The 43,954-nt window shown below is 40.0% G+C and carries 33 protein-coding genes; 25 read left to right on the top strand and 8 right to left on the bottom strand.

Translation table 11 applies throughout. From position 1 onward, the window contains the following. Positions 1-77: 77 nt before the first annotated feature. The 11 genes from ACHWSC_RS16525 to ACHWSC_RS16475 all read left to right on the top strand — a co-directional run bounded on the left by ACHWSC_RS16525 (position 78) and on the right by ACHWSC_RS16475 (position 16,584). Positions 78-3,092, top strand: a complete 3,015-nt coding sequence (locus ACHWSC_RS16525) for a protein O-mannosyl-transferase family (RefSeq protein ID WP_394677485.1) — start codon at positions 78-80, stop codon at positions 3,090-3,092. Positions 3,093-3,240: 148 nt separating this feature from the next. Continuing rightward, positions 3,241-4,641, top strand: coding sequence for an APC family permease (locus ACHWSC_RS16520; RefSeq protein ID WP_394677484.1), 1,401 nt, complete (start codon positions 3,241-3,243; stop codon positions 4,639-4,641). A 246-nt stretch (positions 4,642-4,887) separates the two neighbouring features. Next, the gene (pyrR, locus tag ACHWSC_RS16515) at positions 4,888-5,451 is read left to right on the top strand and encodes a bifunctional pyr operon transcriptional regulator/uracil phosphoribosyltransferase PyrR (protein WP_075994219.1); all 564 of its coding nucleotides are present in this window, start codon (positions 4,888-4,890) and stop codon (positions 5,449-5,451) included. 182 nt (positions 5,452-5,633) lie between these two features. Then, complete coding sequence (locus tag ACHWSC_RS16510; RefSeq protein ID WP_046672752.1) at positions 5,634-6,572, top strand: aspartate carbamoyltransferase catalytic subunit; 939 nt, start codon at positions 5,634-5,636, stop codon at positions 6,570-6,572. A gap of 381 nt (positions 6,573-6,953) precedes the next feature. Continuing rightward, positions 6,954-9,992 carry a tetratricopeptide repeat protein gene (locus tag ACHWSC_RS16505; RefSeq protein WP_075994217.1) on the top strand — a complete coding sequence of 1,013 codons (3,039 nt, stop codon included), beginning with the start codon at positions 6,954-6,956 and terminating at the stop codon, positions 9,990-9,992. Positions 9,993-9,998: 6 nt separating this feature from the next. Next, positions 9,999-11,741 (top strand): TonB-dependent receptor, encoded by a 1,743-nt coding sequence (locus ACHWSC_RS16500; RefSeq protein ID WP_075994216.1) that lies wholly within the window; start codon positions 9,999-10,001, stop codon positions 11,739-11,741. Positions 11,742-11,781: 40 nt separating this feature from the next. After that, entirely contained in the window at positions 11,782-13,233 is a 1,452-nt protein-coding gene (locus ACHWSC_RS16495) for a hypothetical protein (RefSeq protein ID WP_394677483.1), read from the top strand. A 31-nt stretch (positions 13,234-13,264) separates the two neighbouring features. Next, entirely contained in the window at positions 13,265-13,972 is a 708-nt protein-coding gene (locus ACHWSC_RS16490; RefSeq protein WP_046672749.1) for a MotA/TolQ/ExbB proton channel family protein, read from the top strand. Then, positions 13,972-14,382 carry a biopolymer transporter ExbD gene (locus ACHWSC_RS16485; RefSeq protein WP_046672748.1) on the top strand — a complete coding sequence of 137 codons (411 nt, stop codon included), beginning with the start codon at positions 13,972-13,974 and terminating at the stop codon, positions 14,380-14,382. The genes ACHWSC_RS16490 and ACHWSC_RS16485 overlap by 1 nt, the downstream gene beginning before the upstream one ends. Positions 14,383-14,440: 58 nt before the next feature. Further along, on the top strand, positions 14,441-15,268 hold the full coding sequence (locus ACHWSC_RS16480; protein WP_075994214.1) for an energy transducer TonB: 828 nt from the start codon (positions 14,441-14,443) through the stop codon (positions 15,266-15,268). Between the two features lie 11 nt (positions 15,269-15,279). Next, complete coding sequence (locus tag ACHWSC_RS16475) at positions 15,280-16,584, top strand: bifunctional folylpolyglutamate synthase/dihydrofolate synthase (RefSeq protein WP_394677482.1); 1,305 nt, start codon at positions 15,280-15,282, stop codon at positions 16,582-16,584. Positions 16,585-16,699: 115 nt separating this feature from the next. Here ACHWSC_RS16475 and ACHWSC_RS16470 read toward each other — a convergent pair whose 3' ends face one another. Then, on the bottom strand, positions 16,700-17,719 hold the full coding sequence (locus ACHWSC_RS16470) for an asparaginase (protein ID WP_088162974.1): 1,020 nt from the start codon (positions 17,717-17,719) through the stop codon (positions 16,700-16,702). A 12-nt stretch (positions 17,720-17,731) separates the two neighbouring features. Then, the gene (locus ACHWSC_RS16465; protein ID WP_394677481.1) at positions 17,732-18,499 is read right to left on the bottom strand and encodes a TatD family hydrolase; all 768 of its coding nucleotides are present in this window, start codon (positions 18,497-18,499) and stop codon (positions 17,732-17,734) included. A 361-nt stretch (positions 18,500-18,860) separates the two neighbouring features. Here ACHWSC_RS16465 and ACHWSC_RS16460 point away from each other — a divergent pair, with 361 nt between their 5' ends. Genes ACHWSC_RS16460 through ACHWSC_RS16450 form a run of 3 tightly spaced genes read left to right on the top strand, consistent with a single transcriptional unit; the run spans position 18,861 to position 22,397 of the window. After that, complete coding sequence (locus ACHWSC_RS16460; protein WP_286732912.1) at positions 18,861-20,255, top strand: TolC family protein; 1,395 nt, start codon at positions 18,861-18,863, stop codon at positions 20,253-20,255. A 1-nt stretch (position 20,256) separates the two neighbouring features. After that, a complete protein-coding gene (locus ACHWSC_RS16455; RefSeq protein ID WP_394677480.1) occupies positions 20,257-21,213 on the top strand; it encodes an HlyD family secretion protein in 957 nt (318 codons plus the stop codon). Positions 21,214-21,224: 11 nt separating this feature from the next. Then, positions 21,225-22,397 (top strand): ABC transporter permease, encoded by a 1,173-nt coding sequence (locus tag ACHWSC_RS16450; RefSeq protein ID WP_394677479.1) that lies wholly within the window; start codon positions 21,225-21,227, stop codon positions 22,395-22,397. 79 nt (positions 22,398-22,476) lie between these two features. Here the strand turns inward: ACHWSC_RS16450 and ACHWSC_RS16445 are convergent, their stop codons facing one another. The 3 genes from ACHWSC_RS16445 to ACHWSC_RS16435 form a co-directional block, all read right to left on the bottom strand. Beyond that, positions 22,477-23,499 carry an FKBP-type peptidyl-prolyl cis-trans isomerase gene (locus ACHWSC_RS16445; RefSeq protein ID WP_070561229.1) on the bottom strand — a complete coding sequence of 341 codons (1,023 nt, stop codon included), beginning with the start codon at positions 23,497-23,499 and terminating at the stop codon, positions 22,477-22,479. Positions 23,500-23,522: 23 nt separating this feature from the next. Further along, complete coding sequence (locus ACHWSC_RS16440) at positions 23,523-24,533, bottom strand: bifunctional oligoribonuclease/PAP phosphatase NrnA (protein ID WP_394677486.1); 1,011 nt, start codon at positions 24,531-24,533, stop codon at positions 23,523-23,525. 118 nt (positions 24,534-24,651) lie between these two features. Next, complete coding sequence (locus tag ACHWSC_RS16435) at positions 24,652-27,291, bottom strand: hypothetical protein (RefSeq protein WP_205400448.1); 2,640 nt, start codon at positions 27,289-27,291, stop codon at positions 24,652-24,654. Positions 27,292-27,703: 412 nt separating this feature from the next. Here ACHWSC_RS16435 and ACHWSC_RS16430 point away from each other — a divergent pair, with 412 nt between their 5' ends. The 5 genes from ACHWSC_RS16430 (at position 27,704) to ACHWSC_RS16410 (ending at position 34,107) form a co-directional block, all read left to right on the top strand. After that, positions 27,704-28,093: a DUF423 domain-containing protein gene (locus tag ACHWSC_RS16430; protein WP_046672738.1), complete on the top strand. Its 390-nt coding sequence runs from the start codon at positions 27,704-27,706 to the stop codon at positions 28,091-28,093. 241 nt (positions 28,094-28,334) lie between these two features. Further along, positions 28,335-30,818: a primosomal protein N' gene (gene priA / locus ACHWSC_RS16425; protein ID WP_394677478.1), complete on the top strand. Its 2,484-nt coding sequence runs from the start codon at positions 28,335-28,337 to the stop codon at positions 30,816-30,818. A 233-nt stretch (positions 30,819-31,051) separates the two neighbouring features. Further along, complete coding sequence (locus ACHWSC_RS16420; RefSeq protein WP_075994205.1) at positions 31,052-31,708, top strand: protein-L-isoaspartate(D-aspartate) O-methyltransferase; 657 nt, start codon at positions 31,052-31,054, stop codon at positions 31,706-31,708. 105 nt (positions 31,709-31,813) lie between these two features. Further along, positions 31,814-33,637, top strand: a complete 1,824-nt coding sequence (locus ACHWSC_RS16415; RefSeq protein ID WP_394677477.1) for a DNA mismatch repair protein MutS — start codon at positions 31,814-31,816, stop codon at positions 33,635-33,637. A gap of 68 nt (positions 33,638-33,705) precedes the next feature. Next, a complete protein-coding gene (locus ACHWSC_RS16410) occupies positions 33,706-34,107 on the top strand; it encodes an acyl-CoA thioesterase (protein WP_104383990.1) in 402 nt (133 codons plus the stop codon). Between the two features lie 162 nt (positions 34,108-34,269). Here the strand turns inward: ACHWSC_RS16410 and ACHWSC_RS16405 are convergent, their stop codons facing one another. After that, on the bottom strand, positions 34,270-34,644 hold the full coding sequence (locus ACHWSC_RS16405; RefSeq protein WP_046672734.1) for a DUF779 domain-containing protein: 375 nt from the start codon (positions 34,642-34,644) through the stop codon (positions 34,270-34,272). 119 nt (positions 34,645-34,763) lie between these two features. Next, positions 34,764-36,266, bottom strand: a complete 1,503-nt coding sequence (locus ACHWSC_RS16400; RefSeq protein ID WP_201667210.1) for an aldehyde dehydrogenase family protein — start codon at positions 36,264-36,266, stop codon at positions 34,764-34,766. A 174-nt stretch (positions 36,267-36,440) separates the two neighbouring features. On the opposite strand from ACHWSC_RS16400, the gene ACHWSC_RS16395 reads away from it, so the two are divergent. Further along, positions 36,441-37,343, top strand: a complete 903-nt coding sequence (locus tag ACHWSC_RS16395) for an AraC family transcriptional regulator (protein WP_075994201.1) — start codon at positions 36,441-36,443, stop codon at positions 37,341-37,343. Position 37,344: 1 nt separating this feature from the next. Here the strand turns inward: ACHWSC_RS16395 and smpB are convergent, their stop codons facing one another. Next, positions 37,345-37,800: an SsrA-binding protein SmpB gene (gene smpB, locus ACHWSC_RS16390; protein ID WP_120333714.1), complete on the bottom strand. Its 456-nt coding sequence runs from the start codon at positions 37,798-37,800 to the stop codon at positions 37,345-37,347. A 411-nt stretch (positions 37,801-38,211) separates the two neighbouring features. On the opposite strand from smpB, the gene spt reads away from it, so the two are divergent. From spt to ACHWSC_RS16365, 5 genes are read left to right on the top strand one after another with little or no spacing between them, the layout of a single operon-like run. After that, complete coding sequence (spt, locus tag ACHWSC_RS16385; RefSeq protein WP_120333715.1) at positions 38,212-39,411, top strand: serine palmitoyltransferase; 1,200 nt, start codon at positions 38,212-38,214, stop codon at positions 39,409-39,411. 11 nt (positions 39,412-39,422) lie between these two features. Further along, positions 39,423-40,544, top strand: coding sequence for a hypothetical protein (locus ACHWSC_RS16380; protein ID WP_070561222.1), 1,122 nt, complete (start codon positions 39,423-39,425; stop codon positions 40,542-40,544). After that, entirely contained in the window at positions 40,541-41,533 is a 993-nt protein-coding gene (locus tag ACHWSC_RS16375; RefSeq protein WP_075994199.1) for an NAD(P)-dependent oxidoreductase, read from the top strand. The genes ACHWSC_RS16380 and ACHWSC_RS16375 overlap by 4 nt, the downstream gene beginning before the upstream one ends. A gap of 9 nt (positions 41,534-41,542) precedes the next feature. Beyond that, positions 41,543-42,235 carry a CDP-alcohol phosphatidyltransferase family protein gene (locus ACHWSC_RS16370; protein ID WP_075994198.1) on the top strand — a complete coding sequence of 231 codons (693 nt, stop codon included), beginning with the start codon at positions 41,543-41,545 and terminating at the stop codon, positions 42,233-42,235. Between the two features lie 2 nt (positions 42,236-42,237). Then, positions 42,238-42,633 carry a GtrA family protein gene (locus tag ACHWSC_RS16365; RefSeq protein WP_075994197.1) on the top strand — a complete coding sequence of 132 codons (396 nt, stop codon included), beginning with the start codon at positions 42,238-42,240 and terminating at the stop codon, positions 42,631-42,633. Positions 42,634-43,954: the final 1,321 nt, after the last annotated feature.

Raw genomic sequence — 43,954 nt, 5'->3', positions numbered from 1 at the left:
CAGAATAAAGTTCATTTCTTATTAACTTATCCTTATTTTCGAGCCGTATTAATAATACTTTTTACAGTTATCATTTTATGAACTATACTAAAATCAACAATCTTTTAGGATGGATATGTGCGCTAATAGCAACTGTAGCGTATGTCATGACTGCCGAACGATCGACGAGCTGGTGGGACTGTGGCGAGTTTATCGCTTCAGCCTTTAAACTTCAAATTGTGCACCAGCCAGGAGCACCTTTATTCTTAATGATTCAAAATATATTCTCAAACCTTGCTGGTGGAGATGTTACACGAATTGCTTTCTGGATGAACGTAGGATCGGCGGTATGTAGTGGTCTGACCATTTTGTTTTTATTTTGGACAATTACAGCTTTAGCAAAGAAAATCGTTGTAAAAGGTGTTGATGGATCATATACATCCACCGATTTAATCAAAATATTCGGCTCGGGCGCTGTTGGTGCACTGGCTTATGCTTTTACGGATACTTTTTGGTTCTCAGCAGTGGAGTCCGAAGTATATGCCATGTCTTCTTTATGTACAGCCGTCGTATTTTGGGGTATTCTAAAATGGGAAAATCATGCCGATGAAGCTGGTTCGGACCGCTGGTTGATCTTTATCGCCTATGTGATGGGACTTTCTATCGGGGTACACTTATTGAACCTTCTGGTGATTCCGGCAATTGCTTTGGTCATTTATTTTAAACGTTCAAAAACAGTGACATCATCGGGGGCGATCAAAGCTTTCTTAATTGGCGTTGTTGTTTTGGCGCTAATTTTATGGGGTATTATTCAATACACCGTTAAAGCGGCAGCATATTTTGATCTGTTCTTTGTGAATAGTTTGGGCATGGGCTTTGGTACTGGATTTAACTTATTCATGATTTTAGCGGTAGCTCTTTTCGTATATGGTATCTGGTATTCAATCAAAAAGGTAAAACCGATGTTAAATCTGATCTTAATCAGTGCAGCATTTATCATTTTTGGTTATAGCTCCTTTGCCATGATCATGGTGCGCGCAAAGGCAAATCCTACGTTAAATAACAGTGATCCGGATAATGCATTTTCTTTTGTGAGTTATCTTGGACGTGAGCAATATGCAAGTGAGCCACTTTTGAATGGACCTACATTTGATGCGCAAGTGGTTGATGCCGAGCCTACGTATACGTACAGAAAAGATAAGGACAAGTATACCAAGGTGGAGAACGGTATGGACTATAAATACGATAAAACGATGTTTTTTCCGCGTGTTTACAGTTCACGGGATCAAGGACATATCGACTATTATCGTGATTACTTAAAAATTCCGGAAGGACAGTCGCCGACTTTTGGTGATAACCTGAAGTTCTTTTTCAGTTATCAGATCGGACATATGTACGGCCGTTATTTCTTATGGAATTTTGCCGGTCGTCAGAATGACCAACAAGGTCAAGGTTCATTTACCGAAGGTAACTGGATTTCAGGTGCTAAACCTGTTGATCAGTTGCATGTTGGTGGACAGAATGCCATTCCAGATTCGCTGAAGACTGACCCTTCGAATAACAAATATTACTTCTTGCCTTTGATCATTGGTTTAATCGGTGCATTTTGGCATTTTGGAAAGAGACAACGCGACGCAGGAATCGTGGGTCTGTTGTTTTTCTTTACAGGATTAGCAATTGTATTATATTTAAATCAAAGTCCACTCCAACCACGTGAGCGTGATTATGCGTATGCCGGTTCATTCTATGCCTTTGCCATTTGGATCGGGCTTGGGGTTTTCGCTATCGCGGATTATTTAAGCAAAAAAGTGGATGGTAAAATAGCGGCCGGTGCTGCTACAGTAGCCTGTCTATTGGGGGCTCCAGTATTGTTGGGCTTCCAAAACTGGGATGATCACGATCGTTCTGAAAAGACGACCGCCCGTGATTTAGCGAAAAACTACCTGGCTTCTTGTGCACCGAATGCGATTTTATTTACTTACGGTGATAATGATACCTATCCTTTATGGTATGTTCAGGAAGTCGAAAATTATCGTCCGGATGTACGCGTGGTGAACCTAAGTTTGTTGAGTTCGGACTGGTATATGCGTCAGATGAAACAGAAAGTAAATCAGGCGGATGGTTTACCGATCAATATCGATGATGAAAAGTTCAAGAAAGGTGTTCGCGAAGTGCTTTATTATCAGGATATGAAAGTTCCAGGACATGTGGATCTGGATTTGATCATGCAGATTTTATTGTCTGACGACCAAAAGAACAAATTGGAATTGAGAGGTGGTAAGTTTGAAAACTTCCTGCCAACCAAAAACTTTAGCCTTCCGGTGAATAAAGAATCTGTTTTGAAAAATAATGTCGTTCCTAAAGCTTGGCAAGAATCTATTGTCGATACCATGAGCTGGACCTATAATAGAAATTATATCTCTAGAGCTGAATTATCTATCTTAAACGTATTGTTGAATAACGATTGGAAACGTCCAATTTATTTTGCGGCAACAGTTCCAAATGATAACTACCTTGGTTTAGATAAATATTTAGTACAAGAGGGCTTTGCCTTGCGTTTGATGCCGATTGCAACTCCTGCCGGGGCAGAAGGTACATTGGTTGATACACAGTCTGCTTATAAAGACATTACTACGAAATACCAATGGGGTAATATGGCACATGCTTCTTACCTGGATCCTGAATCTTACCGCATGATTACCATGATTACAAATACAGTAATGGGCGGTACAGCGACACAGTTGATGATGGAAGGTCATAAGGATGAGGCGCGCAAAGTCGCTGTTGAAACCTTTGAGAAAATGCCAAAACGTGTTTATTTGATGCGTGATATTTTGGGCTATATTCCAATTGTCAATGTGTTGTATGAAACTGGTGAAACGAAGCGTGCGAATGAAATCGTAAACCGTAACCTAAAGTTTATGACTCAAAATATGCGTTGGTATCAGGATATTGCGCAAACAAAGCCTGAACTGGAATATTCAAATATCGGTACCGCTTTACGTGCTTTGGGAGCTTATAAGAGTATCTTGGCCTCTACCTCGGAAAAACAATTGCTACAGCAAGTGACCGATTTAGAGAAATCCTATAAACAACAGTATGGTGTTGAATAACAATTAGAGACATCATTTTAACCGAAGGAGCTGCCCTTTACTACAGGTATTCGAAAGGAAAAACACTTTTTGATGCGATGTAGGAAAGGGCGGCTTTTTTTTGATTATTTTTTCTTAGCTTAACGCCATATAAAACCAACCTTAAGTTATGATGAAACGTCAATTAAAATTGTGGGATGCAGTGATGCTGGTCATGGGGTCGATGATCGGAAGCGGTATTTTTATTGTATCGAGTGATATGATGCGGCAGCTGGGATCCGGATATTGGTTGGCGATAGTTTGGTTATTGACCGCATTAGCAACTGTTGCGGCGGCAATCTGCTATGGCGAATTGTCGTCTATGTATCCGAAGGCTGGGGGACAATATACCTATCTGACAGAAATATTTGGGAAGCCAATTGGCTTTTTATACGGCTGGAGTTTATTTACAGTCATTCAAACGGGAACGATAGCAGCTGTAGCTGTTGCTTTTGGTAAGTTTACAGCCTACCTTATTCCGCAGCTAAATGATGCAGCACCGCTATTTCAGCGTGGAGAGTTTAAGATTACCTGGATACAGATTGTCGCTATGGGTGTTATTATTCTCCTGACTTTTATCAATACAAGAGGGATCAAGAGTGGAAAAGCTGTTCAATCTTTCTTTACTTCAGCAAAAATTATTGCGCTGGTTTTACTGATTTTAGGTGGTCTGTTCTTGATTAAGGAAAATCATTTTTCAGAAAATATGGCTTATGGTTGGCATTCTTTTCAAAATTTGAAAGGTGCTGGCTGGTCGCAGATCTCGGGGGGCGTACTAATGGGGGCTTTAGCTGCTGCGATGGTAGGTTCGGTATTTAGTAGTGTGGCCTGGGAAAATGTAACGTTTGTTTCCGGTGAGATTGTCAATCCGCAGCGTAATGTTGTCCGGGCATTGGTTATCGGAACAAGCTTGGTGATGTTGCTCTATATAAGCTGTAATTACATTTACCTGGCGGCATTAAATAGAGAGGAAATTGCTTTTGCGGCAAATGATCGTGTTGCTATAGCGGCGGCTGAAAAAATATTAGGACATACGGGCACGATAGCGATGGCGATTCTGGTAATGATCTCGACCTTTGGTTGTGTTAACGGGCTAGCACTATCAGGTGCGCGAGTTTTTCAGACCATGGCAAAAGATGGATTGTTTCTGAAACAAGCGATTCCCAATAACAAATATGATGTGCCCGCACGATCGTTATGGCTTCAGGGAATCTGGGCTTCCTTACTTTGCCTGAGCGGACAATATGGCAATTTACTGGATATGATATCTTTTGTTATTGTTATATTCTATATGATTACAGTGCTGGGTGTTATTATTCAACGTATCCGGAGACCGGATTTGGAACGTTCCTACAAAACCTTCCTCTTTCCGATTACACCAATCTTGTACCTGTTGATAGGTACCGTATTTTGTGTATTATTAATTATCTATAAGCCACAATATACCTGGCCAGGCTTTATACTTGTATTAATCGGTGTACCGGTGTATTTTTTTGCACGGAATAATAAACGTGCCGAGCTAGATGAATAGTCACTACGTATAGCATTTCGATGTTATGGAATTTGCTGTAAATGGTTGGCAATGCGTATTGTATATAACTTCAAAATCTGTTCATGTGCTGGAATAATTGGTCTGTAAATTTCCCGGAAAGGAAGATAATCTTTGTTTAAATCACTTTTTGTTATTGTGCCAGTTGGATGCAAATATTGAAATTAATTGCCCTTCATGGCTTCGTTTTTGTTAAAAAAAGTGTAGCTTTGCTCAAACATTCCCATAATGAAACAGTCGATTTTATTAGACGGACCAAAATTTCAAATCACAATTCAAAGACTATGTCGTCAATTGATTGAGAATCATGGTGATTTTTCAAATGCTGTCGTCATAGGTATTCAACCCCGAGGAACTTTCTTAGCGAGACGTATTGTCAAAGAGCTTGAACAAATGATCGGAAAAGAGATTTTAGTTGGCGATTTGGATATTACCTTTTATCGCGATGACTTCCGTACGAAAGGGAATACTGGTCCAATCTTAGCAAATAGCACAAATATCAATTTTATTGTAGAAGGTAAAGAGGTGATCTTTATAGATGATGTCTTATGGACAGGACGTACTATTCGTGCGGCAATGGATGCTGTACAGGCATTTGGCCGTGCAAGAAGAATAGAATTGCTTGTTTTGGTCGATCGTCGCTTCTCTAGACAGATCCCTATTCAGCCCGATTATATCGGAATACAGGTAGATTCTATTGATTCACAAAAAGTAATTGTTAACTGGAAAGAATCAGAGGATCAGGATAGTATTATCTTGATTACAGAAAAGAAGACGTCAGCTAGCGATTAATAGCGGTGTCATGACGATACTGAAGGTTATTGTTGACCTTTGGAAACAGGCACTTTCAATAAAACCTTCGTGACTTCGCAGACGCCAACAGCAATGAAAGCAAACTGAAGGTTCTTTCTGGCCAATAAGATCAGACACTTTCAGAAAAAAAATGATTAGTAAATATTTGAATATACTATAAAATGTCATCTGTAGCAGAACAATTAAGTACCCGCCATTTATTGGGGATCAAAGATCTAAATGAGAACGATATCCAATTGATCCTGGATACAGCAAGTAATTTCAAAGAGGTATTAAATAGGCCAATCAAAAAGGTTCCTTCGTTAAGGGATATTACGATTGCCAACGTGTTTTTTGAGAATTCAACGCGGACACGTCTATCCTTTGAACTTGCTGAAAAGAGACTTTCTGCGGATATCGTGAATTTTGCGGCATCCTCCTCTTCAGTAAGTAAGGGGGAGACACTCATCGATACGGTGAACAATATTCTTGCAATGAAGGTTGATATGATTGTGATGAGACATCCATACGCCGGAGCAGGGGTATTTCTAAGTAAACATGTTGATGCACAGATTGTCAATGCAGGTGACGGAGCACATGAACACCCTACACAAGCTTTACTTGATTCATTTTCGATCCGCGAACGCTATGGCGATGTAGCTGGTCGTAAAGTAGCTATCGTTGGGGATATTACACATTCACGCGTTGCCTTGTCGAATATCTTATGTCTTCAAAAGCAAGGTGCAGAAGTGATGGTTTGTGGTCCGACCACATTAATTCCTAAACATATTACATCATTGGGTGTAAAAGTGGAGCATGATTTGCGGAAAGCGTTGAACTGGTGTGATGTTGCAAATATGTTACGGATTCAATTGGAGCGTCAGGATATTGCCTATTTCCCTTCCTTAAGAGAATATTCCATGCTATATGGATTGAATAAAGAGATTTTGGATTCTTTAGAGAAGCCAATCACAATTATGCACCCCGGACCAATCAATCGGGGGGTCGAAATCACATCGGATGTCGCGGATAGCGAACATTCAATTATTTTGGATCAGGTTGAAAATGGTGTTGCTGTGCGCATGGCTGTCTTGTATCTATTAGCAGGGCAACGCGGATAGTCTAAATTGGTTTTGACGTGCGTTAATGTACGTGTGAGACTAAATAGCACTGTTTTCTAATGCAACAATAGTATGCCTGACTTTATTTTTTGTCGGGCATATTTTTTGTGCAAAATTTCCGTTATAATACAGGATTATTCACAGATGTTAATAACTTTTGTGTAAAATAGCTCAATTAAAGTATAATTTAGTAAAATGAATAAAACTATCTCCCTGAGAAGTGGAGATTTGAATTGATTTTCAATAAATTTGGGGCTATCTTAAAGCCTTTAATGGCAGAGAGGCTTTCGATAAATTTGCTTTGAAATGCGAATTTATCGCGGTTTGGAGGGAGATTCATTTACATTTGCAGATAAATAACATATTAAGGTTTCACATATTATGTATAAGAAGATTTACCAGGTGGGAGTTGCATTAACCGTTATGGCGACGCCAGCATTAGCGCAACAGACAGAATGGCAACAAATCAACAAGGCGTACAAAACAGGAATGGAATTGTATGAACGCGGAAAATTTAGTTCTGCTTCAGCCCAATTTGACCGTGTTGAAGCTTTGCGGACAAAATCCAACTTGCAATTGGACGAAACAGAGGAACTGTCTTTGTTGAAAGAGAACGTACGGTATTATCAAGCGGTTTGCGCACTGGAATTGGGCGAATCCGATGCCGAAAACCGTTTTCTGAAATACATTAAAGATTTCCCTGTCAGTGCAAATGCTAAAGCAGCTTATTTTCAAATCGGTAAATCCTATTATGCTAAAAAAGATTATGTTAAGGCCTTAGAGTGGTTTAACAAGATCGATAGCAAAAATTTAGCAGGTAAAGAAAATGTAGAATATCGCTTTAAATATGGATATGCTTCCTTTATGACAAAGGATTATAAAACGGCGAAACCATTATTTGAAGGATTGAAAGATCAGAAAACTGAATTTCAGGAAGCTTCAATCTATTATTACGCGTATCTTTCTTACTTAGACGCCGAGTATAAAACGGCGTTGAATGAATTTGAGCGCCTAAATGGATCTAAACAATTCGAAAATAGTTACCCTTATTATATTACTGCTTTGTATTTCTTGGATAAACGCTACGACGATGTGTTGGATTATGCGTTGCCAATTTTGTCGCGAACAAAACAAGAAAATGAAACAGAGATGTTCCGTATTATAGCGGCCACATACTTTATCAAAGGTGATTTAAAAACATCAAAAGAGTATTACGATAAATTCCAGGCACAAGACCAAGGTAAGACGCAGAATAATCAGGATAGCTACCAAATCGGTTACATCGCTTACAAATTGAAGGATTACGATAAAGCGATCACTGAATTGGAAAAAATGACTGATCCTGACGCATATTATCAATCTGCGATGATTACCCTAGGGGATGCTTTCTTGAAGAAAGGCAATAAGCAATCTGCGCGTAACGCATTTTTCCGTGCTTCGAAATTGGATTTTGATCCAGCAATGCAAGAAGAAGGCTTATTCAACTATGCTAAGCTTTCGTATGAATTGGAATTCCACCAAGTGGCTTTGGCTTCGACACAAGAATACCTGAAAACGTACCCAAAATCGAAACGCTTAGAGGAAGCAAAAACTCTGCTTGCTGAAGTATTGTTGAGTACAAAAAACTACCGTGAGGCAGTTGATATTTTGGAATCTATCCCTAAACGTGGAAAAGAAGCAAATGCAGCTTATCAAAAGGTGACCTACTACAGAGGTTTGGAGTATTATAACGAGCGTGCTTTTGAAAATGCAATTTCCCTATTCATGCGCTCTGAAGAGTTTCGCTATGACGAGGAAATTTACGCTTTAGCCACCTATTGGAAAGCGGAAGCAATGTACGAAGTGCGTAAATATGGTGAAGCGGTTACAAATTTCAATAAATTCCTACGCTTGCCGGGAGCTAGTAAAACCGATGTGTATGGGTATGCCAATTATGCGTTAGCCTATGCGGCTTTCCGCAATGGTAACTACAGCACGGCGGCAAATTACTTCGAGCGTTTCTTAGCGTCTGGCGGTTCGAAAGGAATAGAAATGAATACACGTAATGATGCAATTGCACGCTTAGGTGATTCTTATTTCTCTTCGAAAAACTACGGCAGAGCATTAACAGAATACAATAAGTTGATCTCTTCTAAAGCGCCTAGTCAGGATTACGCGTTATTCCAGCGTGGTATTATTCAAGGTTTACAAGGGGATAACAATGGTAAAATTTCAACATTGAATGCTGTTATTGCACAATTCCCGAGCTCTAATTATGCTGATGATATTGCGTTTGAGATTCCTTACACACGTTTCTTGATGGGAGAAAGTGATCAGGCAATTGCTGGCCTTCAAACAATGGTTGAAAAATATCCGCGCAGCAGTTATGTGCCACGTGCTTTGGTGACGATTGGTCTGGTTCAGTATAATCAAGATAACAATGATGCTGCATTGGCAACTTTCCAACGTGTAGTCGACCAATATGGATCGACAGATGAAGCAAGACAGGCCATGCGATCGATTGAGAACATCTATTTGGATAAAGGCGATGCAACGGGGTATATCAAATATGCAACTGGAACAAACTTAGGGGATGCGTCGAAATCTGAGCAAGACTCGCGTTCATTCTCCACTGCCACAACCCTATTCTCCAGAGGAAATTACCAAGGGGCGGTGGAAGCTGTAAATGCGTATTTCGATAAATTCCCGAAACCAAATCAAGAGAAATATGCACGTTTTGTCCGTGCTGAAAGTAACGCAGCTTTGGGCAATACAGAAGATGCACTACATGATTATAATATTATCTTGAATGACTGGACGTCTCCTTATACAGAACGCACGTTGATTTCGGTGTCAAATTTATATTTGAAACAAAAGAAATATAACGAAGCGACACAGTTGTTGAAAAAGCTGGAGCTTACTTCTGAATACAAGGCTAACTATGGTTTCGCAATAAATAACCTAATGGTCTCTTATTTCCAAATTGGGGATTATAAAGAAGCATTAAATTATACCAATGCTGTCAAGAACTACGAGAAGTCTTCGGAAGAGGAGATCGCAAATGCATTCTTGTATGCCGGTAAATGCTATGTGAAGCAGAATAAGAAAACTGAGGCAATGAAAGAATTCAGTTTAGCTGCATTGAAGAGCCGTACGGTATATGGTGCCGAAGCAAAATACAATGTTGCGGTACTACAATTGGAAAATAAACAATACGATGCGTGTATCAAAACAGCAATGGATCTATCCGATAATTTCTCTTCCTACGAATATTGGGTGGCGAAAAGCTTTATTACCATGGCTGATGCTTATGCAGGTAAAGGTGATTCTTTCCAGGCGAAAGCTACACTTGAATCGATTGTGGATAACTATGATGCGAAAGACGATATTTTGCCAGCAGCAAAAGAACGTCTAAATAAATTGAACAACAAAAAGAAATAGGATACAATGAAGAAGTTGCAAAATAGAAACGTGAAGAAATATACTTTAGCAGCGCTTTTGATGGGCGTGGGATTGAATTCTTTTGCACAGGAAACAGGCAAGAAGAATGATCCTGAGAAACCGGTCACTATCGATTCTTTTGATGTTGTTCGTGATTATAAGCCAATTCTTGCGGATGCTGTGAAAATCCGCCGCAGTCCGGATATGACCAATAAAAGGGAATACCAGCCCAAATTGTCCTACAACAATATTTTGGACAAGAAATTAGATATCAATACCGGTTTGAAACAATTGAATGTACAGGAGATTCCTTTTGCACAACCTTTTGAACATAGCAGCAACTATGTCAAATTTGGTATCGGTAACTATAACAGTATATTGGGCGAAGCTTATTTGGCTTCTGAACAGTTTGAAAATACACGATTTGGTTTATTTGCAAAGCATTTGAGCCAAAAGGGTAATATTGACGGACAGAAGTTCAGTACACAAGATATCGGTATCTTTGGTCGTCGTGTATTGGATGCGGTAACCGTTAAAGGTACCATCGGATACAATCGTTATGGCACAAATTTCTATGGCCAGACTTTTGATCAATCGGGAACAACCTTGTTGAATACAACTCCGGATAAACAGACCTTTACAGATATCTACTTGAATGGAGAGCTGTCAAGTAATGTGGATCCAAAAAATGAGCAAGCCTTAAGCTATTCCGCAAAAGTTGATGGTTATTTGTTTAAAGACGCTTATAAAGCCAAAGAAAATTCCATCGCATTATCCGGTTATTTGAACAAACGCCTAAGTGCATTCAATGTTGGTGCGAATTTGAGCGTGACAATGAATAATGTGAAAGATAGTGCTGAAGTAAAAAATCATTTGGCGGTCATTAATCCATATATTCGTTTTAAGGGCGACAACTATAACGTAACCTTGGGTGCGAATTTAACTTCCGAATTTGGCGATAGCTCAAGATTCAATATTTTCCCATCAGTAGAGGCTGATTTTGCTTTGGCACCTGAATATATCTCTTTGTTCGCCGGAATCAATGGGGGAGTGAAACAAGCTTCTTTCCGTAGTTTTGCTAAGGAAAATCCATATTTGGCTCCTAACGCTAAAATGATAAACTCGATTGAGAAAATGAATGTTTACGCGGGTTTAAAAGGAAATGCTGGCGCAACATTTGGTTATAAAGTAAAGGTATTCTACAAACAGATTGAGGGATTGCCTTTATTTAAAAACAGTGCATTTGGCGATAGTCAAAATGGTTATGTTCCTTGGGCTTTTGATGTCGTTTATGATGGCGTGATCAATAAGGCTAAACATATGGGATTGGAAGGAGAAATCAATGTACGTCTTTCACAACTGGTTAATCTGGGCGGAAAAGTGTATATAGACGATTATAAATTGAGTGATGAGGAAGAAGCATGGGGATTGCCAAAATTCCGTATGCAGGCTAATGCACGCTTCAATATCTCCGATAAATTTTTCGTAGATGCTGAACTTTCTACACAAGGCAATACCTATGCGTATATTTATGATTATAACGCAGATGGCAGTCGTATTGCCAATAGTGGGCATAAGGCAACAATAGCGTCGTTTGCTGATCTTAATGCAGGCGCAGAATACCGAATCAAAAAACAATTTGGTATTTTCGTCAAAGCAAATAACATTTTTGGAAAAGAATACGAACGTTATATGTATTACCCAAGATTGGGCTTTAATGTAATTGGTGGTCTTAATTATTCGTTTTAACGAATTAAGATTATAAATTTGCATCTTAAAATAGTGCGCGATGAATCTAGGCAAAAACATCAATAGTTTATTAAAACGTTATGCGGAAGTATACGTGCCCGGAATAGGTGTGTTCAAACGAATTCATTCTCCGGCTCAGTTCGATAAACAGAATAATGTGTTTTTGCCCCCGATTTCTTATGTTGAGCTGGACTATTCTGCTCAACATGGATTTAATATTGTTCATTATATCCAACAACAGGAAAACTTGGGCCTCAATCAGGCGCAACAGATCTTGTCGGAAACTGTTGATAAGCTCCGGGCCGATTTGGGGCAATTTGGACAGGTCAAACTTGATGATCTTGGATTATTGATTAGTTATGGCGCAAGTTTGGTCTTCAAACCCTTAGACTTGTCGGGATTCGACTTCCAACCGGTTACAAATCTTGTTGCACCAGAGATTGAAACAGTCGTTTCTTCTTTGGAAGAAGTCAAAGAAGAAGAACTTACGACCTTAGCTGTTGAAGAAGACCCTGTTGTAGAAGAAGATCCTGTGGTGGAAGCTAATGATAAGGTAGAGCCTGCGATAGAGTCTATGCCGGATACGGCAGATCAAGACGAAACGATCGAGGTTGAAGAGGTCAAAGAAGAAGCTGAAACAGCACAGGAACTGGTCGTGGTAACGGATCCAGTAGCGGATGAGCTTTCGCAGGAGACAGCACCAACAAACGATCGTACCGATCTTGAAGCCGGAGAATCGTCGTTAGCGCAAAAGGAAACTGAAGAGTTTGAGCCTGTGGATACAACCGTGATAGCTGATAGCAATCATTCGGGTACTCCGAAAGAAGACAATACTTTAAAAAAAGAAATCGGTGCTATTGCGTCGGCTAACGCCAATTCAACATACGCGCCAAATATCTATGAGGAAGAGCCGCGTAATTCAAATGCGATCTGGTATTGGATGACTGGAATTATTGTGCTGGCAATGGTTGCTGTTGCGGTCGTTTACACCAATCCTGCGTTGAAGGATTCGTTATTTGGATCGACCAAACCTGTTGTAAAAACGGCAGATACGCTTGTTCAAAAACAGCCGGTCATGCCTGCGGATACATTGTCCAATACGTTGCAAGCCGATAGTTTGAAGAAAGTCGATTCATTGGCTAAGCGCACTGTGACAGATTCTGTTAAAAAGACAGCAGCTTTACCAGCGACCAATGCGGAAGCAAAACCTCCGGTTTTGGAAGCAAACCCTGTGATCAAAGAGTCTATCCCTGTTGCTCAACCGCGGTACCAGGTGGTCATTGGATCCGCAAAAACTATGGCAAGTGCCGAGCAGGAGGCGCAACGTCTTCGTGCAATGGGCTATAAAACAGCTCGCGCTGTTGAAGGGAAAAATAAAAAAGATAAAAAGAAAATTATCTTAAATACCTACATGACTAACGAGGAGGCACAGCTTGCTAAGAAGTCGGTACTCAATAAAATTAAGGATGCTTGGGTAGAAAAGATCTTATAAAAGTTAAAACTATATAAAACTATTAATAATTATGTCATTAGTACAAGATACAGCACGGGCTGCTGTGGATTCGTTTAATCAAGCTGCACAACAACCATTACCTGCTGCTGCGCCTACAGAAAACATGAGTTTGATCGATATGATGATCAAAGGGGGATGGATCATGGTTCCAATCTTACTGTTGTTCTTTATTGGCTTGGTTATCTTTTTTGAGCGTTATTTGACTATCCGTCGCGCCGCAAAATATGATAACAGCTTAATGTCGCAAGTAAAGGCAAATGTTTTGTCCGGAAATTTGGATTCGGCATTAGCTGTAGTTCGTTCAAGTAACTCAGCTTTGGGACGTATGTTGCAAAAAGGCTTATTGCGTGTCGGCAGACCCATCAAAGATATTGAAGGAGCGATCGAAAACGTGGGTAAATTGGAAGTTGCCAAGTTAGAAAAGAACATCAATATTTTAGGTATTATTGCTGGTATTGCCCCGATGCTTGGTTTCGTAGGTACGATTTTTGGGGTAATTAAGATTTTCCACGACGTAGAATTAGCTGGTGGTATTGATATTGCTTCTGTATCTGGTGGTCTATATGTAAAAATGGTGTCTTCTGCATCAGGTCTTGCGGTCGGTATCTTAGCTTATTTGGGCTACCATATCCTGAATATGATGGTGGAGCGATTGATTTTACGTATGGAAACGGATGCAGTAGAATTTATTGATTTATTGGATGAACCCGGAAGATAATGAACTTACGAAGTAGAAAAAATAAACCATCTGCGGAAGTACATACTTCAGCGCTGAATGACATCATGTTTTTCCTGATGTTGTTCTTCCTGTTGGCTTCTGCAGTTTCTAATCCGCAAGTGGTGAAGCTATTGTTGCCAAAGTCAAGTGCGGGAGAACAATCTGTTGCTAAAAAGACCGTCACGGTATCGATTACAAAAGATTTGGGCTATTTTATTGACAAAACACCAGTTCCGATTGAAGGATTGGAAGCTGCAATTCAATCGCAAATGGCTGCGGGTGAGGAAGTGACAATTATGCTCTATGTCGATAATACGGTTCCCATTCAAAATGTTATTTCTGTAATGGATGTCGCTAATCGATTGAAGATTAAAGTGGTATTGGCAACAGAACCAAAAAAAGATAAATAGGAACAATTAAACTTTTTTAAAGTTTATTGGTCAGCTATTAATATAGGAGATTAATGCGATGAGATATCACCTTCAACATGAAGAAAATAATTTCCCCAAAGCATTGGGGATATCGACTTTGGTCATGGCATCGTTGCTCTTGATTGGATTTTTTGTTGTTTTTAAAGCTCAGGCACCTGATGAATATGGAATGGGGGGAATGATCGTCAATTACGGGACTTCACCTGAGGGAATGGGAGATGACTATATGAGTGTTGAGGAACCATCGGTGGATCCCAACGCCAATAATGAACGCCCTGACCGTATTGATCCTGTTGAAACACCTACCCCAACGCCAACGCAGCAAGTTGCGGAGAAAGCGGTTGTCACACAGGATTTAGAAGATGCCCCTGCGGTAACAAAAACTGAAAAGAAGGTCGTTTCAAAAGCACCGGAAACAACCAAAGCTGTAAAAGAAGTGGCACCACAGGCCAATGCCAAAGCGCTTTTTAAAGGCAATAAAAATAACGGTACTGGAGCTGGTGATGGTACAGGGACAACTCCTGGAAATCAGGGTTCCAAACTCGGTGATCCGTTAGCAAGTAACTACGGCGAAGGGGGATCTGGAAACGGTAACATGATGTTGTCTATTGAAAACCGAAGTTTTACGCAACGGCCAAGTATCGACGATAATGGACAGCAAGCAGGTAAGGTTGCTGTGGAGTTTAGGGTGAACAAGCAAGGGGTTATCACCTATGCGCGTGCTGGTGTAAAAGGAACGACGATTACCGATCCATCCTTGTTGGAGAAATGTGAGCGTGCTGTACGTGGCGCTCGGCTAAACCAATTGCCAAATGCTCCCGACTCGCAGACAGGACGGATTGTATTCAATTTTAGATTAAGATAAAAATCATTCACATGAATGCTTATAATGAGGCAATCGAGTATCTGTATACTCGATTGCCTATGTTTACAAGGGATGGCGCCTCTGCCTTCAAAAAAGACCTTGACAATACCATCAAACTTTGCGCTGCTTTGGACAACCCACAGCGAAAATTCAAAACATTACATATTGCTGGTACAAACGGAAAGGGATCGACCTCCCACATGTTGGCCGCTATTTTGGCCGAAGCAGGATATAAAACAGGTCTCTATACTTCACCACATTTACTGGATTTCAGGGAACGTATTCGTGTCGATGGTCAGTTATGTGAGAAAGAATTTGTTGTTGATTTTGTCAATACCCATCGCGAGCTTATAGAAGAAGTCAGTCCATCGTTTTTCGAAATTACTGTAGCCATGGCTTTTGATTATTTCGAGAAGAATAAGGTTGATATCGCTGTCATTGAAGTCGGCCTTGGTGGGCGTTTGGACAGTACCAATATTATTCAGCCTTTGCTGTCGGTAATTACCAATATCGGTTTTGATCACATGAATCTTCTTGGTAATACATTGGCGGAAATTGCTAGCGAAAAAGCGGGAATTATCAAGAGAAATACACCTGTCGTTATTTCGGAATATGCTGAAGATACAGCAGCCGTGTTTTTGGATAAAGCAGCGATCGAGCATGCACCGATCCAATTCGCTTCCGACAAGTATGAGACGAAAATGCTGGACGTGGACCAAGATTATTTGACGGTACAAGCGACGGATTCTGCGGGTCATTCAGCAGACTTTCAACTGGATTTAAAAGGCTCCTATCAGGTCAAGAACCTCGCCGGCGTCCTGTTAGCTGTGGATGAATTACGTCAACTGGGCTTTGAGATCAGTGATCAACATGTGCACCAAGCGCTAAAAAATGTGCAGGCAACCACAGGAATTCAAGGCCGATGGCAACAATTGTCGAAGGATCCATTTATCATCTGTGATACAGGGCACAATGAGGACGGAATTCATGAAGTGCTCAAAAATCTGGCTACAACAACTTATGATAAATTGCACTTTGTGATAGGCGCCATGCGCGATAAGGATTTATCACATATGTTGCCTTATCTACCCAAGGATGCAACCTACTATTTCTCTGCTCCAGATATGCCGCGTGCAATGCCAGCAGAAGAGCTGCGGAAAGAAGCTATGGAATTTGGTCTAACGGGGCTTGATTATCCATCGGTAGGAGCTGCGTTTGATGCAGCAAAAGAAGCGTATCAACAAGGGAACCTTATTTTTGTTGGCGGAAGCAATTTTGTTGTTGCGGAAGTACTTGCTCGTTTGACGCAGGAATAAGAATACCACCTTTCCTCGCAAATAAATCTACGGGAGGAATTCATAGAAACCGATCACAAAAAAGGGAGCTGCGTGAAGTGCAGCTCCCTTTTTTATTATTTTGTGCCGTTGGTCATTAGTCATTGATCGTCAATTCACCACGGATATCCTTTTCAATCCAATAGGCGACCTCTTTTTGATCTTCTAACTCGCCTTGAAGATACATTAATTTGGTTACTGCGGCTTCGAATGTCAGGTCGTAGCCATTGAGCACGCCGATGGATTTAAGTCCTTGTGAAGTCTCATAGCGACCTAATTCAACAGACCCTACTTTACATTGCGAAATGTTGAGGATATTTTTACCTTGTTCAATTGCTTCCTTCAATAGATCCAGAAACCAAGTGTCGGTGGTTGTATTGCCCGATCCGAATGTTTCCATAACAATGGAGCGGACATCGGAATCTAGGACTGCTTTGATTGTTTGCGCAGAGATCCCCGGAAATAATTTCAATACGGCTACCCTGTTGTCCAGTTTGGTATGTAGGATAAATTCTTTATCGATATTATTTAATAAAGCATCTGTATTATATTTGAGGTGAATACCAGCTTCAACCAATACGGGATAGTTTGGCGATCTAAAGGCCTCAAATTTGGCCGAATTATATTTAAATGAGCGATTGCCACGGAATAATTTATTGTCGAAAAGAATGCACACCTCTTGGATAATGGAGATACCATCCTGCTTTGCCGAGGCGATTTCCAATGCTGTCATCATATTTTCCCTTGCATCCGTTCGGATCTCTCCGATAGGCAGCTGAGAGCCAGATAAAATGACCGGTTTTTGGAGTCCTTCCAACATAAAGCTCAGTACTGAGGCCGTAAAAGCCATTGTATCGGAACCATGCAGAATAACAAAACCGTCGTAATCTGCATAGTTATCCTTAATAATTTGTGCCATTTCAATCCATATCTCTGGCTTCATGTTGGATGAATCGATAATGGGTTCGAAAGAGTGCACGGTCAGCTTATAGTCTAAGCGACTTAAATCAGGGAGATTTCGTTTGATCAATTCAAAGTCGAAAGGAACGAATGTTCCTGTTTCATCTTTAACCATTCCAATGGTCCCACCTGTGTAGATAATAAAGATATTATGCATTGAGTTTTGAAATTATATACTAAATATACGTTTTGAATTTTCTGTTGTGATTTCGGCTACCTTTTCGACGGAGATCTGGTGAAGGTCAGCTACTTTTTGTGCGACGTAAACCAAATAGCTACTTTCATTTTCTTTACCGCGAAAGGGGACAGGAGCCAGATAAGGTGCATCGGTTTCTAGAACAATATGTTTTAAATCGATTTCTTTGACCACCTGATCTAAGCCCGCTTTTTTAAAGGTAACGACTCCGCCAATACCAAGAGCGAAACCTAAATCGATAGCCTGGTGGGCCTGCTCCAGGGAACCGGTAAAGCAGTGCAGAACGCCAAATAATTTGTCGTCGTGAAGTTCTTCCAATAATTCGAACAATTCAGTGAAGGCTTCCCGGCAGTGGATATCGATCGGTAAATTTAATTCCTTAGCCCATTGAACCTGAGTTCGAAAGGCGTCTTTTTGAATTTCAAGCGTGCTTTTATCCCAATAAAGATCCAGCCCGATCTCACCTATGGCATGGACTTTGTGTGTTTCCAAGCTCTTTCGGATGGTTTCTAACTCTTCCACATAGTTTTCCTTTACATCGCAGGGATGTAATCCAAGCATCGGAAAACAATGTTCTGGATAAGCCGCTACGGTATCAAATACAGGTTTTATGGAAGCGCTATTCACATTCGGCAAAAAAAGGCGTTGTATGCCATTATCGAAGCAACGTTGTAGATGTTCTTGCAGTTTTTCGGTTCCTGCATGGTAATAAATGTGTGTATGTGTATCTGTAAGCAACATAGTTTTCTGCGTGGAAGCAGCGGGTTAGGGTAAAAACTTGTTTTTATTATTATCGAATAAAGTGGTAGACTTAATTACCAAAATTTCAATTCGCTCTCCAAAGATAACTTATTAATTAGCAAAAATGAAAATTAATACAGGATTCCTTCGATTGAGACAAATTCCTTTTTCGTGTCTTGGAAAACGTCATCGAGAGAAGGCGGGCCTTCATGCCATGGAGACATTAGCAAAGATTGTTATTGGCCGTTGAAAAGATACGTTTAATTAAAAAGAGTCAGAAGTCAAACATACCGTACGATTTACTGTTAAACAGATAAAAGAGGCGGTTGTTGTCCTATTTTTATAAGAATAAATGAATCATATGATGAATAAGAGGTTATGCCTGGGTTTATTGACTTTGGCGTCGGTTATGTGTTTAAACAAACTACATGCGCAATCATTGATTGACCCTTCGGTAAAAGATATTATTCAAAAAGCCTTTCAGACAAATAAAGAATTGAAATTGAAGGCTTACGAAGTCGATAAAGCACGTCTGGAAGCCGATGGAGTAAAAGCAAACCGGCTGCCACATGTCTCGGCACTCGGGCTATACGGTTATGTACATAGCAATGGGAGTATTGATATTCCTACGGTTAATATCCCTTTATTGAACCTCGGCTTGTTTGAAGGAGCAACAGGATTTAGTATGCATGGGCAAGCGGCCTATGCGGGGGTGTCTGTAAAGCAGATTATCTTTTCGGGATTACAGATTCCGAATGGAATAAAAGCATTGCAGGAGAAAGCTGTGGCTCAACAATATTTAGAATCGGCCGGTCGAGAAACACTTTCAAAGGATATTATTGCTTCTTTTGATCAGCTGATGTTGTTGGATGAGGTGGATAAATTGATTGTCGATTCTGAAAAGCGATTAAAGAAAGAACAGGAAAAGGTGAATAAAGCGATTCAAAATGGCCTTGCAATACCTTATGATAGAGATAAATTGAAATTGGCCTTGCTGGAGCTGGAAGAGAAAAAGGTAGAGGTTTCTGGTAATCGGGATTTGTTGTGTCAAAAGATCGAACAAGAAACAGGGGTATCTTTTCAAGAGGTCGGCGGAATTCATTATGGACTTAAACCTATATTTTTGTCGGATCTTCCACGTGATGTCGAACAAAGATCCGAATTGAAAGCACTAGATGCTTCCTCAAAAGCGTATGAGTACCTGTATAAAAAAGAAAAGGGGGGAGCTCTTCCTGCTGTCTTTGCCTTTGGATCCGCAAACTATCTGAATGTATTCAACTCCAAACTCACGGTGAAAGATCAACCGCTATTTGGTACAGTCAACTTACCGCTTAATTCCATCAAGGGGAGCCCCAATTTAATGGTCGGCGTAGGAGTTAAATGGGATCTCTATACGGGCGGAGAGCATCATAATAAGATAAAGCAAGTTAAACTCGATCAGCATATCAATACGACCAAGCGAGAAGATGCGCAAGAAAAATTAAATTTATTACTCAGCAAAAATACCGTTACCTATACAACAGGCAACCAAAAGCTGAAAGTGGGGGAACAGCAATTGAAAGTTGCCGAAAATAACCTTTCTATGGCTGTTAAACAGTATCAAGCTGGCTTAATAGATGTTACCGAGTTATTGGCTGCTGAAAACGATTGGTACAAAGTTAATTTGGGTTATTTTAACAATGTTTTGCAGCAACGTACAGCTGCAGTCGAATTACTACATACATCAGGAAAATTATTACAAACTATACATGAGTAACATGAAGAATTTATATGGGATATTATCTCTGTCTATTTTTGTTTCTTGTACAAATCAAGTGAAAGAGAAGCCTATTGAAGGCAAGGTGGAGCGAGAGCAAGTGACGGTTGTGACAAAGGTTCCGGGGAAAATTGCGAAGCTTCTGGTTGAAGAGGGTGACTTTGTGCATGCGGGTGATACCTTGGCTATTTTGAGTATTCCCGAGGTAGATGCGAAAGAAGAGCAGGCAAAGGGAGCGCTGCAGTCTGCTGATGCACAATATAACATGGCAGTCAAAGGTGCTACGAAAGGTCAACTCGTGCAGTTGCAGGCGAAGGTAGATGGACTTAAGGAACAATATGAATTTGCGAAAAAATCAATAGGTAGGCTGGATGCCCTTTTGCAGGATAGCCTGATTCCCCAGCAAAAGTACGACGAGACCTACGCTAAATATCAGGGGGCTAAAAATCAATATCTTGCAGCACAGGCTGAATTAGCTGAAGCAAGGGGTGGGGCTAGACAAGAACAGCAGATTATGGCTTTGGGGCAAAAAGAACGTGCACTGGGGGCGGTATCTGAAGTCAATGTTGCTGCACAGGAGAAATATGTCATTGCTCCACAGGACATGAGTGTGGAAACGATTAATCTGAAAGTCGGTGAATTGGCGATGGCAGGCTATCCGATTATCAATGGTTTCCTCGATCGATCGACCTATTTTAGATTTACATTGCCCGAAAATAAAATGGGAAAACTTCAAAAAGGAGAGGCTGTTGAGGTAGAAATTCCTTATTTGAATCACAAAAAGGTTAAAGCAAAGGTGATTAGTATCAAAGCCTTAAATTCGTATGCAAGCATTGCGTCAGCTTATCCTGATTTCGATCCGCAACAGGCTGTGTTTGAATTGAAAATTGTTCCTGAAGATGTTGTCGGTAGCAAAGATTTGTTAACAAAAACGCTTGTGGTTCTCCATGCGAATTAAAGAGCTTGACTGTGAAAAAATTTTTAGAATTGATCCAACGGGAGTTTAAGCTCTTCTTCAATAATAAAGTGCTATTGATGCTTTTTCTAGGTGCACCTGTATTGTATGGTGTCTTGGTGGGGCATGTTTATCAACAAGGTAAGGTAACTCAGATGCCGGTCATTGTGGTTGATGAGGATAATAGCCCCCTAAGCAGTTCATTTATTGATATGCTTTCAGATAATGAGAGTATTGAAGTTGCCCGTGTATTACCCTCCTTATTTGATTCAAAAGATATTGCCATGCAATATGAGGCAACAACGATTGTACATATTCCCAAGGGGTTTGCATCCGGAGTACAACAGGGGCGTTTGCCCGAAATGACTGTTTTTGTAGACGGTGCCAATACATTGACCTCCAATACCGCCATGATGGCTGTCAATGTGTGTGCCTCGACGTTGAAAGCGGGCATACAGATTCAGGCGCAAATGAAACGTGGTGTTCCGGCAAAGATCGCTGCACAGCAGTACGAACCATTTAAGTCAACTTTTGTTAAGCAGAATATCCGAAGTGGAAATTACCTGTATTTTATGTTGCCGGGAGTGCTAATTACTGTGCTGCAGCAGGTCTTGCTCTTGGGCTTGGCTTTGTCTTTTTCCTCAGAATTTGAAGGCAATACATTTCCGGAGCTGGTACGTAAAATCGGTAATCCCATCGGGCTTATTCTTGTTAAGATATTACCTTATGTTTTGATGTCTGTCGGTATTCTGGTTTTATATTGGGGTTTTGGTCAATATTACCGTATGCCTTTACAGGCCGAATTTGGTCGCTTTGTACTCTGTACTTTCGTCTTTTTGCTTGCCGTGTGTTTCATAGGTGTACTCGTCAGTATTCTACTGCCTTCACAGTTGAAATCGACGGAAGTTCTTATGGTCATTGCGACGCCAGCATTTATCCTGAGTGGCTTTACCTGGCCTTCGAGTCTAATGCCAGGCTGGGTGCAGGCAATTGCAAATGTAATCCCATCGACCCATTATCTACGAATTTTTAGGTTAATGTTTATTCAGCATGCTGAAAATTACCATACCGATAAGGCGCTGATCGCATTGACCATCATCATGATCATCAGTTTTATATTGGCGGTAATAATACTATGGCTGAAAATACGGAAGATCAAAAAAGAAGATAAGAAGATTAGCGTATAGTGAATAAAAGTACGAACAATAAAAAAGCGGTTTCATCTCGATGAAACCGCTTTTTTATTAACTGAAATTTACAGTCGAATTATTTTTTTGCTGCAGGAGCTTTAGTTGCAGGAGCTGTTGCCGCTGGAGCCGTAGTTCCAGTAGGCGCTACCATGCCTGGAGTTGTTGCTGTAGGAGCAGGAACTTTTCCAGGTTTGATATCCAATACTTCTACTTCAAAAACTAAAGGAGCATATGGAGGGATAACACCTGAAGGGCGATCGCCATAAGCCAAAGATGAAGGAATGACTAAAGTTGCTTTTGTACCTTTGTTAAACAATTGGAATGCTTCAGTCCATCCAGGGATTACACCATCAACACCTAATTGGAATTTTAATGCTTCATAAGGACGTTGAGGGTTGAAAATTTTCTCTTTTTTAGCTACATCTGGAAGGTTTGTATCAAATACTTTTCCTGTAGTTAATGATCCTACATAGTTCACGTGAATAGAATCACCTACTTTCGCATTTGTACCTGTTCCAGGTTTAGTAATTACATATTGAAGACCTGAAGCTGTTTTAGTTGTTTTCAAGCTTTTATCCTTGATGTATTTTTCAAGTTTAGCAGGTTCAGCTGCCTTGTGTTTGTTCAATTCTTCTTCAAAATATTTTTGAACTTGTTCACCCAATTGTTGGTCTGTTAACTTTCCTTTTTTGAAGTGTTTTTTGACTTTGATCGAATAAACAATGAATTTATCTGCAAATTCTGGTTTTGGTTGATGCGTTTTAGCAGCCATAGAATCCAAATTGATTTTGAATACCAAGCTATCACCTTCACCTACGTATTTGAATAAACCAGTAGGGTCACCTGGATTTTTTGCGATGATACTATCTGGATATAATTGAACGATTTGAGGGACTCCCATGTCATACGTACTTTGCATTGTAGAATCTCTGTCCGTTTTCACAACCATGTCAAGTGCTAATAAATCGCCTGATACTGCTTTTTCTTTTGCATTATCATCTACGATTTTATACTCAAGACCACCTTCAGCCTTTTTGAATTTTTGGCATGACGTCATCAAAAGACCGGCAGCCGCGAAAAATAGAATTGCTTTCTTCATTTTCTAATGTATGTTACGATATCTTATTTTGTTAATATTTCTTTATAATTTGGTAAAACCGATTTGAATTTTGCAATCACTGCTTCAAGGCTTTCTTTCGAATTACCTCCTGAAGCGTTAAGATGCCCGCCTCCATTGAAATACAATTTACAGATCTCATTGCAAGGAACTTCTCCAATCGAACGCAAAGATAGTTTAATTTGTTCATTTCTGTCAATAATTAAAGCAGCCAATCGAATTCCTTTGATAGAAAGGGCATAATTGACTAATCCTTCGGTATCACCGGTGATCACTTCAAACTGAGTGAGATCCGCTTTGGTTACATGGATAATGGCGGTGTTATATTCATGAATAACCTCTAGACGATTCAATAAACAGAACCCTAAGAATTTCAGGCGGCTTTCTGACGAGCTATTGTAAATCTCTTCGTGGATAGCCCAGTTTTGTGCACCGCAATCAATGAGTGATGCAATGATGCGGTGAATTTCAGCAGTGGTAGAACGGAAGCGGAAAGAGCCCGTATCGGTCATAATACCGGTATATAGGCATGTCGCCATGTCAGCACTGATATGGTCTGGATCTTGCATCTCATGGACTAAGAAGCGATAGATCAATTGTGCAGTCGCTGCAGCAGATGGATCCCAAAATGCGTAGTCTTCAAACCCTTCCGGATCTAAATGGTGATCAATCATGCATTTGATTCCTTTCGCTTGACGAATAGGTTCACCCATTTCGTGAATCCGGGCAAGGCCATTAAAATCTAAGCAGAAAATTAATTCAGCTGCGTCAATCTGTTGATTGTGCAGGTCAAAATCCTGCGTATAAATTTGTACATTTTCTAAGCCAGGTAACCAATCCAAAAAGGCAGGAAAGTCTGACGGTACAATGAGATTTACGTGGTGCCCTTTCGCGGACAACCAAAAATATAATCCTAAAGATGAACCCAATGCGTCCCCATCTGGTTTGTAGTGCGTTGTAATTACAATACGTTTTGGTTCAGCTAATAATTCTTTTAATTCTTCCGATTTCAGCATAGTCATATTAAGTCTGCAAACCTACTATAAAAAAATTAGATTAGACAAATTTTTTATAAAGATCTTTTAGCATCTTATAGCGTTTTGTGTTGATTTTAAAAAATTGATTTTCAGGTTTTTAAAACTTATATACATAGATCTTGAAATCCCGCTTCATGCAGATTAAATAATTGGCATTGTCGCCATAGTTAATCGGTCCATAATAGAACTTTGAAAAACCTTCTACAGGGAATCCCTCCTGGACCAAGCCATCAGATCCGAAAACATAAATCATGCGGTTGTCGGTTCCAACACCTATGATATCAGATTTACCTATTCGTTTAAAAAACAACGGTCTGTTACTGGCCTCTTCGATGAATTTATATTCAAAGTAGGAAGACGAGTCTCTTGAACTGTAGGCATTCAGTTTGTTGTTGGCTAGAATAACAAAATCTCTGTCAGCACCACCGCTAATATCTTCAAAATTAAAGAACGCATCTTTACCCCAATCACCTAGTTTTATTTTTTTTGTTTCGCCTTCGAAAGGAATTTTGAATACGCTGCCTTTATTGTTTGCCAAGTAAATGAAGGAGTTCTTTTCATCCGACGCCGCAACTAAACCAATTGGATTTTTAACACTTTCCCCATCGGTATCCATTGTTTTTTTACGGATGATCTTACCATTTTGATCAAAGAAATACACGGAAGCAGTGCTTGTACCGGCAATAATATAATTTGTCTGTCCCAGGCTGGTTGTTTTTAGATCGAATAAAATTCGACCATCCACGCTATTATTTTCAAAGCCCTCCACTTTTTTGCCATCCAGGGTATACGCAAGAATGCGGTCTGTTGCCGGAATGTAAATACGTTGTTCTTTATTGAAGGTGGCGATTGTAGCCCCGTAAGTTGCCGAGTATGGAAGTTCAACGGAGAAGCCAGTTCTGTTTTTACCATCGGGCATAAAGCGATATAAACGGTTTTTTGTGACGGCGACAATACTGAGATCCTGTAACTGCATTGGCTCGCCCAAAATTTCACCTTGGAAGAGGTTTTGCCAGAGTTCTTTTCCATCCGGCGAAAATGCATGTACCGTGTGATCTTGTTCTTGAATCAGGATAAACTTGTTCTTCCCATCTTGATCGAAAATCCAAGGTTTATTGATAATTCGGTTCTCCAGCTGGACTGTCCATTCTGGTTTGCCGCCTAATCTCGTATCACTCTTAAAGAGGGCATATAAACTGGACGAAAATGTGCCCTGATTGCCACTCAACTGGTAAGACCAGGAGTAGAAATTTTGAAAGCCATATTCATCCTCATCTTTAAAGTTCTTTGCAAAGTCAGCTTTTAAGTTATCTAGAATATTGCTTTTACCAGCTTTAGGTTCTAAATAGAAAGTCACATTGCTGCGGCTATTCTGCAATGCTGCATGATTTTTGAAAATAGCCGTTCCGGAAAGAAATTGCTTTTCCCGGAAAGATTCCCGATAATCTCTCAAGATACCCGTCCGTGTAGCGACCACCATAATGTTATCTACAATGGTAAAATAGGGGCGGGTAAAGCTTTTGAAAGGTTCTCCAAATAGCGCATGTAAGAGATTCGAATATTTAAATTGATAGATTGAATCACCTACAGACGAACTGAATTTCTTGAGATTATCAGCAAATAGCGTTGAATCCGAAATGCTGATCAAACCTATCGCATCCTGATTATCTAATTCCGCAAGCGCAAATTCATCGTTGAAAATTGGCGCGATGATACTGTCAAATGATACTTTGCTGTCTTCTTCAAAGTTCTTTATACTTTTAGCCAATCGAGCATCTTCTTTTTGCTGTACCAACAAGGCTTTCAGTCCACTGCGAAAACTATGGGGATCTGAAATACTAAAGTCTATATAAGATGCAGCATTTTTAGGCAGATAATTCCCCAGAGCTTGCACTTGAGCTGTCTGCGTGGCAAATAACTGTAGGTAACTATTTTTGCTCGCCGAGAGATCTGTTTCACCCTTAAAAATAAAAGCGTCTTTTTTGAAATTCATATTCCAGGACGTTTGGCCCTTCAGCGAATCGATTAAGTTGAGATAAGTGCCAAATTTAGATTTCATCAATATTCGAGCAATTTGCGACAATTGTTCATTGAAAAAATAGAGACTAAGCGGTGTGTTTTTATTGTTATGGTTTACAAAGAACTCGATTTGTTTGGTACTTATTTTCTTAACCTGTTTATCAAAAATCTGGGAGAGTACCTGTTTGGAATAGCTAGCGAAAATGATTTCGTGAGAATAGGCACAATAAAGTGTACTATCCTTAGTGCCTTGATTAAGCCCATAAAATCGTTGCCCTAAGGTGTCAAAAGGTTGTATTTTGTAGTTTTTACCGACGTTTCCAAGTAATGTTGCCAGCGAGTTATTATCAATGCTTTGACCAACCTGAACGCTATATAATGGCGTAATCTGGTCTTTTTCCTGGTGAAAAGAGAGTAATATTTGCTGCCCCGCTACAAGAGGTACAAACTGTTCATTACGTAATAATTCGTCTTTAAGACGCTCCAGGTTGCCGAAATTGCGTTGACCTATAATGGCTTTAAAGAGCTCATAGTCGTTGAAGATCGTATCTACAGTCTGATCATTGGCAAAGGAGGCAATAGCTAATGTACTTTCAGGAAGATATTGTAAAGCTTTAGAATCTTGTTTATTGTTTTTATTGAAGTCTCCAAAAAGATAGATCGTGGCCGCGATGACCGCGATGAATAATATAACAGTGATGATGATTGTTTTTTTCATCCTTTTTATTTTTTTCAATGCCTGATAAGAACTCGAATAAATCGTCAGTACCACGCTGGTCGATGCGATTAAAAATCCAGTTTTAGCAGAACAGCTATTTATGAGGTACTCATTTTCTTGTCAGCAGAATAAGTACACTAAACTTGTTTTTTTAATGGTGATGAAGCCATCATGCGGCAGATGTCTATCAAGGATATACAAATCTTGCACCTCGTTCAAGATCCCGGTGAGCTGCACGATGCTCATGATGATTCATACGTAAAACAAACCTAATAAAAATATATGGGAAGAGATAGAAAATCGTTCCTATAATGCGCCTTTGTAATATAAATTTAACAAAAAATTCCTTATTTTGCTCTGTTTTTAATACATTTATCGCTAGAAACTCATTTTCAGCATTCACTTTAACATAATGAATAAGAAAATCATTTTAGCCGCTTCGTTGTTGGGAGCATTAGCTGTAATATTAGGCGCCTTTGGTGCTCATGGTCTAGAAGGAAAGGTAAGTACATATCATATTGAAACTTGGAAAACTGCAAATCAGTATCATTTCTATCATACCTTCGCCCTGTTATTTTTATCCACTTTTTCGCGAGCAAAGACGTACTCCATTAAAGTGTCATTTATAGCTTTCCTCATTGGTATACTTTTTTTCTCGGGATCGTTATATGTCTTAAGCGTGCGCGAAATAACCGGCTTTGGAAATCCGTCTATTTTAGGACCTATCACCCCTTTGGGAGGATTGTCGTTAATCGTTGGCTGGGTTGCATTATTTATTGCTGCACTAAAAAATAAATCGTAATCCTATTTAATTGCCTATGTTCATACGAAATCATATTCGTATCTAATTATAACGGAGCCTTCTTGAATAGATTTCAGGAAGGCTTTTTTAGGTTGCAATTGACTGACCTATGATCTCTTGTTTTTTTTACTCCGATATCGCTTTGAGCCCGCATGGGCATTGTCGGTTTTATGTATCGCCGGGGTCGTTTGACCTCTTTTCCTGAAGGTTTTTTTGTACTTTTATACCATAATTTGAATTTATGTCCAATCCACAATCTACGATTTTTAGTGAAAGAGATACGCTGTTTGTTGATGTGGTCCTACCACTAGCATTGGCAAGAACATATACTTATCGTATTCCGATTGACTGGAATGATCGTGTGCAGGTCGGTGTACGTGTCATTGTGCAATTTGGAAAGAATAAGATCTATTCTGCGGTTGTGAAGTCAATTAGTCAGGAAGCACCAAAGCATTATGAGGCAAAGTATATTTTGGACATCATTGATGACAAACCCATTGTCAATTTGGCTCAGTTTAAACTTTGGGATTGGCTAGCCGATTATTACATGTGTAGTTTAGGCGAAGTCATGCAGGCTGCGCTGCCTTCGGCATTGAAGCTGGCCAGTGAGACCAAAGTCGTTTCATCGATTGCGGCAGATTTTGACCGTTCTACACTTTCAGATAAGGAGTATCTGATTATAGAGGCTTTGGAGGTGGCGGGAGAACTTAAAGTCAGTGATATTGTGAAATTGCTGGGACAAAAAACAGTCTTCCCCATATTGAAGCAATTATTTGACAAAGGAATTGTTTTGATTTCTGAAGAGATTACAGAAAGATATAAACCCAAGACTAAAGCATTTTTACGTTTTGCTCCCGACTTTAGAAATGAAGATGCAAAAAGAGAATTATTGGATAGCTTAAACCGTGCGCCAAAACAACAAGATGCGGTATTGGCATTTATGCAGCTGGTCAAAAAAACGGAGGAAATCACGCGGCCCATGTTGGCTGAGGCCTCGGGCTGTGGTAACGGTGCTATTACGGCCTTGATTGACAAAGGTGTTTTTGAAATAAAGGAAAAGGTTGTATCCCGGTTCCAGGGGGAAGATATCGAATTGGATGCCAATTTTCAATTTAATGAAAACCAGCAAAGGGCCTATACTGAAATACAAGAGTCGTTTGAAGAGAAGGAAGTTACCCTGTTACATGGTGTTACTGCTTCGGGAAAAACACAGATTTATATACGACTTATCGAACAAGCAATCGCAGCAGGAAAATCAGCCCTCTATCTACTGCCTGAGATTGCGCTGACAGCACAGATTACGGCGCGCTTAAAGCTGCACTTCGGCGATAAATTGGGGGTGTACCACTCTAAGTTTAATGATAATGAACGTGCCGAGGTATGGCATAAAGTAATGAAAAATGAATTTCAGGTCGTGATTGGAGCTCGTTCTTCAGTTTTTCTGCCCTTTCAGGATTTAGGGATTATCATCGTTGATGAAGAGCACGAAAGCTCCTATAAACAGTTTGATCCAGCCCCACGTTACCATGCCCGTGATACGGCTATTTACCTCGGATTTCTACATCAGACCAAAGTGCTATTGGGATCAGCGACGCCTTCTTTGGAAAGTTATTACAATGCTAAGGCTAAGAAGTATGGTTTTGTGCAACTGCTTGAGCGTTATGGCAACGCACAATTGCCAAGTATTGAGTTGGTGAATATTCCCGAAGAAGGAAGAAAAGAAAATATGTTTTCCTATTTTTCTGGCACCTTGTTAAAAGCAATTGAAGAAGCCGTAAAAAATAAAGAGCAGGTTATATTATTTCAAAATAGACGTGGGCACACGACAATGATCCAATGTAATACCTGTGGATTCGTTGCAAAATGTGTCAATTGTGATGTCAGCCTAACCTATCACAAGAGCTCTAATATGATGCATTGCCATTATTGTGGTCATGTGGAGCCTCCACTTCGTGTTTGCCCGGCCTGTGGAATGCCACATATCGAGAGTAAAGGGTTCGGTACAGAAAGGGTAGAGGAAGAACTTGAAATCCTGATGCCCGAAATTCGCATCGGTCGGTTGGATCTGGATTCCACAAAAGGTAAATATGGTTTCGACAAAATTATCACGGCTTTTGATGAGCATGAATTTGATGTTCTTATTGGAACGCAAATGGTTGCTAAGGGGCTCGATTTCGGAAGAGTAAGCCTCATCGGTGTTGTCAATGCAGATACGATCATTAACTTTCCGGATTTCCGTTCGTATGAACGATCTTTTTCGTTATTTTCCCAGGTAGCAGGACGCGCAGGTCGGCGTGAAGCAGGCGGAAAAGTGATCATCCAAAGCTACACCACGAATCATCGGGTGTTAGAACAGGTGGTCAATAACGATTATGAAGGGATGTTTATGACGGAAATTACAGAACGAAAAAACTATCTTTATCCTCCTTTCTACCGGCTTATTCGGATTGATATTAAACATGCGGATTTTCAGAAATGCTATGATTCGGCCAATCGTTTTGCTTCGGCGCTGCGTCAACAATTGGGTGCAAGGGTATTGGGGCCGGAGCCGCCATTAGTTTCACGCGTGCGGAATAATTTTATCCAGACCATTACCTTGAAGATTGAACGCACAAATATTAGTATTGCGAAGGTTAAGGAATTGATCCGCTCGGTTCTCCTGGATTTTGAAATAGATAAAGCCAATGCTGGTGTACGCGTTCAGGTTGATGTAGATCCATATTAGTGACAGCTATTGCCCCATTAGCTTGTAAAAACGAGCGTTTTAGGTAAAGTTAAATTACTTGTGCTTATCGTTTTCTTCGCGGCCAAATTCAAGAGGTCAGCGTAGATTGGGCATAAGGACAGATGATTTGGAAAATAAAGCAAATTGACTTGAAAATGTGTACTGTATTGGTATTGAATTATTTGTGATTAATTCTGCTTAATGTGCCTTTTAAAAGGTAAATTTGAAACATCATGGCGTACAAGTTTATTGATAATTATCGAGAGAAAGGTGCTCGTAAGAAATTGGTTGAACATCTTAAAAGCCGGGGGATTGCGGACCAGAAAGTATTAGATGCCATTGGCAAGGTACCACGTCACTATTTTTTTGATGAAACATTCTGGAATCAGGCCTATCGGGATATTGCTTTTCCAATAGGTGACGGGCAAACAATTTCACAGCCGTATACCGTCGCCTATCAATCGGAACTGCTTCACGTCAAAAAAGGAGATAAAGTACTGGAAATTGGTACGGGATCTGGATACCAAACCTGTATCTTATTGGAACTTGGCGCAGACGTGTATACCATCGAACGTCAGGAAAACCTATATCAAAGAACCATTCAAGTGTTGCCGTACATGGGCTATAAACCGAATTTCTTTTTGGGCGATGGCTCCAAGGGAATTGAAGAGCACGCTCCTTATGACAAGATTATTGTAACTGCAGGTGCGCCATTCGTGCCAGAGGTTATGTTAAAGCAGCTGAAAATGGGCGGAATTTTTGTAATCCCTGTAGGAGACGAAAAATCGCAAAAGATGATGACGATTATTCGTGTGGGTGAAAATGATTTTGACCGTATCGAATTGGATACTTTTCGTTTTGTGCCTTTGGTGGGTGATCAAGCCTGGTAGGATATCCATTCAACCAGCTTAAAAGACTTCCTCCAAGGCCTTTAAGCGAAACCAAAACATCCATGATTAAATTGAAATGAACGTGAAAGAATAAATATTCACCTTATGACCCCAACTGCAATATTATATGACCAGAAGCATCGCGAAATCGCTTTAACTGTCCTCAAATTAAATAAACAAGTCAATACGCTCAGCTTGTCGCGGCTATTTGTGATACTCGGTGGCGGAGCGTTATTATTTTATACCTTTCAACTGGAAAGCCTTCCGCTGGTTTTTTTCTGTTTTTTTGCATTATTGTTCCTATTCGCCTATCTCGTGCGGAAGCAGAGCCAGCTAGAGCTTCAGAAGAACTATTTTGAAGCCTATCTGAAAGTTTTGGCAAATGAACAGGCCCTGGCAGACGGAAAATTAAATATGTATGATCATGGCCAGCATTTCGAAAACGGAGTTCATCCTTATAGCTCCGATATGGATGTCTTTGGAACATACTCCTTATTTGCGCAGATAAATCGGGCAACTACCAAACAGGGAATTGATCTTTTGGCTTCTTGGCTTGATGCACCTCTCCAAAGCCATCAAATTCAACGCAATCAAGAAGCTTCCCAGGAACTTGAAAATGAATCGGAATGGATATGGGATTTTCAGGCAAAGCTTTTGGCCAATCTGAACCATAAATTGGATATCAAAGCATTTTTGATAAATTACTTTCAAGACCGAAATTTTCAGTTCGGAAATGCCTTCATGCGAGTCTATCTCAAAGTTGGGCCCGTTTTATTTTTGGTCGCTTTAGTCGGCAGTTTTTTCGTGCCAAAATTGGCTGGGGTGGCAACATTGATAGGGCTATTTCATATTCTTTGGGCCTTGGCCAAAGCGGGAAGTGTTAGCATGTTCTCCTCTCGAATAGACAAGATAGGTGGCGTGCTGGGCTCATACGCAGATGCGATTCAATCTATTGAAGACCATGCATGGAAGTCTATTGCTATGCAGGAGATCGCGGGAGAGCTTAAACAAAACCAGGGTACAGCATCCATTTCCCTTGCCTTTAAAAAACTCGCTGGTCTTATTAACAATTTGGACGCCCGGAATAATGTCTTTGTCGGGATATTTCTAAACCTGTTTTTGCTTTGGGATTTTAGACAAGTATTGGCTATTGTTGACTGGAAGAATAAGTACGAACACGAGATTCTAAATTCATTCGATACCTTAGCTAAGGTTGAGGCTGTAACTAGCCTTGCTATTTGGAAGAGAAACCATTCGTCGTACATTTATCCATTAATTTTGGATAACCCACTGAAAAATAAGATTGACGCGCAAGGGGTATATCATCCATTGATTCCAAGCAATCAGGTCGTCGCCAATGATTACAGTAGTATAGATCATCGAGTTGCTTTGGTGACAGGTTCAAATATGGCTGGAAAGAGTACGTTTCTGCGGACAGTTGGTATTAATGCAATTTTGGCATATGCCGGAGCTGCGGTTGCTGCAGCTTCTTTTCAGCTCCCGATTTATAAACTGATATCCTATATGCGAATCAAGGATAATTTGAATGAAAGTACGTCGACTTTTAAAGCTGAATTGAATCGGATGAAATTTATATTGGATACAGTTTCAGCACATAGCGATAGTTTTTTTCTAATCGATGAGATGCTTCGTGGGACAAATTCTGTCGACAAATATCTGGGCTCCCGTGCAATTATAAAGAAACTGGTTCGATTGGATGGTAAAGGTATGGTGGCTACACATGACTTACAGCTGTCCAGTTTACAAGAGGAATTTCCGGGAGATATCAAAAATTATCATTTTGACATTCGTGTTGACGAGGGTCAGATGCTGTTTGATTATAAGCTGAAGATAGGAGAATGTAAAATATTCAATGCTTCGCTTTTATTAAAAGGTATAGGAGTGGATATCGACGAAAATATGGAATAAAAATGACGGAACTGGAGCTAGATTGGTTTACATTTGTCTCCTCTTAAATCCACTTAATAAAAAAATAAATGACTTTACAAGAACGTATTGATTTATCAGAAACACACGTCTGCACGACCGTGTTTCCGTTTTTGACGAATCATCACGATACTTTATTCGGCGGCAAGGCGATGTCCATTATGGACGAAGTATCGTTTATGGCTGCAACACGATTTTGCCGCAAAACGTTGGTGACTGTGTCGACAGATCGTATAGACTTCAATAAGGCAATTCCTTCGGGAAGTATTATTGAAGCTATCGCAAGGGTTCAGAATGTAGGCCGGACCAGCTTGAAGGTGAAGGTCGAGATATTTTTGGAACATATGTACAAGGAGGGAAGAGAACTGGCCATTGAGGGTGTTTTTACATTTGTTGCCCTAGATGAAAACAAACAGCCAATTCCAGTCCTTGAAGGCTTGGATATTGAATAAAATTTTAGCATTCCGAATGCGGAAACTCAGGGGGAGAATTTTTTAAAATTATAACATCGAAAAAGGGACGCATCTGCGCCCCTTTTTTCTTTGAGAGAGTGATCCAGAATTTTATAGGTCATCTCTACAACGTTGTGATTCTATGGTGTTTTATACTTTTTTTTATTCGTTTCGTTTGATTGGGCTGAGGTCATTAAGCTCTTCGGCTGTAAATAGGCGATAATGAACTTTGAAAGTTTTACCCAGTGGCGTTTCCAATGAGAATCCTCCGGGACCAAACCCATCCAGTACATCGAGGGTGAAATGCGCATGTTTCCAATATTCAAAGAGATCACGATCCACCCAAAATTCATATCCTTCAGCTAATCCGATCATGGCATCATTCGTCCTCGGAAAATACCCTCCTTCCTCAAAACACTGTGGCTGCGTACCCTCGCAACAGCCTCCGGCTTGATAAAACATTAATTTACCATGCTTTGCTTCAAGTTCATGAATGAGCTCCCTTGCTTTTTCAGTGATGTCTAATCTATTAATCATGGTGAAATCAGTTTATGTGTTTTAGCGTTGGTTCATATGAAATTCAGCGGAAGGGGCAGCATTTGCTCCCCCTAGACTCGGGCATCAAGCTGTTCGAAAAGTATACCCGTATGCTTCAGTTAAAAGAAGCCAAGTTTTTCTTTGCTGTAGGAAATCAACATATTCTTGGCCTGTCTGTAATGGGCAAGCATCATTTTATGGTTTTCTCGTCCAATTCCTGATTGTTTGTATCCGCCAAATGGAGCGCCAGCTGGGTAGGAGTGGTACTGATTTACCCATACACGTCCAGCTTGTATGGCACGTGGAACCTGATAAAGCTGATGTGCATCTCGGGTCCATACACCTGCTCCGAGACCATACATGGTATCGTTGGCGATGGCAATTGCTTCTTGTTCGTCTTTGAACGTGGTCACTGCAAGCACGGGGCCGAAGATTTCTTCCTGGAAAATGCGCATGCTATTATCACCTTTGAATAGGGTGGGTTTGATATAGTAGCCTTCTTCAAAACCAGCACCAACATTGTTTTCATCTCCGCCAGTCAATACTTCGGCTCCTTCTTCTTTGCCAAGTTTAATATAGGACATGATCTTATCTTTTTGAATCTTCGATGCCTGAGCACCCATCATTGTTGTTGGGTCTAATGGATCCCCGACTTTGATCTGATTAACCCGATCGATCACTTTAGCGATGAATTTTTCATAAATATCCTCCTGGATCAGTAGGCGAGAGGGGCAGGTGCAAATTTCGCCCTGGTTGAGCGCGAATAATACCGCCCCTTCAACTGCTTTGTCCAAAAATGCATCATCTGCATCCATTACCGAACTGAAGAAAATATTGGGCGATTTCCCTCCCAATTCTAGGGTTACCGGGATGATATTTTCAGTCGCATATTGCATGACCAAACGTCCTGTTGCTGTGGAACCTGTGAATGCTGCTTTGGAAACCTTAGGATTGGTGACCAAGGAACGACCAAGCTCTGCGCCGAAACCGTTGACGATATTGACCACTCCGGCGGGAATCAAATCACCGATGATTTCCATAAGAATAAGAATAGATGCTGGTGTACTTTCAGCAGGTTTTAACACAACAGTATTCCCTGCAGCAAGGGCCGGAGCTAGTTTCCATACAGCCATCAGAATCGGGAAATTCCATGGAATAATCTGTGCAACAACCCCGATTGGTTCGTGTACAATCAACGACACCGTATTGCTGTCCAGTTCGCTTATGGACCCCTCTTCAGCACGGATTACACCGGCAAAATACCGAAAATGGTCGATGGCTAATGGGATATCCGCATTGAGTGTTTCACGTACAGCTTTTCCGTTGTCTATCGTTTCAACGGCTGCGATATATTCTAAATTAGCTTCAATGCGGTCAGCAATTTTATTGAGTATAATACTTCGTTCTGTAGCGGAGGTTTTTCCCCAGGTTTCAAAAGCTTTGGCTGCAGTGTTGACAGCGAGATCCAGATCTTCTTTTGTTGAATGGGCAACTTGAGTAAACACTTTTCCGTCTACCGGCGAGATATTATCGAAGTATTTTCCTTGAATTGGTGCGACAAATTTACCACCAATGTAGTTGTCATATCGTTCTTTGAACGATGGTCTTTTGATTGCGCTCATATGGTTTATTATTAATTATTTTTAATCCCTTTTTATCAAAGTTAGCCAGCAATTATTCAATAGCGTAGCAGAATTGATCCAAAACATAGCACAATTGTGGCAGATGAATTTCGGCTACAATTTATTTTTTTTATTATATTTGATTGACTGCCAATTATATTTAATTGTTGCACTATGGGAGATAGGACGCTGATTCATACATTGCCATTTTCGCGGGCAGGGGAGCTTAGCACATTAGTGGAGAACCGACGCGCATTTACGTTAGATAGCTTGGAGCTTAATATCTACGAAACATATCGGGTATCGCAGCATGTGCCTTTATGTTTTGATGATTTGGTTATGATTAACATGATCCAAGGTAAAAAGATCATGCATTTGGAGAATGTAAAGGCTTTTGACTATCTGCCCGGTCAGATGATGGTGTTGCCTGCATCGGTGGCTATGCATATTGACTTTCCGGAAGCGACCCTCGACCAACCCACGCAGTGTACCGCTTTAACGATTCATAAAGAAAAGATAGCAGCAGTCTTGGACTATCTAAATGAGTTTTATCCGAAAGAACAATTTAGTCAGTGGCGGCTTGATCCGGATTTTTTTCATCTGTACAATTCGACTGAGCTCGCCGACCTGGTGAACAAGTTGTTTCAGATTATTATTAGCGAAAATCCGTTGAAAGATGTACTTGCAGATTTGACTTTTAAAGAGCTTACGATTCGGCTACTTCAGTCACAGTCGCTGATTGCATTAAAAATTGGAAAGTCGCCCAACAAGGTGCTGTTACATGTGCAGGAATTTATTCAGAAACATATTACCGAGAAAATTTCAATTGGTTTATTGGAGCGGACTGCCCACATGAGCAAAGCGAGTCTTACGCGGATGTTTAACCGTGAACTTGGACTTAGTCCGATGGAGTATGTGATCCAACAGCGTATCGAGAAGGCAAAAAAAATGCTTTTACTCACCCGGAATGTAAAGGAGTCTTGCTATGGGGCTGGATTTAATGATGTCAACTACTTTGTCCGGCTTTTTAAAAGCAGGGTAGGAATGACGCCAGGCGCATTTGTCCTGGCGCGTTAATCTAGAATTTCATCACGCGATCAAGCTCTCGTTTAATATCTTTTTCTTTAATGTTTTCTCGTTTGTCAAAATCTTTTTTACCCTGTGCCAAGGCAATTTCAACTTTGGCAAACCCCCGGGAACTGATAAAGATGCGTAGGGGTACAATGGTAAAGCCACGTTCTTCTCCCTTCTCTTTTAGCTTTTTTAATTCTCTTTTTGTCAACAGTAGTTGACGGTCGCGCTTTGCCTCATGGTTATAAAAAGATCCCATGGAGTATTCTGCAATGTGCATGTTACGGATGTATAATCCGTCCTCAAAAAAACTACAGAAACTATCGTTAATATTTGCTTTTCCTTCGCGTATGGATTTTATTTCTGTACCCAATAATCGAATTCCTGCAATGTACTTGTCCAGTAAGTGGTATTCAAAAGAAGCTTTTTTATTTTTTATATTGATATCTGAAGATAAAGCCATATATTGTTGTATATTAGTAAGTCTATACCATTGCTATTGCAATGAACCTAAATGTAACTAATTATAGGATAATTTAAAGTTCGCAAATATAATTATTAAAATTGTCTTATTTTAAAGTAGAATTGTGTGGGCAGATGTTAGCGGAGTATTAAAATAAAATTAACGGTTTTGGGCGATGTGTTAAAAATATGACTAAATTTAAGCGAAAGTCAGATTATGTTTTCGTATGTTTGCAACGTTTTTTGGAATTATTGTGAATATATACAACGTAGAATTTCAACTTGCATTGTGCATATTAGCAGATTTTTAGTCGGAGACCGAGTTTTTTATATAAAAGTCCAATTCGATAATTTTGTTTGTTACAATAACATCTAAAAGTTAGAAATAGTTTTAGAAATACCTTTTTATCGCATGAGTAAAGGAAAGTTAGGCGAAAAAATATCGCAATTTAAGATTGTTGAGGAGTTGAAAGCTAAGGGCTTATATGCCTATTTTAGACCTATTCAATCAAAACAAGATACCGAAGTAAAAATCGATGGTAGACGTGTATTGATGTTTGGTTCTAACTCTTATTTAGGGTTAACGACTGATACACGTATTATAAAGGCAGCGCAAGATGCTTTGGAAAAGTATGGTACTGGATGTGCTGGATCTCGTTTCTTAAACGGTACGTTGGATATTCACGTGGAACTGGAAGAAAAATTATCTGCTTATGTAGGTAAAGAAGCCGCGATTCTTTTTAGTACAGGATTCCAATCAAATCTAGGTCCTTTGTCATGTTTAATGGGACGTAATGATTATATTTTGTTGGATGAACGTGACCACGCGTCAATTATTGATGGTAGCCGTTTGTCTTTTTCCAAAGTAATCAAATACGGTCATAACAATATGGAGGACTTACGTGCTAAGTTATCACGCCTACCTGAAGATAGTGCGAAGTTAATTTGTACGGATGGTATCTTTAGTATGGAGGGTGATATTGTTAATTTGCCTGAGCTTACATCGATTGCCAATGAGTTTGATGCTGCTGTAATGGTTGACGATGCACACAGTTTAGGTGTTATTGGCCACAAAGGAGCTGGTACAGCTTCTCATTTTGGGCTTAATGACGATGTAGACTTGATTATGGGTACATTTAGTAAATCGTTAGCATCTTTAGGTGGATTTGTGGCTGGTGATGCAGATGTGATTGATTTCTTAAAACATAATGCGCGCTCTGTGATGTTCAGTGCTTCAATGACTCCCGCTTCGGTAGCTTCAACATTGAAAGCTTTGGAAATTATTCAAAATGAGCCCGAGCATATTGAAAAATTATGGAAAAATACAGATTATGCCAAAGCACAATTACTGGATCATGGGTTTGATTTAGGTGCTACGGAAAGTCCTATTTTACCAATCTTTATTCGTAGCAATGAAAAAACGTTCTGGGTAACTAAAATGCTCCAAGATGATGGTGTATTTGTTAATCCAGTTGTTTCTCCAGCAGTTCCTGCAGAAGAGTCTTTGATTCGTTTTTCATTGATGGCGACACATACTTATGACCAAATCGACGAAGCTATTGAGAAGATGGTTAAAGTATTCAAACTAGCTGAAGTTGAAACATTAATATAAAATCTAATCGTATGATTCAGATTATACCCGTTGAAACAAAGAAACAAAGACGGCTGTTTATAGATTTCCCTCATAGTCTCTATGAGGGAAATCCTAATTATGTACCTGCCTTATTTCTTGAACAAAACGATTTGCTTTCCCCTGACAAGCATCCCTTTTATAAACATTCCCAAGCACAACCTTTTCTAGCTTATCGTAACGATAAGATTGTTGGTCGTATATGTGCCATCTGGAACAACAACCATAATGCCTTTAATCATGTGAATGAAGGACAGTGGGGTTTTTTCGATTGTATAGATGATCAAGAAGTCGCAAACGCGTTGTTTGAGACCGCAGAAAAATGGGTTAAAGCTAAAGGAGGGGATACGATCGTTGGGCCTATCAATTTATCGACCAATGATACCGTTGGTTTATTGGTTGATGGTTTTGATAAGCCTCCAGTGGCCATGATGCCCTACAATTCACCGTATTACATCGACTTGATTACCAATTCAGGCTATGGACATAAAGTGGATTTGAGAGCTTATTTGGTTATGGAAAAGTCTGCGGATAAGCGTTCTGTTTTGCTTTTGGATAGGCTGGAAGAGCGTTTGAAAAGATCTGGCATTACATTGCGTCAATTCAATGTGAAGGATTTTAAAAACGAGGCAGCAAAAGTTCGTGACATTTATAATAGAGCATGGGATAAAAATTCGGGTTTTGTTCCGATGACAGAGGACGAATTTAATTATACGGCCAAAGATTTAAAAATGATTCTCGATCCTCGTTTTGCTATCGTTGCAGAGAAAGATGGTGAGCTTGTTGGCTTTGGTCTAGGGATACCAGATATCAATCAGATCCTTATCAAAGTGAAGCGCGGACGTCTACTTCCTACGGGTATTTTTAAATTGTTATTTGGAAAGAAAAAAATCAACTTGCTTCGTGTACTCATGTTAGGGGTATTGGAAGACTACCGTAAGCTTGGTATTGAAGCATGTTTGTATGGCCGAATTATAAAAGAATCAAAAGATTCTAATATTAAGGGGGCCGAATGTTCATGGATGTTGGAGCATAATTACATGATGAACCACGCTATTGAGCAAATGAATGGAGAATTGTACAAACGTTATCGTTTGTATCAAAAATCATTATGATAGAAAAAGTATTAATCACCGGAGCGAGTGGTTTTGTAGGCTATCATTTGACAAGAGCAGCGAAAGAGGCGGGGATGGAAGTTCATGCCGCGGTGAGGAAGTCAAGTGATGTTTCAGAAATTCGCTCTGTTGTAGATAAATTTGTTTATCCGGATTTCTCTGATGAAGAGTCTATCAGAGAATTACTGGAAGCGGAAAACTATACCTATGTTGTTCATGCTGCGGCAATGACTCGTGCCAAGCATGAAGAAGATCTAGAAAAGGTCAATGTTGGTTATACAAAAAACTTGGCATCGGCTTGTTTTTCTTTAAAAACTCCCATCAAAAGATTTGTTTTCGTTAGTAGTCTTGCGGCGATCGGTCCTGTTGACTACGATGCTAAACTTATTGATGAAAGTAGCCCTTATCGTCCTGTTACGGCATATGGTCGTAGTAAGCGGAAAGCGGAGCTCGCGTTGAATGATTTTAAAGATCAGCCACTAACGATTTTGCGCCCTACTGCAGTATACGGCCCTCGTGAAAAGGATATTTTTATTGTTTTTAAAACAATGAACGGAGGCCTGGATGCTTATGTTGGTCGCTCTCCTCAAAAGCTTAGCTTTATTTATGTTGCCGACCTGGTGCAGGCGATTATTCATGCCTGTCGTTTTGACCAAGGTGGAAAGCAGGTGTATAACCTTAGCGATGGACAGGTATATGGGCGTTATGAGTTGGCTAGGTTTTTCAAAGAGTTTAGTCAAAAGAAAATGATTCGTATGCATATTCCTTTGGGTGTAGTGAAGACTATCGCGGTTATTTTTGAACGTTTGTATAAAAATTCTAAAGCAATACCTGTACTATATCCGGAACGGCTGAATGAACTTACAGCTGAAAACTGGGGCTGTGATATCTCGGCGGCTCAACGTCAGCTACAATACCAACCTAAATATGATTTGAAGAAAGGCTTAATGGAGGCATTGGCTTGGTATAAGGAAAATAAATGGCTATAATCGCAGATAATGAGTGAGTTAAAAATAAATAAAAAACTTTTTCAGGATAGAAAGAGAACAAATATCTTAAGTGAACCCGAACAAAAACTTATTTCGTACCTCGTTCCTCGAATCCCCAATTGGATTACTTCGGATGGACTTACGGCAATTGGATTTTTAGGTTCATTAATGATATTGGGGAGTTTTATACTGGCTGAATATGTTGATATTCGCTATTTACTTTTAGGAATCCCTGGTTTCTTTGTACAATGGTTTGGTGATTCATTAGATGGGCGTATCGCATTCTACCGTAATAAATCCCGTCGCTGGTACGGTTTTGCGCTGGATATTGTAATGGATTGGATCAGTACGGTTTTTATCGGATTGGGATATGTGCTGTATACCGTGGGTGACTTTAAGTATCTGGGATTTACATTGGTCGCATTATATGGCTGGGCAATGATCATTTCTCAGCTCAGGTATAGAATTACAGATAAGTATACGATTGACGCCGGAATTTTGGGGCCTACTGAAATTCGGGTGATTATTTCATTGGTTATGCTCTTCGAAGTTTTAATGCCTGGATCTATTAATTGGTGTGTACTGGTAATCTGTATTGCACTTTTTATAATTAATACAAATGATACACGTCTACTTCTTAAATTAGGCGATGAAAAAGATAAAGAGGATAAATTGAAAAAACAGCAGGAGGAGGCTATTTAACGATGTCTTCAAAAGTTATTACTTTTTTAAAAGCTCAACTTTCCGCCTTTTTAGGCGGATTGTTTGATTTTGGAGTATACTCTGCTTGTTATAAGCTACTTCATATCAGTGCTCCTTTTTCTAATGCTATTAGTGGTAGCCTTGGTGCTGTTGTTAATTTTTTGATCAATCGATACTGGTCCTTTGGTAGTACGCAAAAGTCCGTTGGGAGTCAGCTATGGAAATTTGTGATTGTCGTCTGTGGTAGTATTACATTGAAGTCTACAGGAATTCATTTTCTGGTGGATGTTTATCATTTAAACTTTTTGTTCTCGAAACTAGTCGTTGAGCTGCTCGTTTCTTTGGGCTTCAACTATACACTTCAACGTTTTTGGGTTTTTAAAGCGGAGGAGAAATAGTAATTTCCTTCTTTTTGCGAATCAGCTTTAGCTGGTTTCAGTTTCTTTTCTGTTTTCCGATTCTTTTGATCTCTCTTACTCTTTTCTTACCAAGTTTTGGTTTTGTAGGATGTTAATTTAGCTCTTGTTCTAGACTAAAAGGGCTTTTTAGCGTCTTATCTCTGTTATATTCCTTCAAATCGCTGTTTTTTTTTGTTTCTCTGGGGCAAATCCGAGGTGAAGCGTGTCACTATCTTATTTGTTGATTATATTTATTCGCTTTTATTTAGTTATTCTTTAAGCTAGATTTTAACTGGTATTTAGTTGGCTTTAAGTTAGGGTTAGTTTAGCTATAACCTAAGCTATACCTAAACTAACCCTAACTAAACCCTAAGTAAACCCTATACTAAAATAGAAGTTGATCAAAGTTTACAATAAGTAATCCCTGGACCAAAATGACAGGATCTGGAGCCTTGCTTAAATTCTAAAAAGAATCCTGGGGAAGTCTTTAGGTCGCCATGCCATCCTCTGTTCCGTTGCGGTTGCGGTTCCCCATTACATCCTATTTCTATTATATCGATGGTATTAAACGTTGCGGATCTCTGTTGTTCTCTGTTCGGGTACGTTTGTGTTTTCCGATCTCCCTTTGCTATGCTGCGTCGGTGGGGCGATAGATCCGGCAAGTGCAATTCGGGATGTTTTCGTTGCCCGATGCCACTATCTGGCCCAATCTGGCAGTCGGATCAGCCATCCCAGCCTTCCGATCACCTGTTTTACAAAAAGAATCTCGCACCGTTACAGGTAGTTATGGGCAAAATGAAATAAATAAGAACAAAAGGCTTGGAAGTGATTGTAAAAACTCCCTATCTTTGCACCACTCCGCAAGGGAGGGACGGTTACCTCGAAAGAAGGAATCATGAAAAAAGAAGGGTTTAAGAGAAGTTCGGCAGGATTTAAAATTCCGCCCGGTTTATTTTAAACGCGGAAATCGAAAAAAGAGAAAAGAAAAAAAACTTCAAAAAGTTTTTGGAAGTTCAGAAAAGATTTCTACCTTTGCAGTCCCAACGGAAACGAAGGGAAAAACAAAAAAGATAAAGACGGCGCAATGCCATCGGAATAAAGCGGATACGGAAGTTGAAGCGACAAAGTTCTTTAAGAAAACACAATCATGTAAGCGTGACGAGTAGACAAACGAAAGTCATGAACAAATTCAATTAATTCGTTCAATTCGATCCAAGATCAGAGATATAAAAAAAGAATTCTGATTATGTAAATAGTTGGAATCAAAAACTTCATTTTACAATGGAGAGTTTGATCCTGGCTCAGGATGAACGCTAGCGGC

The organism is uncultured Sphingobacterium sp. (assembly GCF_964277905.1).
Classification (GTDB): Bacteria; Bacteroidota; Bacteroidia; order Sphingobacteriales; family Sphingobacteriaceae; genus Sphingobacterium; species Sphingobacterium siyangense.
Note: the sequence above shows the minus strand (reverse complement) of the source record. Positions and strands in the feature narration are given on the sequence as shown.

Bases quoted from the DNA above. Each gene is read 5' to 3' on its own strand.
- ACHWSC_RS16525 (WP_394677485.1), top strand. From the start codon at position 78: ATGAACTATACTAAAATCAACAATCTTTTAGGATGGATATGTGCGCTA.
- ACHWSC_RS16520 (WP_394677484.1), top strand. From the start codon at position 3,241: ATGATGAAACGTCAATTAAAATTGTGGGATGCAGTGATGCTGGTCATG.
- pyrR (WP_075994219.1), top strand. From the start codon at position 4,888: ATGAAACAGTCGATTTTATTAGACGGACCAAAATTTCAAATCACAATT.
- ACHWSC_RS16510 (WP_046672752.1), top strand. From the start codon at position 5,634: ATGTCATCTGTAGCAGAACAATTAAGTACCCGCCATTTATTGGGGATC.
- ACHWSC_RS16505 (WP_075994217.1), top strand. From the start codon at position 6,954: ATGTATAAGAAGATTTACCAGGTGGGAGTTGCATTAACCGTTATGGCG.
- ACHWSC_RS16500 (WP_075994216.1), top strand. From the start codon at position 9,999: ATGAAGAAGTTGCAAAATAGAAACGTGAAGAAATATACTTTAGCAGCG.
- ACHWSC_RS16495 (WP_394677483.1), top strand. From the start codon at position 11,782: ATGAATCTAGGCAAAAACATCAATAGTTTATTAAAACGTTATGCGGAA.
- ACHWSC_RS16490 (WP_046672749.1), top strand. From the start codon at position 13,265: ATGTCATTAGTACAAGATACAGCACGGGCTGCTGTGGATTCGTTTAAT.
- ACHWSC_RS16485 (WP_046672748.1), top strand. From the start codon at position 13,972: ATGAACTTACGAAGTAGAAAAAATAAACCATCTGCGGAAGTACATACT.
- ACHWSC_RS16480 (WP_075994214.1), top strand. From the start codon at position 14,441: ATGAGATATCACCTTCAACATGAAGAAAATAATTTCCCCAAAGCATTG.
- ACHWSC_RS16475 (WP_394677482.1), top strand. From the start codon at position 15,280: ATGAATGCTTATAATGAGGCAATCGAGTATCTGTATACTCGATTGCCT.
- ACHWSC_RS16470 (WP_088162974.1), bottom strand. From the start codon at position 17,719: ATGCATAATATCTTTATTATCTACACAGGTGGGACCATTGGAATGGTT.
- ACHWSC_RS16465 (WP_394677481.1), bottom strand. From the start codon at position 18,499: ATGTTGCTTACAGATACACATACACACATTTATTACCATGCAGGAACC.
- ACHWSC_RS16460 (WP_286732912.1), top strand. From the start codon at position 18,861: ATGATGAATAAGAGGTTATGCCTGGGTTTATTGACTTTGGCGTCGGTT.
- ACHWSC_RS16455 (WP_394677480.1), top strand. From the start codon at position 20,257: ATGAAGAATTTATATGGGATATTATCTCTGTCTATTTTTGTTTCTTGT.
- ACHWSC_RS16445 (WP_070561229.1), bottom strand. From the start codon at position 23,499: ATGAAGAAAGCAATTCTATTTTTCGCGGCTGCCGGTCTTTTGATGACG.
- ACHWSC_RS16440 (WP_394677486.1), bottom strand. From the start codon at position 24,533: ATGCTGAAATCGGAAGAATTAAAAGAATTATTAGCTGAACCAAAACGT.
- ACHWSC_RS16435 (WP_205400448.1), bottom strand. From the start codon at position 27,291: ATGAAAAAAACAATCATCATCACTGTTATATTATTCATCGCGGTCATC.
- ACHWSC_RS16430 (WP_046672738.1), top strand. From the start codon at position 27,704: ATGAATAAGAAAATCATTTTAGCCGCTTCGTTGTTGGGAGCATTAGCT.
- priA (WP_394677478.1), top strand. From the start codon at position 28,335: ATGTCCAATCCACAATCTACGATTTTTAGTGAAAGAGATACGCTGTTT.
- ACHWSC_RS16420 (WP_075994205.1), top strand. From the start codon at position 31,052: ATGGCGTACAAGTTTATTGATAATTATCGAGAGAAAGGTGCTCGTAAG.
- ACHWSC_RS16415 (WP_394677477.1), top strand. From the start codon at position 31,814: ATGACCCCAACTGCAATATTATATGACCAGAAGCATCGCGAAATCGCT.
- ACHWSC_RS16410 (WP_104383990.1), top strand. From the start codon at position 33,706: ATGACTTTACAAGAACGTATTGATTTATCAGAAACACACGTCTGCACG.
- ACHWSC_RS16405 (WP_046672734.1), bottom strand. From the start codon at position 34,644: ATGATTAATAGATTAGACATCACTGAAAAAGCAAGGGAGCTCATTCAT.
- ACHWSC_RS16400 (WP_201667210.1), bottom strand. From the start codon at position 36,266: ATGAGCGCAATCAAAAGACCATCGTTCAAAGAACGATATGACAACTAC.
- ACHWSC_RS16395 (WP_075994201.1), top strand. From the start codon at position 36,441: ATGGGAGATAGGACGCTGATTCATACATTGCCATTTTCGCGGGCAGGG.
- smpB (WP_120333714.1), bottom strand. From the start codon at position 37,800: ATGGCTTTATCTTCAGATATCAATATAAAAAATAAAAAAGCTTCTTTT.
- spt (WP_120333715.1), top strand. From the start codon at position 38,212: ATGAGTAAAGGAAAGTTAGGCGAAAAAATATCGCAATTTAAGATTGTT.
- ACHWSC_RS16380 (WP_070561222.1), top strand. From the start codon at position 39,423: ATGATTCAGATTATACCCGTTGAAACAAAGAAACAAAGACGGCTGTTT.
- ACHWSC_RS16375 (WP_075994199.1), top strand. From the start codon at position 40,541: ATGATAGAAAAAGTATTAATCACCGGAGCGAGTGGTTTTGTAGGCTAT.
- ACHWSC_RS16370 (WP_075994198.1), top strand. From the start codon at position 41,543: ATGAGTGAGTTAAAAATAAATAAAAAACTTTTTCAGGATAGAAAGAGA.
- ACHWSC_RS16365 (WP_075994197.1), top strand. From the start codon at position 42,238: ATGTCTTCAAAAGTTATTACTTTTTTAAAAGCTCAACTTTCCGCCTTT.